Here is a 57,148-nt window from a genome sequence, read left to right as displayed (position 1 = left end):
GCTGAAGGAAACAGGGTTGTTGGCGGAGTAACTGTACCCGTTGTTTTGACTCGGGTTGTCCTGCGACAAAACAGGATCGACGGATACGAATCGCCCGATTAGGGGGTCGTAGGCGCGCGCTCCGAGCTGCGTCAGTCCGGAGAAGGGAGATGCCGGTGCGTTCAGGTACCCGTGATCGCTGCCCCAGCCAGTGGAGGCGCCTCGCGGGTTTCCAAAGGGGTCAGCGAATCGTCGCGTGACCGCGCCAGTCGACTGTTGGATAGCCATATCCTGCGTGCCGTTGAGGTCACCCGAAAGCCATGTGACTTTTGAGCCCGACGCCCCGGCCAGGCTCACCCGCTCCGCCACGACGGATCCCGCTATGGCGTAAGTGCGGATGGCGGAGGCGGCAGTGCCTTGCGGAGCAAGGGTCAGCCGCGTTTCGCCTAGATACAGCTGGGCTCCAGACTCGGCATCAACCTGTATCAACACATTCCCGGCCGCGTCGTACACCCTGTTCTGCGCGCCGTTAGGAGTTGACACGACGGAGAGCTTCCCCGACTCATCCCAGCTGAGGGACTGGTCCGCTCGGGTTGTCGTGTTCCCGCTCGCGTCGTACACGTATGCTGCCGCGCCCACGGCAATTGCCGCATGGGGATGAGGCTGCCCGGCTGGCGGGTACGCGTAGGAGGCGGTCAAATCACCAGAAGCGTCGTGCGTAGTCAAAGAAGTGCGGTTACCGGTGGATGGGTCAACACGATAGGACTTCCAGTAGGGCGCCGCTCCGCCGAGTCCCGCCACTGTCGGGTCGGCGGCGCAGTCCGTGGTGCTGGGTGTCCAGGCTTCGGTGAGTGCACGCATGGCGTCGTAGCGGAAGCACTGCGTGTCCGTGCCGGTGAGGCCCGTTGTTTGGATGCTCGTGACATCCCCGGCCGGGTTGCGCTTGTAGAGGCGGTTCGCTTGGGTACCGGAGCCGGTCGGCGTAGACGCGGTGTCGATGACCTGATTGCGCTGCCCGGTGCTCGGGTCGTAGCCGAACGTGGTGTTCATCGTGTACCCGCTGGTGCCCCGCGTGATGGCGGCGAGCTGTCCGGTCGGCGTGTACGAGGTGACCCCGTACATGGTCGCGCCCTGAACGTTGTCGACGCTGCCGATGCCGTTGTACCCGATGCGGATGCGCTCGAGCGGCAGTCCTCCGATCGCCGGTAGGGTGCGCTGCTGCGGGAGACCGGCGTTGTTGTAGGTCATCGTCACCGTGTAGGTGGTGCCGCCGAACGCCGGCGCTCCTGCCGGGATCTTCACCGTGGAGGATGTCGGGTTGTAAAGGTCGTCGTAGCTGTCGGTGGACGTGACGTAGGCGAGTCCCGGAGTGGTTGCCGTCGAGCCGGTGTAGCTCGTCGCCGACGCCGGCTTGCCCTTCGCCGCCGTGTCGTAGGTCCACGATGCCAGCAGCGGGCCGGTTTTCGATCCGGAGCGCTTCTCGGTCTTGCGGTTGAGGTCGTCGTACTTGTAGGCGAGAACCTGACCTCGAGCATCCGTGGTGGAAAGGACGTTACCCGCGAGATCGTAGCTGGAGGTGGTGTGACCGGAGTCAGGGTCGTCGGCGACGATCTGGTTGCCTTGCAGGTCGTACTGCCACGACCACGCGTTTCCTGCCGGGTCCGTCATCCGGGCGAGCTTGCCTGCCGGCGTGTACGCGTAGGAGGTCGTGAGTCCGCTACCGGTCGGAGTGGGCGCCTGGTACTGAGTGAGTGCTGTTTTCTGACCGGCCGAGTTGGTGATCGTACTGGCCGGAGTGCCGCCTGCGGGCGGGGTGACGTTCACCCGCTCTGCTCCGGGGTACCCGGTGGTGGTGCGGTAGCTCTCGTTGCCGTAGGTGTAAAGGATCGACGCGGTTGTGCGCCCGGCGGCGTCGTAGACCGTGTCCGTACGGGAAGGCACCTGCGCCATGCTGGTGGGAATGAACAGGCTGCTCGATGGGGCGGCCGTTGCCCAGTACGGCAATGTGCTCGAAATCGCCCGGCCTTGGGAGTCGTAGGCGGTGTCGGTCATCACACCCCCGCTCTGTACCGCCTTGGCCTGGTGCTGCACGATCCGGCCCAGACCGTCATACAGGTCGTAGGCGGTGATGGTGCTGCCCGGGATGGTGGACTCGGTGGCCACCGTTGAAGCGAGGCTCTGGGACAGGTTGTACGTGTATTTCGTCGACGGGGCAGTCGGATAGGTCGTCTGGGACTTGTTGGGAAGCCACACCCCCGTGCGCCGGCCGAGGGCATCGTAGCTGGCGGACGTGATCTTGTTGTTCTCATCCGTCGCTTTGAGCACGGCGCCCCATGCGGGGTCGAACTCCGTGCTGGAGGTCCAGCCGAGTGGGTTGGTGACGACCACCTTGGTCGTCGGCCCGCCGGTGCCGGCCGGCGTGTACGCCGTCTTGGTGATCCGGTTGAGGGCGTCCGTGACCTGCACAGTCCGGCCCATCGCGTCATAGCCGGTCGTGGCGATGGTCGACCACGTCTTCGAAGTTCCGGTCATCGACGTGACGGTTTCGACCGTGGTCGGGTCACCGGTCGTCGGAGCCGCTCCTGGAGCTTGGCCGTCATAACTCGTGCGCACATCGCTGATGAGCCGGTCGGCCTCCGCTGTGGCTGCCTGGTCACACGTCCCTGCAGTCGTGAGAGATTCCGCCACGCTTCCGATGAGGTAGCGGCTGGTGTTCGCCGGCGCGTACGTGGTGGTGACGCACGTCGCCGGCGCGTCCGTGTGGGTGGTCTGCACGCTCGTCGGCAGCCCCCAGGTGGGGTCGTAACTCGTTGTCGTGGTCGTGGATCGAGTCCCGCCGGTCGATACGGGCTCGACCACCACGACTTGAGAGTCGCCGGTGTACCACGAGGAATGCACACCGTCATTGGCGGTCGGTGCGGACCCCCACGGCGTGGTGGTCGTCGTCGAGAGGACTGCTCCCCCGACGCCGAGAGTGGCGACCTGTTCGCGGACCTTCCCGGCGAACGGGCGGTAGTCGGGGACGCCACCCACCTGGACGGACTTCACTCCACCCGCGGGTGACGCTTTGTCGCCATCCAATCCGCGGAAGAAGGTGTACTTGGTGACGTTCTGCTCGGACGGCTTCGTCGCCTGTCCGACGCGAACTTCAGTGGTGTCGAAACCAGCGAAGATCGACCAGGTCCGCTTTTCCGCCGGAGCGAGCGGAGAATCGTTGTACCGCCAAGCGGGCGTGCCGTAGACGTAGTACTTCTCGACGGCAGGCGCACCGGCTCCCCCGGTGTTGGGGTTGTCGATGACGCTGGTGACGACGTACTTGTGGAACAGATCCTGTTGGGGCGCCTGCGGTGGCGTCACCGACGGCGACCACCACTGCGGGTAGCAGCGTTTGATGTTCGATTGCGGTGCTGCGAAGATCGCTGCCCGGTCGGCGGGCACGCACTCCTGGGCCGAGTAGTTGACACTGACGGTCGCGCCGAGCTCGGTCTTGATGGATCCGATCCGCCACTTGTCGAGCGGCGCGAGGCCGTCAACAGCCCAGACCCGGTTCTGGAGGACCGCGCCGCCGAAGCTCACCGTCGGCTCGGTCAAGGTGGCGGTACCGGAATAGCCGGTGTGGGTGACACTGTCCAGCCAAAGCGCAGGCGACGTCCCATCGCCCGGAGCGGGGAAGGACTGCTTGAGCGCCCACGAGTCGACGTCCTTGTAGGCACCGGCCGACAGGACCTGCGTCTTCACGGTCGACAGTTTCGACGTGGTCCAGAATGTTGGCGACACCAGGCCTGCGCAGGTGCCGGACGCGCACAGCTGGTCGAACGGGATGTCGGGATAGGAGGCGGCGTTCGCCGGCTTGACGGCGTTGCCGGCCGCCGGCTGCGTGGTGCACTGTGCGCCGCTGCCGTCGGAGCAGCGCCCGTTCTTGTCGTAGCTGAAGAACACCTTGCCCGACGCGGCGTTTGCACCGAAGACGGTGGAAGCGCTGAGGCCGTATTCGATGTGCTCGAGCTCACCGCCGCGCACATAAGCGGTCGCAGTCGACCCGTTCTTCGCGTACATGTTCGTCTGCGCGTTGTAGTAATACGCTTCCGCGTTGCCATGCACGTCGACGACATAGTCGAGGTTCCACCGCCACGCCAGCTGGCAGGATGACGCCGCGAAAGTGTCGGCATGGCACGGCTCGCCCGCGTCGTTGCCGAACACCGGCACCGTCCAGGCCGAATTGGTGGTCGGCTTCCCCGCGACGTATCCGGGGAGCTGGTTCAGCCCGAAGAAGTACTGAGTGCCGTCAGTGGTGACCATCTGCCAGCAGGCGGTGTCGGCGGTGCCGTTGGAGGCGCACGGCGCTCCCTTGTACTCCGTGAAACGCGTGCCGTCGTCGGCGGCGAGGCGGTACTGGTTGGTGGCACCGACCCGGATCAGCTCGCCGGAGTGGCCCGCGAAGGAGACGGTGGCATTCGCGTTCTTGAAGCACAGATCACCGGAGGTCTTCACCGGCCCCGACGCACCGTCGTCCACTGCGCAGCCGACATAGGAGCGCTCGATGAATCCGCTTCCGGCGAGAGACCAGCCCTCACCGATCGCGGATGGCTGGTTGTTGGTCGAGCCCGTGAGCCCATCGACGGACTGAGAGTCGTACGACAGCGCGAGGTCGGGTGCCGGGCCGGCAGGCGCCGGCGGGATTCGCAGCGGATACTTCCAGCTGAATGTCCCGGTTTGCGCTGACACATCCCATTCCGCCGATGGCTTGAGCGACGTAGCTGTGAAATCCCCTGTCCCGGACGCGCCCGTCGCGGTGGCGAGGGCCATCATCAGTACTGGTGCGCGACCGATCGTCGGGGCCGCTGTCACCGTTCCGGACTCGGAATCCACTTCCGACGGAACAGAGGTGGCCTTCCTCCGCAGGTCCTTCCCGGACTTGGGCAGCGCCGTCCCGTCGAGCTGAACCCAGTGGGCGCGGGAGGCGAAGTCCGCGCCATACGCCGCAGCCAGAACCTTCGTCGGAATCCGAACCCCGATCGCCGCCTCGGTCGCAGAACCGTCTGCGCGGCTCAGTTGTACGATCGGGCCGGCCGCGCCGAGCTTCTCGGCACTCGCGGACGGGAGGAACTTCACAGAGACCTTCTCGGCCCGGTCTTTGGCCTTGGCCTTCGCGGTCCCCATCTTGGAAGCTTCGAGCTGCTTGCGCGCATCCGCAGCGGACTGCGTGTCTCCCGCGCTGGCGACCGTGAGTCCGGTGTCGCCGACCGGATGCCACTTCCCGTCGACGACGACGGCGGATCGACCGGTCGTGTCGTCGACCGCGATCGACTCGCCCTTCGCCCCGCCGTCGATATCGACCTGATAGTCGCCCGTTGGCGCGGGGGCGGTGGAGATCGCAGCCGACTCCGGGGGTGTGCCGCCCTTGCCGACGTGCTCTTTCGCGGCAGAGCCGGGCACGACCTTCGCCCACGCCGGAGGTGTCGGCGCCTCAGCGGCGGAGGAAGGCGCGCCCTGCAGGGTGGCTGCGACCAGCGTGGCGATGACGAGGCCGCCGAGCGCCGAGCTGCGAGTTAACCAAGTGGAGAATGTCACGTCGAATCCTCAGTTTCGTTGCAGCGTGTCAGGGAGCGGGGACGGGGACTTGGGACAGCGCGGTCCGTGGCAACGCCACCGGATAGAAAGACACGTCTGCGATCTGCCCGTCGAGGATCTGCAACGGTGTGGATCCCGAGCCGGCGGCCCCGAACACCACCGCCCCCGTCGCCGCCTTGTCGTCGGCCGGTGGGGTGTAGCTGGTCGTGGTCGCCTCAGTGAGGTCCTCGTCGTGAACGACCAGCATGACCTGCTTGTTGATCGCATCCCACACGCCGGAGACGGTCACGAACCGGGGCGTCGCCGGAATCGCTGCACCCTTTGCGCACGCTGTCATGAGGGTCGCGCCCTGGGAGCGGACGCAGAACTGCCAGTAGCCGCCCGAGTTCTGGAGATAGAACCCGGCGTTGGTAGCCCCGCTGGCCGAGACGATCGTCTGGGCTTCGCTCCCACCGTTGGCCTTCACTCGGGCCGAGACCGTGAACGATTTGGTGGTGTCCACCACGCCCGCCGCTGTGGTGGTGGGGACGTAGACCGCGACGAAGCCCCGGCTTCCTTCGACGGCTGCGCCACCCTCACAGGCCGGAACGACGCTGACGAAGTAGTCCGTCCCGATCCGGCAACGGAAGATCTCCCGAGCCTGATACCCCGACGGAACGTCCGCCGCGGTCTTCCAGTCATAGCCGAGCGGGCGACCTGTGAGCCCGGTTCCCTCGCACGTCGCGGACGTGGAGAGCATGTTGCCCACGCCGTACTTGCACGCATAGAGCACTTGCGAGTTCACGGGTTGTTTGCTGCCCGCACCGTATCGGGCGACGTGACCGACGGGGAATTCGAGGGTGTATCCGGGCACCTGTCCCCCGTCTACCTCGGTGGCGTGCCCGACTCCCGCCTTCACGTAGCGATTCAGGGCGGTCAGCCCGACCGACGTCAGCTGCGGATCGTTCTCGCCGGCATCAGTCCCCCAGCCGTTGAAGCTCCCCATCGTGACAGCGGCCGTCCCGATCACATCGGAGAGCCCGACCGGCGGATCCGTGTCCGCCTTCCACAGGTGACCACCGGACAGATCCAGCGGCAGCGTAGCGTCCACCTGCGCGCCTGCCGCGGAGGAGTTGGTCGCCGCATCGAACGACACGTTTCCGGCTTTGTCGTACGCGGCCACCCACAGTGTCGAGGGATTCGCGATCGGCGCAACGGTGACGGTCGCCCCTCCCGAAGCGGAGGCGCAGATCACGCGCACGGTCCCCACCACTCCTGCGCCGCACCCTGGCAACTCCGTGGTGTACGAGGTGACCGGAGCCGCCGGGCTGGAGCTCGTCTTCGCGGTGTCCGTCCACCAGAGTTGGTAGCCGGCGATCTGTTCACCAGGCGCCGGCGTGATGGTGGCCGTCAGAGGCGATCCGATCCGGGCGCCCCCTGACGTATCGATGGAGACCGTCGGTAGTGCCGGCGCGCTCGAGTCGACGACGAAATAGCACCACGGAGAATCCGTCGCGGAGTCCTGGATGTTGTCGCTTCCTCTCGCCGACCACGCGTATTTCTCACCGTCGACGAGCTTCTCCACAGCGCTCAGCGTCGCGGAGGCCGGATCGATCGTGTAGGTCAAGTTGGCGCCCTGAGCCTGGAAGGACGTCGGGGTGGTCTTCACGGCACCGGTCGAGATCCTCTTGAGGAAGAAGTTGGCTGCCGTCAGCTGATCGGTGTCCGGGTCGGTGACGTTCACCTTCATCGTGATCTTCGCTTTCCCGTACACATAGGAGGGATTGTTCGGATCGGTGCTGCAGCCGCGCGAGGGCGCGGTCATTGCGGGATTCGCCGGCTGATTCGGCCGGGAGTTGTAGGTGACCGTGAGTTTTGCATCCCAGCGGAAGTGCTTGCGGGACAGCGAATTCCCTTCGTCGGCGGTCCTGAGGGCCAACACGATGAACGGAGCCGAGTATGTCGCGGCGTCCTGCGCCGTGGGAGTAGCGGAGAACCCGACCCACGCCGGGTTGGGGCTGCACGGACCGCCGTTGTTGTATGCCTGGGCATCGATCGCGCGCACCCATAGGCCGGGGTCGGTGTTCCAGGTGAAGCCGACAGCCGAGCCACCGTACTGCCAGAGCTGGGTCCACGTGCTCGCGCAGCTGTTGGCCCAGTTCTGCACGACATCGAAATGGGCGCTCGAAACAGATTTCCCGGCGAGGAAACTCGTATCGAACCGGTAGAAGGCCCGGGACAGATAGCCGACACCGTTCTGAATGCCGTAGCCAACGCTGTTCTCCGGCGGGTTCAAGTACGCCTGATTCGGGTAGGCCCGGTCTGTGTACCAGTCGTACTGCAGGTATGCGCTCCAGTCCGGGTCGACGTACAGCGGATATGTCACGTCCCCGTCGGTCACGGCTCCGACGTCCAGCACCGACTGCGAGCCGTCCACTGTCGCCTCGACGGCTTTCGGCTCCACCGCCCCCGGTGACTCCGCGCTGGCGCTTTCATGCGACGAATCCCACCACAGTGGCGTTGCGGCGACCACGGGGTCCCCCGACCCGGTGTGGGCCTGCATGGTGTCCGTCTCGGTCGCCATCACCAGCCGAGCGCCCTTGATCGTCAGACGAACCTCGTCCAGCCGCGGGTCGGCTGCCGCATCCGCTGTCTTCACGACCAGGACTTCACGCATACCGGCCTTCGTCGCGGTCACCCTCAGGTCCACGTCCGGCAGGACGTTCGCGAACACGGCAACGCTCTTGCTCACGGTCGGCACCGGAAGATCGCCGTACGGCCAGCTCTCACTGACCCAGTCGCCCGACTCCGACTTCACAGAGACGATGAGCGGGGAACCGCCTTTGCCGATTCGCACCGGCACGGCAGCGACCTTCGGTTCGTAGCCGCTTTCCTTCTCGACAAGTGTCGTATCCACAGCAGTCCAGACGCCGCCGACTTCCGCCTGTTCGGGCACCTGGCTGCTCACTGCCTCCATGTACCCGTCAGGGCGCGCCTTGACCAGGACGTTCGGCGATGACTGGTCTGCGACGACGACCTCGTGGTTGTGGGTTGCGGCCACCTCACGGGCCTCCGCCTCGGACTCGACCTGCTGAGAGTCGGCAGGCGCCTCAGCGGCCGGCGCGCTGTCCATGGCTTGCGCCGGCTGTGGGGCGGCGAGCGATCCGGCCCCGAATGCGACGCACAGGCCCGCGGCGAGCAGAAAAGCGGGCATCCGGTATGAACCGGCAGCAGAGAACAACTTCACGAAAAATCCCCCCGAGACACTGGCCGCCCCCGGCGGCCAAGCCACACCCTAGCCGCCCGGCGAATTCTTAATCAATTCTCATGGAACTGTAGGGACCATCGTGGTATGCCCCAGTTCGGGGGCTTGACCGGAGGGAAGGTCATCCAGCCCGAGAGAAGCGCTAGCTGACAGCGGCGCTCACCCTCGGCGCGGCGCTCGGGGAGCCCGCACTAGCACCACAGTGAGGACGACGGTCACCAGGACGCTGTAGAGCCAGCTACCGACGACCGCGAGCAGCACGAGCCAGTGTTGGGACGACGGCGTCGCCGCGACGGACCAGATGGCGGCGGCGAGGAAGGCGGACATGACCACCGTGGCCGTCCACCGCGCGGTCAGCCGCCAGGCCATCCCCCACGTGCTCACCGGCCGCGGGGGCGTCGTGACACCCGCCAGCCATCCGCCGGGCTGCGCGAGTCCCGGCGCTCGGCTATCTTTCCTGGGCGTCAGCGGGCGCGAGACCGCGCGGTCCCATCGGTGCCGCCGGCCGGGGTCACTCACACGCCAGAATCTACACCGGAGCCGCAACGAGCATTCAGCGGGTGGGCCAGTGCCAGGTGGGACGGTCGAGGAGGCCCTCCTGGCCGCGCACGTGGGTCTCCCCCAGCTGCTTCTCCAGGTGGATGCGGCTCACGTCGTCGACGAGGTCGCGGTCGGCCGCGGAACGCCGGATCGCGTCCTGCAGCTCGTGGGAGTGCGTGACGACCACGAGCTGCGCGTTGGCCGACGCGGCGACGATGAGGGAGCCGAGCGCGGGCAGCAGGTCCGGGTGAAGGCTGGTCTCCGGCTCGTTGACGACCAGCAGCTGCGGCGGACGCGGTGACAGCAGCGCGGCCGCCCAGAGCAGGAAGCGCAGGGTGCCGTCCGACAGCTCCGCGCCCGCGAGCGGACGGAGCAGCCCGGGCTGCCGGACGGCCACCGAGAACTGCGCGCCGTCGACCACGATCTCGACCCGGCTGCCGGGGAACGCCGCATCCACGGCCGCGTCGAAAGGGCCGCCGCCGCCCGACTCGCGGATGGTCTGGATGGCCGCCGCGACATCCGTCCCGTCGGCGGCGAGCACCGGCGTGCGCGTTCCGAGCTGCGGAAGCCGCGCCGGGGCCGCCGTGTCGGTGCGGAAGTGGTCGTAGAAGCGCCACGCGCGCAGGTTCTCGCGCACCCGCAGCACCTCCGGGGCACGGACGGGATCGACGACCTCGGTGAGGATGCTCTCGAACGTGCGCAGGGTCTTCCCGAGCTCCGTCCAGCCGCCGTCGTCGCCGCGCACACGGACGTGGCCGCCGCGCCGCTCGGCCGCCAGGCTCGACGGTCGAGGCGCAGGACCCGTCCACACGGTCTCCAGCTTCAGCTCGGGATCGCGGCCGAACGCGGTGTCCTTGCTGGGCTGCGGCAGTCCGAGGTCGAGGGCGTAGCCGATGCCAACGCCGCCGTCGTCGAGCTGCACGCCCAGCCGGAGCGCGACCGGACCACGACGCACGGTTCCCTGGACGGGCGCGTCGCCCTGGAGCATCGCCCGGCCGAGGCGCTCCGGACCGGCCCACAGGGTGGAGTCGAGGCCGCCCTCGCGCGCGATCGCGACGACCACCTCATCCCGCCCGCACCCGGCCAGCAGCCGCAGCGCCCGATAGAGCGACGACTTACCCGCCCCGTTCGCGCCCGTCACCACGGTCAGCCGCCCCACCGGGATGACGAGGTCGCGCAGCGAGCGGTAGCCGGAGACGGCGACGGTGGAGATCACTCCGGGATCGTATCGGGGGCCGCCGACGCAGGTGGATGCGCGCGACCTGCCATCAGACTTCGTCGCTCCACGGAAGGAAAGGATTTCCGGACCGCGCGCGCTCGATCCGCTCGTGGTCGGAACCTCCCAGCATCACGACGTCGCCGCCGAGGGGAAACCGCGAGACGGTCGTCGTCGCCTCGTACGCGCGCCCATCTGCCGTCGTCGCGACGGAGACAATCGTCCAGTCATCCACCGTCTCGGAGAAGCGCCCCGCCGCGGCCGCGGCGACGAGGTCGCGGAGGACGGCGACGCCAGCTTCGTCGTCGGTCAGCGTCCACTCCGCATGCTCGATCTCCGCCGTGAGCTGATCGAGGTAGGCGTTCCACCGCACAGCGGCCGCCCCTTCCCGACGCGGCTGCAGCGTGACGGAGGCGTCCTCGCGGCCGCGGAGCACGTCCACCGCGTCTCCGAACTCTGAGGCGACTTCTGCGACCAGCGTCGTCAGCAGAGGCAGTATCCGCGGCGGCGGAGGGACGTCGAAGTCGGGGGCAGGCGACAGCTCGACCTCGGGAGCGGGATCGGGCAGGCGCGTTCCGGAGGGGATGCGGAGGCGCACCCGGTAGTCCGGGCCGCCATAACCCGCCGGATGGTCCTCGGTCGGCACCCGGTCGACATCGCGTTCGATCCGATCCTCCGGGTCGTTGGTGCGGTAGTGAGCACCGGGGACCGGAACCAACCGCTCGTACGACGCGACGATCCGCTCGACGCGCCCGGTGACATCGGCGAGAGGCACACGGTCGTCATGCGGATGGAGTTCGTGGAGATACGTGGGAACGCCATCGTGGGCCGACGAGTCCTGGGTGGGAGCGCGGAGCGTCAACGTCACATCCTCGCCGGCCGCGAAAGGCGTGCCGCAGCAGGCGAACTCCGCGGAGAACACGAGTACATCGATGGCGGAGGCGGCGTCCATGTCGCAACGCTACCGGGCACCGGAAATCATGCAACGAACTGTTCACCGAGCGGCCCTAGCGTTGCGACCGTGACCATCTCGCGCCCGAGCGTGCCGGATGTCGATGCCGGCACTCCGCGCTCGACGCCGGCCGTGGATGCGGCGACCCGCACCCGGTCCGGGATGCTGGCGCGTGCGGTCCGGCTCTGGCCGGGAGTTGCGGCGCTGATGCTGGGCTGCGTTGCGGCCGTCGCGATGCTCGGCGTGGCGGCCGCAACGGAGTTTCCGCTGTTCTCCGAGGCGTCGGCCGAGCGGGGGCGCGACTGCACGACGATCCGGAGCGCGCGCCATGCCCTCGACGCCGCGCTGGATGCACACCTCGCCGCGCTCGGAGCGCATCCCGTCGAGGCGGGGTCGGCGATCCAGGAAGCGGTGACGACATTCCGCGCGGAAACGAGCGACATCGCGACGGACGCCGTGGAGCGCGCCCTCGACCCCGTCGACCGGAGGCTGGACGACCTGCAGGGCGCCGTCGACGGACAGGGCTTCGCTCGCGACCCCGCCGCGGCACTCGCCGATGCCAACAGGGCCGCGACAGATCTGCGGGAGTCGTGGGACGGACCGCTCGCCCGCGTCTGCCAGTGACTCGGACGCCGGATCAGCTGCCGGCGACCAGCGCGCCGACGGTGAGCAGCGACACCGAATCCTTCGTGCAGGCCGTCACGCCCGCGTCCTTCACGAACAGCGACTCGGTCGAACCGGGCGGGTAGACCCGGAAGCCGTCGACCTGCTTCGGGGCGCAGTCCGCCTCGGGGTAGTTCAGCGCCTGGGTGATGCGCAGCGGCGCCTGCGCGGTGCCGCCCGGCTTGAGCACGACGGTCGGATGCGGTGTACTGCGGTCGAACTCGGCCGCGGCACCCAGCTGCGTGCCGTTTCCATCGCCGACGAACGACACCCCCGGCCAGCCCTGCAGCGAGCATTCGCCCGAGCCGTTGTTCGTGAGCACAAGGGTCACCTCGACGCTGCCCGCCGCCCCGCCGCCACCCTGCGCGATAGTGCCGGAGAGGTCTCCCGTGTCGCACTGGCCGTCGATCGGCGTCGAGGTCGCCGTGGAGGTCGGGGTCGGCCGCGACGTCGAGGTCGTGGATGCGGAGGGCGATCCGGTCGGCGCCGGACTCGGCGAGACGCATCCCGCCAGGAGCACGGCGAACGTGAAGGCGACGGCGGTCGCGGAGAGCGCGCGGAGGGTCGTAGTCCCGGTCATAGGCCCATCCAACCGGGCCCCGGCGGCCGAACCTGCGGGACCCGCCGAACGACGGCGACGGAACCTGCCCGAAGCCCTCGGAGGGCGGCCTGGCAGGATGGATGCATGAAAGCGCTCGGCACCTGGCTCGCACGATGGTGGACGATCGGGGTGCCGGTGATCGGCGTCGTGGTCCTGGTGGCGTTCTGGGCGGTGGAGCTGAACACGATCGCCGTCATCGTGATCGCCGTCGTCCTGGCCGGGACGGTGCTGGCGGCCGTCCAGCACGCGGAGGTGGTGGCCCACCGGGTCGGGGAGCCCTTCGGTTCGCTCGTCCTCGCCGTCGCGGTCACCATCATCGAGGTGGCCTTGATCGTGACGCTCATGACCACGGGCAAGGACTCCCCCGAGCTCGCGCGCGACACCGTCTTCTCGGCCGTGATGATCACGATGAACGGCATCGTCGGCCTCTCGCTGCTGCTCAGCGCATCCCGCCGCGAGTCCACCGCCTTCAATGCACAGGGCAGTGGAGCGGCCCTGGCGACGGTCACCGCGCTCGCCACCCTGACGATGGTGCTGCCGAGCTTCACGTCGGCGCCCGGCCCGGTGTTCTCCGGACCGCAGCTGGTGTTCGCGGCGATCGCCTCCCTCGCCCTGTACGGGATGTTCGTCTTCACCCAGACGGTGGCGCACCGCGACTTCTTCCTCCCGGTGGGCAGAAAGGGCAAGCCCCTGACCGAGGACGACCACGCCGAAGCGCCGACCAAGCGCGCCGCCCTGATCAGCCTCGGGCTGCTGCTCGTGTCCCTGGTCGCGGTCGTCGGATTGGCCAAGCTGGAGTCGACACCGATCGAGCGGGCTGTGACCGGGATCGGGCTGCCGCAGTCGTTCGTGGGCGTCGTCATCGCGCTGCTCGTGCTGCTGCCGGAGGGAATCGCCGCAGCCAAGGCGGCATCGCGCAACCGCACGCAGACGAGCCTCAATCTGGCGCTCGGCTCGGCGATGGCGAGCATCGGGCTCACCATTCCGGCGATCGCGGTCGCGTCGATCTGGCTGCCGGGCGCACTGCACCTCGGACTCGGGTCGAGTCAGATCGTTCTGCTGGTGCTGACAGTGCTCGTCAGCATCCTCACCATCGTGCAGGGACGCGCGGTGCGGCTGCAGGGCGGCATCCACCTGGTGCTGTTCGCGGCGTTCATCTTCCTGTCGATCGCGCCCTAGCTCGCGACATTCGTGCCGAATGTGCGGTATGGCGGCGCCAGAACGCACATTCGGCACGAATGTGCGCAGGTCAGGCGGTCGCGGCGTCGAAGAGCTGGGCGGCGGCGAGGCGGGCCGCGTCGGGCGTGCCGCCGCGCATGGCGGCACTCGCCGAAGCGCCGTCGAACAGCAGGGTCAGCTGGATGGCGAGGGTGCGGGTGTCAGCTGCTCCGGCGGCCGCGGCCTGGCGCTCGAAGTAGGCGGTCAGCTCGTCCTTGAACCCGCGGGCGACCACGGCGGCGGGATGCTCGCGGTCGCGCAGCTCGGTCGCAACGTTGACGAAGGGGCAGCCGTAGAAGTCGCTGGCCTCCGCGGCGGCGTGCAGGGCGTCGAAGACGTGGAGCACGCGGTCCCGTGGGGCGGCACCCTCGTCGGCGTCGAAGTATCCCGTGACGACACGCGGCCCGTACTCCTGGAGCATGGTCGCGACGATCGCATCCTTGCCGTCGAAGTGCTGGTAGATCGAGCGCTTCGAGACCTCGGCCTCCTGAGCGAGCCGGTCGACGCCGACCGCGTTGACGCCCTCGCGCACGAACAGGCGCGCGGCGGCGGCGAGCACGCGATCCCGCGGCTTCGGCCGGGCGGGGGCGGTGGCTGTGGACATGCCTCGATCCTAATCAGGCGCTTGCAAAAAGTAAACCGATCTGTGTACATTGCGAGTACACAGATCGGTTTACCTTCGGAAGGACTCTTCACATGACCGACATCACCGGCCGCGTCGCCCTCGTCACCGGCGCCAATCGCGGCCTCGGCGCCGCCTTCGTCGCAGCGCTCCTCGAACGCGGCGCGACGAAGGTCTACGCCGCCGCCCGCCGCCCCGAGACCGTCACGAGCGACGACCCGCGCGTCGTCCCCCTCGCCCTCGATGTGACCGATGCGGACAGCATCCGCCGGGCGGCCGAGGTCGCGAGCGACGTCACGATCCTCGTCAACAACGCGGGCATCGCCGTCAACGAGTCGCTCGTCACCGGCGACCTCGACGAGATCCACCGCGAGTTCGACACCAACTTCTGGGGACCGGTGCTCGTCACGCGCGCCTTCGCCCCCGTCCTCGAGGCCAACGGCGGCGGCGCCATCATCAACATGCACTCCGCCCTCAGCTGGCTCGCGTTCGGCTCCTACAGCGCGACGAAGGCCGCCCTGTGGTCGGCAAGCAACTCGAGCCGCGTGGAGCTCGCGCCCGCGGGCATCCAGGTCGTCGGCGTCCACGTCGGTTACGTCGACACCGAGATGGCGGCCGACGCGACCGGCGTGAAGGTCCCGCCGCGTCAGGTCGCCGACGAGGCCCTCGACACCGTGCAGGAGGGTGGAGCGGAGGCGATCGTCGGAGAGGTCGCGCAGCAGGTCAAGTCGCACCTCCACGAGGACGTCCGCGTGCTCTACCCCCAGCTGGCCAGGTAGGCCTCGCCGCCGAATCCTTCCGGGCGGACGCCCCAGCTCACCGACCAGGTCTCGCCCGGCTCCAGCCAGCGCAGACCGCGGCCCGAGTTGAGGGCGTTCGCCGGGGCGGTCATCGGCTCGATCGCAAGGGCCACTCCCCCGGGCTTCGTCGCGAACGACCGGTGCGTGAACACCTGCACGTAGCGGAACGCCTCATCGGCCCAGAGCACGACCTGGCGGCCGTCATCGGCGGCGAGGATGTGCTCCACCGGCCCGTCGGGCAGGTCGGCGAAGCCGGTGTCGAGCTCCAGCTCGCTGACCCGGCGACCCGCCGAGAGGTCGAACGACGTGCCGGCGACCGGCGACTCGCCGGTGACGTTGCTTCGATCGTCCGTCTCGAACCGGGTGCGCGCCGCCACGGTGACGGTCAACTGCTCCGGCGGAACGTCCGCGATGCGGAGGTAGGGATGCGCGCCGACGGCCACCGGCGCCGCCGTCTCGCCGGCATTGCTGATGGTGTGGGTGGCCTGCAACCCCTCGGTGTGCAGTTCGTGGGTCACCGTGGTGTCGAGAAGGAACGGGTAACCGGGCTCGGGATAGACGGTCGCGGCCTGCGTGACCATCGAGTCGGACTGCTCGACCAGCTCATACGGGCGGCGCCGCAGCAGGCCGTGGATGGCGTTCCGCTTCGCCGGTTCGGTCAGGTCGAGCTGCCGCGGCTCCCCGTCGAACTCCCACCGGCCGTCCGCGACCCGGTTGGGCCAGGGGACGAGCACGATCCCACACGCCGAGGGCGGCTGCTCCCCCGCCGGGTAAGGCTCGGTCAGGTCGGATTCGGCGAAGCGCAGGGAGCGGATGCCGGCTCCCACCTGCACGATGGTGGCGCTCAGGTCGCCGAAGTCGAGTTCGTACTGTTCACCGGTGGCGGGTCGCATGGCAACAGATTAGGCCTCAGGCGACGATCACCGGCAGCCCTGCGTCCCGCAGGGCCGCCACCGCCTCCGGTGCAGCCGACTCGCCCGTGACCAGCTCGGCCACCTCATCCACCGCGGCGATCCGGCCGAGATGCGTGCGGCCGAGCTTGCTGCCGTCGGCCACCACGATCGCCCGCTCGGCGGAACCGACCATGACGCGCTTGAGGTCGGCCTCGGGCAGGTTCACGTTGGTGATGCCGCCGGTGGGATGCACGCCGGTGCAGCCGATGAAGGCGATGTCGGCGTGCACACGGCCCAGGAGAACGGCGGCGAGCGGCTCGACGAGCGAGTGTTGCAGCGGCCGCAGAGTGCCGCCGGTGACGACGACCTCGAACCGCGGGATGGCGCGTTCCAGTTCTAGCGCGATGGTCAGGCCGTTCGTGATGACCGTCACGTTCTCCAGGTCGTCCCGCTCGACGAGGGCGCGGGCGATAGCGGCGGGGGTCGTTCCGACGTCGAGCAGCACGCTGCTGCCGGAGGAGACCATCGCCGCTGCAGCCAGGCCGATCCGGCGCTTCTCCTCTGCCGACGACTCCAGGGCCTCCTCGAAGCTCGGCTCCCGCATCCCTGCTGTTCGGAGCACCGCCCCGCCGTGGACGCGCCGGATGCTCTGCTCGCGGTCGAGCGCATCCAGGTCGCTGCGGACGGTGACATCGGAGACCTGGAACGCCTCGCTCAGGTCGGACACCCGGGCGAAGCCGGCGCGCCCGATCAGCTCGAGCATTCGTTCGCGCCGGAGCGCCGCGGGGAGGGCTTCGCTCATACGCCCATGCTGGAGCGCTTGCGATTGCTTGTCAATACGAAAGCGGAAGCGGTATCCTCGCTTTCGCAATCGAAAGGATGGCATGGCCTCGATCACGAAGCGTCCCACCCGTCTCTCCGACGGTCGGGACCTCATCTATTACGACGACGCCGACACGACGCTCGGCCCGGAGCGCAAGCCCGACCTCCGGGAGCCCGCACCTCGACCGGCCACCGCGACGATGCGGCAGGACCCGCTCACCGGCGAATGGATCTCCATCGCGGCAGCGCGCCAGAACCGGGTGATGCTCCCACCCGCCGAGCTCGATCCGCTCGCTCCCGCGACACCGACGAACCCGTCCGAGATCCCCGACCTCTACGATGTCGCCGTATTCGAGAACAAGTCGCCCTCCTTCGGGCCGCTGCTCGTCGACGACAACGCCCCGGAGGGGATCGACGACCTGGCCCAGGTCGGTTTGGGGCGCACCCGCACGTCCGTCGGCCGGTGCGAGGTCGTCTGCTTCAGCCCGGCCACCACGGGATCCTTCGGAAGCCTCAGCCCGTCGCGCGCACGCACGGTCATCGAGGCGTGGGCGGACCGCACCACCGAACTCTCCGCACTCCCCGGCGTCCGGCAGGTGTTCCCGTTCGAGAACCGCGGCGAGGCGATCGGCGTCACGCTGCACCATCCGCACGGGCAGATCTACGCCTACCCGTACATCACGCCGCGCACCTCCGCGCTCATCCGCTCGCTCGACGCGTACGGACCGACGCTGTTCGCCGACATCCTGGAGCGGGAGCGCGCCAGCGAGCGCGTCGTCCTCGCCGGAGAGCACTGGACGGCATACGTGCCGTTCGCCGCGCGCTGGCCGGTCGAGATCCACGTGCTCCCGCACCGCCACGTCGCCGACATCTCCGAGACCAACGCCGCCGAGCGGGACGAGCTGGCCACGCTCTACCTCCGGGTGCTGCGCGGGGTGGATGCGCTCTACGACTCCCCCACGCCGTACATCGCCGCGTGGCACCAGGCTCCCGTCGGCGTTCGCCGAGACGAGATCCGCCTCATGCTGCAGCTGACCTCGCCCCGCCGCGGCGCGGATAAGCTGAAGTTCCTGGCCGGCTCGGAGTCGGCCATGGGCGCCTGGGTGGGCGATATCCCGCCCGAGCAGGCGGCCGCTGCGCTCCGCGAGGCCGTCGCCCGCGCCGACCGCGACAACCCGGTCGGCGAACTGCCGGTCTCCGTGACCGGGCTCGTCACCGAGCCCGTCGCGGCTCCGGCGGGCGCCGCATCCACTTCCGACCGAGAGGCTGACCGATGACCGACCTGCGCACGGGCGTCCGCGACGACTTCGCCGAGGTGTTCGGCCGCGAACCCGACGGCGTCTGGTCGGCGCCGGGCCGGGTCAACCTGATCGGCGAGCACACCGACTACAACCTGGGATTCGTCCTGCCGTTCGCGATCAACCGGCGCACCGTCGCCGCGGTCGGGGCGCGTGACGACCGCGTCATCCGCGTCGGGAGCACCTTCGCGGACGAGGTGGTCGAGATCCCGCTCGACGATCTGGCGCCCGAGGTGCTCTCCGGCTGGTCGGCGTACCCGCTGGGCGTCGCCTGGGCGCTCGGCCAGTTCGGCACCGACCTTGCCGCCGTGCCGGGCGTCGACATCCTGCTCGACTCCAATGTGCCCGTCGGTGCCGGCCTGTCGTCGTCCGCGGCGATCGAGGGCGCCGTTGCCGTGGCGCTCAACGACCTGTGGCGTCTCGGATTCGACCGCCGCACCCTTGCCCGGGTCGGCCAGCGCGCCGAGAACGTCGCGGTCGGAGCGCCGACGGGCATCATGGACCAGTCCGCCTCCCTCCTCGGCGAGCGCGACGCGGCCGTCTTCCTCGACTGCCGGTCGCTCGACTCCGAGGTCGTGCCGCTGGGGCTCGAGGCCGCCGGGCTCGAGATCCTCATCATCGACACCGGTGTGACGCACTCCCACGCCACCGGCGGCTATGCCGAACGCCGCGCCTCGTGCGAAGAGGGCGCGCGCATCCTGGGCGTCGAGGCGCTGCGGGATGTGTCCGTCGGCGACCTCGACCGCGCGCGCGAGCTCATGGACGACGTGACCTTCCGTCGCGTCCGTCACGTCGTCACGGAGGACCAGCGGGTGCTCGACACCGTGCGCACCCTCCGCGAGCAGGGGCCGGCCGCGATCGGCGAGCTGCTCGACGCGTCCCACGTGTCGATGCGCGACGACTTCGAGATCTCGGTGCCCGAGCTCGACCTCGCCGTGGAGACGGCGCAGGCGAACGGCGCGATCGGCGCGCGGATGACCGGCGGCGGCTTCGGAGGCTCGGCCATCGCCCTCGTGCCGACGGACGCGCTCAGCCGCGTGCTCGTCGCGCTGGACGGCGCGTTCGCGGAGCACGGGTTCGGCCAGCCGGACCTCTTCACGGTGCAGGCGTCGGAGGGTGCTCGGCGCGAGAGCTGAGCGGGCGGCCTGTTCGGCCGGTCGGCCGGTTCACCTCCCGGTCACCCTGTGGTGTCACACTGTGACGCGTGAGTGGACAGGGAGTGAACGATCCGGTCGTCGTGTGGCTCGACGCGGACACCGTCCAGGTGCGGCAGCCCAAGACGTCGCACTGGGAGGCGCCGTTCCTCTACCTGCTGTTCGGGCGTGAGCGGGCCCTCCTGATCGACACCGGCGCGACCTCCGATGAGGCGGTGTTCCCGCTGCGAGCGACGGTCGAAGGCCTGATCGCCGACTGGCTGCGGCGCAACCCGGTCGTGTTCGTGCGGCCGTATCCCCTCGTCGTCGCGCACTCGCACGCGCACGGCGACCACATCGCGGGTGACGCGCTGCTGCGGGATCGGCCGGGCACGACGGTCGTCGGCACCAGCCCAGCCGAGGTGATCGGCTTCTTCGGCTTCCCGACCTGGCCGGATGCGGCTGTCACGTACGATCTGGGCCGCCGGGTGATCGACGTCATCGGCGGGCCGGGGCACGAACCCTCCGCCGTGGTGTTCTTCGACCGGCAGACGGGCATCCTGTTCACCGGCGACACCGTCCTCCCAGCGCGGCTGTACGTGCGCGACCTCGGCCAGTACCGGGCGACGATCGAGCGGCTGATCCGCTTCCGCGACGACCCGCCCGCGCCCGTGCGCGAGCTGCGCGGCGCGCACATCGAGATGTCCACGGAGCCGGGCGTGGACTATCCGGCGGGGACGGTGGACCAGCCGGACGAGGCACCGCTGCCCCTGCGCCCGCGCATCCTCGACCGCGTGCTCGCGGCCCTCGGCGAACTCCGTGGCACGTCCGGCGAGCGCGTCGTCACGAAGCGCTTCATCGTCGTCGTCGACCGCTGACCCACTCCCCCTCCGCCCACCGTCGAGTCCGCGATCTTTGCACGCCCCTGCGGCGCGTCGTGTGCAAAGTTTGCGGACTCGACGGTGGGGGCGGGGGCGGGATGAGGAGGGGCTAGGGCTCGACGGGGTGCGGGTCGCCGCCGGTGAGGCGCACCAGCTCGTCGAACGTGGTGGGGAAGACGGTGTGGGCGTGACCTGCGGCCGCCCAGACCTCCGGGTAGCCGGCGAGCGCCACATCCACCACGGTCCGCAGGTGCTGGGGGTGACCGACGGGTGCGACGCCGCCGATCGTCTGCCCGGTCGCCGCCTTGACGGTCTCGGCGTCGGCGCGGCGGATGCGGCCGCCGAGCCGCTCGCCCAGGAACGCGGTGTCGACGCGGTGGGCGCCGGAGGTCATCACGAGAAGGGGCTCGCCGTCGATGGTGAAGACGAGCGAGTTCGCGATCGCCCCCACCTCGACCCCGAGCTCGGCGGCGGCAGACGCTGCGGTCGGCGTCGCCGACTCGAACCAGCGGACCCGCGGCTCGACCCCCGCCGCGAGCAGCGCCGCCTCGACGCGCTCGACAGCAGGATGCGTCCGCTCGCGCGACGCGTCGGTCACTGCAGCTCCCGCTCCGCCGACTCGACGACGTTCTGCAGCAGCAGCGCGCGCGTCATCGGCCCGACTCCGCCCGGGTTCGGGGAGACCCAGGAGGCGACCTCGGCCACATCCGGAGCCACATCGCCCGCGACGACGCTCTTGCCGGTCACCGGGTCCTCCACGCGGCTCACGCCCACGTCGAGCACGATCGCACCGGGCTTGACGTTCGCGGCGGTGACCAGCCCGGCGACACCGGCGGCGCCCACGATGATGTCGGCGCGTCGGAGGTGCGCGTCGAGATCGTGGGTGCCGGTGTGGGTGAGCGTGACGGTCGCGTTGTACTCGCGGCGGGTCAGCAGTGCGCCGATCGAGCGGCCGACCGTGACTCCCCGCCCGACGACCACGACATCCTTGCCGCGGATGTCGATGCCATGCCGCAGCATCAGCTCGATCACGCCCCGCGGCGTGCACGGCAGAGGCGACGTGATCGGCCGGTTGACGTTGAGGACCAGGCGGCCGAGGTTCGTCGGGTGCAGGCCGTCCGCATCCTTCGCCGGGTCGACGAGCTCGAGGATGGCGTCGGTGTCGAGGTGGCCCGGCAGCGGCAGCTGCACGATGAAGCCGGTGCAGTCGGGGTCGCCGTTGAGCTCCTCGACCACTGCCTCCAGCTCGGCCTGCGAGATGTCGGCGGGCAGATCGCGGCGGATGGAGGCGATGCCGACCTCGGCGCAGTCGCGGTGCTTGCCCGCGACGTACCACTGCGAGCCCGGGTCGTCGCCGACCAGGATCGTGCCGAGCCCCGGGACGATGCCCTTCTCACGCAGCGCGCTGACGCGCTCCTTCAGCTCCGCCTTGATCGCGGCGGCGGTCGCCTTCCCGTCCAGAATCTGTGCGGTCACGTTCGCTCCTTCCACAGAACGAAGCCGCCAGCTCCTGAGTTTTTCGCACGAATCGACGCGAATCGGCGGAAAAACTCAGGAGCTGATGGCTTGGGTAGGGGGTGGGTCAGATGGAGGAGGGGAGCTCGACCTGGACGGCCTCGGCGCCGGACGGCGTCAGGCCCGGGTAGAGCGGGAACGCCGCGGTCAGCGCGTCGACCCGGGAGCGCAGCGCGCGGGTGTCCGCACCCGGACGCAGGGCCAGCGCGATGATGTCGGCCACCTCGGTGAACTCGGTGTCGCCGAAGCCGCGTGTCGCGAGCGCCGGGGTGCCGATCCGGAGACCGGAGGTCACCATCGGCGGGCGCGGGTCGAACGGCACGGCGTTGCGGTTCACGGTGATGCCGACCTCGTGCAGCACGTCCTCCGCCTGCTGGCCGTCGAGCTCCGACGTGCGCAGGTCGGCGAGCACGAGGTGCACGTCGGTTCCGCCCGTGAGCACGTCCACACCGGCGGCGCGGGAGTCGTCGGCGGTCAGGCGCTCGGCGAGCAGCTTCGCGCCGCGGATGGTCCGCTCCTGGCGGTCCTTGAACTCCTCCGTCGCCGCGAGCTTGAATGCGGTCGCCTTGGCGGCGATCACGTGCATGAGCGGTCCGCCCTGCTGGCCCGGGAACACGTTGGAGTTGAGCTTCTTGGCGAGCTCGGTGTCGCGGCTCACGATGAAGCCGGAGCGGGGGCCGCCGATGGTCTTGTGGACGGTCGAGCTGACCACGTCGGCGAACGGCACGGGCGAGGGATGCAGCCCAGCGGCCACGAGACCGGCGAAGTGCGCCATGTCCACCCACAGCTTCGCTCCGACCTCGTCGGCGATCTCGCGGAACGCCGCGAAGTCGAGCTGACGCGGGTAGGCCGACCAGCCGGCGATGATGACCTGCGGCTTGTGCTCGAGCGCCTTGTCGCGCACGACGTTCATGTCGACGAGGAACGTCTCGGGGTCGACGCCGTACGACACGGCGTTGTAGAGCTTGCCCGAGAAGTTGAGCTTCATCCCGTGGGTCAGGTGACCGCCGTGGGCGAGCTCCAGGCCCAGGATGGTGTCGCCGGGAGCCGCGATGGCGGAGAGCACGGCGGCGTTGGCCGATGCGCCGGAGTGCGGCTGGACGTTTGCGTACTCGGCGCCGAACAGGGCCTTCGCCCGGTCGATCGCGAGCTGCTCGGCGATGTCGACGTACTCGCAGCCGCCGTAGTAGCGGCGGCCCGGGTAGCCCTCCGCGTACTTGTTGGTGAGGACGGAGCCGACCGCTTCGAGCACCGCGCGCGGCACGAAGTTCTCGGAGGCGATCATCTCGAGGTAGTCGCGCTGGCGGCCGAGCTCGAGCTGCAGCACCTCCGCGATCTCGGGGTCGACCTCCGCCAGAGGGGCGCCAAAGGACGAGAACGCTGGGCTCGTCGAGGGGAGGGTATCGGTCATTGCCGGCTCCTTCGTACAGGGATGGACTATTGCGTAGCGACCCAGGCGCGCGGCCGCATCCATCCGTGTTCTCGAGGTTCCGTGTCGCTCCCCGATGGTGACCATCTGAGCGCCAGTCGCGACGGGCCAAGCATAGCAAAGCGGGGGCCGGGCGGAACCCTTGCCCATCGCCGAAGGCCCTGCGATACTCGCTGATGGCCGACGCATGCGGGGCGGGCGGAGTCGGTCTCATCCGCTCTGCCCCGACCCGCAAGGGAGCTCACCGTGGTCGTGCCCCGCCCTGTCTCCGCCGAGCCGTCGGAGGGTTCGCCCTTCGTGCTCGCGCCGACCGCCCGCATCAGCGTCGCCGGGCCCGGAGCGGACGCCGTCGCACGGCTCCTCCGCGACGCCCTGGCCGCCGACTGCTCCCGCGATCTCGCGATCGTGGACGAGCCGCCCGCGTTCGGCGACATCGCCGTGGTGATCGCACCGGGCGAGGGTCCGCACGAGGACGGTTCGGACAGCGCGGAGGGCTACACGCTGGAGGTCGCCGCGGAGGGCGTGCGTATCGGCGCCGCCACCCCGGCCGGTGCGTTCTGGGGCGTGCAGACGCTGCGCCAGCTGGTCCCGGCGATCTGCGACGGCGACCCGCTGACGATCGAGCCCGTGCGCGTCCACGACCATCCCCGGTACGCGTACCGGGGAGCGATGCTGGATGTGGCGCGCCACTTCTTCACGCCGGCCGAGGTGAAGCGGTTCATCGACGCGATCGTCCTGCTCAAGGTCAACCACCTTCACCTGCACCTGACCGACGACCAGGGCTGGCGCATCCACATCGAGTCGTGGCCGGAGCTGACCCGCGTCGGCGGCTCGACCGGCAGCGACGGCAGCCGCGGCGGGTTCTACACGCAGGACGAGTTCCGCGATCTCGTCGCGTATGCAGCCGAACGGCATGTCACCGTGGTCCCGGAGCTGGACATGCCGGGCCACACGAACGCGGCGCTCGCGTCGTATCCCGAGCTGAATCCGGACGGGGTCGCGCGTCCGCTCTATACCGGGTCCGACGTGGGCTTCAGCACGCTGCAGACGGGGGATGCGGTGACCCGCCGCTTCGTGCGCGACGTCGTCCGCGAGGTGGCGGCGCTCACGCCGGGACCTCTGCTGCACCTGGGCGGCGACGAGTGCCTGAGCACGTCGCCGGACGATTTCGTCGCGTTCGTGGAGGAGGCCGCCCGGGTGGTCGCCGAGAACGGAAAGACGGCCGTCGGCTGGCACGAGATGGGCAAGGCGGGCGACCTGCCGGCCGGGACCGTCGGGCAGTACTGGGACTTCACCACGCCGCGCGAGCGCTCGGCGGAGTACGCGGTCACCTTCGTCCGCGGCGGCGGGTCCCTCATCCTCTCGCCGTCGGACGCCGCCTACCTCGACATCGTCTACGCGGAGGGCGACCCGATCGGCCAGGACTGGACCGGCAAGCCGACCACTCTGCGCGACGCGTTCGTGTGGGACCCGGCTCGCGTCATCCCGGGCGTCGGGGATGCGCACATCCTGGGCGTCGAGGCCGCCCTGTGGACCGAGACGGTCACCTCCATCGAGGAGGTGGAGGAGATGGTCCTCCCCCGGCTCGCGGCAGTCGCCGAGGTGGGCTGGTCACGCGCGCCCGCCGACACCGAGCCCGTCGAGGCGACACGCGACCTCGACGACTTCACCGGGCGCGTGGCCGAGCTCGCCGAGCACTGGGATGCCGCGGGCACCCGCTACCGGCGTGTGCCCGAGGTGCCGTGGCGAGAGGTCACGGGTATCCGATGAACCACAGCAGCACGATCGCCACCGGCTGCAGGGCGATGCCCGCGATGAGTACCGCCTTCCGCGCCTTCCGATGACGCGTGAGGCCGCGCGCTCCCGCGAGGGGTGCGAGCGGCAGCAGCAACCGGAACGTGCTCTGCTGCGGCAGGAACACCGCGAACAGGTACAGCCCGTAACTGACCGCGTACGCGACGGTCTCGGTCCCGAGCGCCCGGACGGACGGCCGCGTCACCACCCATGCGAACCCGGCGACGATCGCGAGCACGATCAGCGCGCCTAGGATGCTGAGGTACTTCCAGCTGAGCAGGAACCACGGGGTCAGCGGGATGAACGCCACCTTGCCGATGAAGCCGGTCCACCACGAGAGCTCGGTGCTGACGTAGGCGTCGCCCGTCCCCGTCACGGCGGCCGCGATGATCGGCCAGGCGAGACCGGCCAGCGCCATCAGCCCGCCGGTCAGCAGCATCGTGAAGCGCTCCCGCGGCAGGAACGCGTCCGTGCCGCGCCGGGCCCGCACCATCCGGACGACGAGCACGATCGCAAGTGCGAGCGGCAGGGCGAGCGCCCCCGGGCGGGTGAACGCCGCGGCGACCGCGAACGGCAGCATCAGCCAATACCGCCGCTGGATCATGGTCAGCAGCGCCGAGAACATCAGGAAGAAGAACATGCTCTCGGCGTACGCGATCTGCAACACGAAGGAGAGTAGGCCGAAGCAGAAGAACGCGGTCGCCCAGAACGCGCTCGAGACTCCCGCCCGCGCCGCGACCAGCCGGAACAGCACCACGCTGGCGGCGGCCCCGAAAACGATCGCGACGGCGAACCCGGCGGGATAGAAGCTCAGCCCGGTGAGGAGCATCACGACGCGCACGACCATCGGGAACAGGGGCAGGAACGCCCACGGGTTCTGCTGCACGGAGCCGTCGCTGTCGAGCGGAAGGCGGGTGGGGTATCCCTGCTCCACGATCTGGCTGTAGTACGAGCCGTCCCACGAGCCCGAGAACGTGAAGAAGGTCGGGTTCATCCGCGGGCTGGCGTAGTCCCAGTGCGCGACGTTGGCGGTGACGAACAGCGCCAGCATGAGCGTGGTCGTGAGCAGCCGCGAGACGGCGTAGAGCACGAGAACCGCCGCCCACCAGGGCACCTCGCGGCCGGCGAAGCGCAGCCGCCGCGGTACCGCCATCGGGCGGCCGGGCAGCTCCGGTCGCCTGGTGCTCGTGGTGCCCGCTGTCATCGTCCCGTCCGTCGCCATCCGATCCCCGTCGGGGAATCGCCCTTTGGGATGGTACCCGCCGGAAACGGTCCTCCGGCAGCCGGTTGACGCGGCCTGAGAGAGTCCTCATACGGCGGGAGGCCACCGCATCGCGCCACACGCGCGGCGCCTCCCGCCGGGTCGGGGTGAGCCCTACTTCACGCTGCCCGCGGTGAGACCGCCGACGAGGCGCTTCTCGATGAGCATGAACAGGATGACCACGGGGATGACGGCGACGACCGACACCGCGAACACGTACTGCCAGGCCGCGTCGTACTGGCCGACGAACTTGGTGAGCGCGACCGAGAGCGGCTGGTTCGCATCCGTCGACAGGATGACGAGGCTCGCCGCGAACTCGTTCCAGGACGCGACGAAGGTGTAGATGATCGCCGTGACGATGCCGGGCCAGACGAGCGGAAGCTGGACGCGGAACAGCACGGTCCACTTTCCCGCTCCGTCGAGCTGGGCGGCCTCGTCGACCTCCTTCGGCACTCCCGCGAAGAAGCTGTGCATGATCCAGATCGCGAACGCGAGGTTGAACGCCGCGTTGACGAGGATCATCGCCAGCCAGGTGTCGTTGATCCCGAGCGCCACCATCTCTTTGAAGAGACCCGTCGCGAGCACCGTCGGCTGGAGCATCTGCGTCACGATGACGAGGAACAGGAAGATCCCGCGCCCCGGGAACCGGAACCGTGCCGTGTAATAGGCGGCGGGGACGCACACCACCAGCACCAGCACCGTCGCGAACACGGAGATCACGATCGTGGAGATGAGGTTGTACGGCAGCGGCGTCTCCGGCGTCGACCACATCGTGAGGTAGTTCTCGGGGTGCCACTGCTCGGGCAGGTAGGTCGGAGGGACGGCGAGGATGTTGTTCCTGCTCTTGAACGAGCCCATCAGCATGATCAGGTACGGCGCGATGAAGACCAGGGCGATCACGATGCCGGCGACGGTCTTCCCGGCGACGCGCCAGGAGGATCCGGCGGACCGGGAGCGACGGCGGCGCGGCGTTGGCGCTCCGGCGAGCGCGACGGGGGCTGGCGCGGTCACGAGACCTCCTTCATCGGCTTGACGACCCAGAGGTAGATGCCGACCACGACGAGCACGATCAGGAAGTTGATCACGCTGAGAGCGCTGGACAGGTCGATCCGCTGCTCGTTCTGGAGCAGCTTGAACACGTAGGTGGTCGTCGTGTCCGCCTTGTAGCCGGGGATGGACCCGGTCATCAGCTTCAGGATGGGCAGCGAGTTGAACACGTTGATGATGTTGATCAGCGCGGCCAGTGCGATGGCGTTCCGCAGGTTCGGGAGGGTCACGCTGAAGTACGAGCGGAACGCTCCGGCGCCGTCCATCTTCGCCGCCTCGAGCATGTCGCCCGGGATGCCGGCGAGCCCGGCGAGGATCGTGTAGGTCGTGAACGGCAACGAGACGAACACCGCGATGCCGATCGACGAGATGAACGCGGGGATCGGCTCCTTGGTGAAGCCGAACGGCTCGGCGAGCACGTGGATGTCGACCAGGAACTTGTTGATGATCCCGTAGAAGGGGTCGAGGCCGTAGACGAACACGGTCGTGGTCATCACGACGCTGGCCGCCCAGGGGACGATGATCGCCATCCGCACCCAGCGCCGACCGGGGAAGTTCTTGTCGAGGAACTGGGCGAGGGCGAGCGAGATCACCACCGTGATGACGACGACCGAGACCACCCAGACCAGGGTGTTGAGCAGGATGCCGGGGAGCTCCGGCCGCGACAGCACCGTGATGTAGTTCTTCAGGCCGACCGATCCGTGGTCCACGCCGGCGATGGAGATCTTCCGGGTGGAGTTGTAGATCATGTAGCCGGCCGGGAACAGCACGACGCCGAAGATCAGGATGAGGGCGGGCAGCGTCCACGGCACGGCGTGCCACAGGTCGGACGCCCCGCCGGTGGGCTTGGGGGACGCCCCGCGGCGGGGACGGCCGGTGGCCGCCCCCGCGCGGGTCGCTTCAGCGGTGCTGGTCATCCGGGTTACTGGCCGTCGGCCTTCGCCTGGATGGACTTCAGCAGGTCTTCGGGCTTGGCGCCCTGACCGAGCTGACCGATCTGGCTCTGGATCGCGCCCTGGGCGGCCGACCAGTTCGGGTTGGTGGACGGGTAGAACTTCGCGTTCGGCAGCAGGTCGAGGAACGGCTTGATGGTCTCGTCGGAGCCCATCGCGTCGGCACCGGACTTGGTCGTCGGCAGGAAGCCTTCGGCCGAGACCCACTTCGTGTAGACGTCCTTCGAGTAGAAGTAGTCGAGGAACTTCTTGATCGACGCCGTCTTGTCCGTCTTGTTCTTGAACGCCATCAGGTGGTCCGCGACGCCCAGGGTGAACGGCGAGCCGTCCTTGGTGGGGATCGGCGCGATGCCGTACTGCAGCGACGGGTTCTTGTCCTTGATCTGCCCGACTGTCGGCGGCAGGCCGACCTGCATGCCGAGCTGGCCCTGGATGAAGACGTTCAGCAGCGGGGTGCGGTTGGTCGAACCGGGGTTCGCCTCCGTGTAGCCCTGCGTGATGATCTTCTGCATCTCGGTGGCGCCTTCGACGTTCTCCGAGCTGTCGATGGTCAGCTTCTTGGCGTCGCCGTATCCGCCGCCGGCTCCGTAGAACCAGATGGCGGTCTCGGCCTGCGCCTCCTCGCTGCCGAGCGGCATGCCGTACGGGGTGATCCCGGCTGCCTTCAGCTTGGCGGCGGCGTCCTCGAACTCGGCCCAGGTCTTCGGCGGGGCCGAGATGCCGGCCTTGGAGAAGTCGTCCTTGTTGTAGAACAGCGCGCGGGCGGACGCGATGAACGGGAGACCGTACTGCGTGCCGTCGATGCTCGCGTTCTTCTTGAAGGCGTCCTGGAAGTCGTCGAGCGTGGCGGAGGAGACGATGTCCTTCGCCGGGTAGAGCAGGTCGTCGGCCGCGAAGCCGGCGAACGCGTCGATGTTCAGGATGTCGGGCTGCTTCTGCGCCTGGATCCGTGTCTTGATGACGTTGTTGATGTCGGTCCAGGATTCGACGTCGAGGTTGACCTTGATGTCGCTGTTCTTCGCCTCGAAGTCCTTGATGATCTGCTGCCATTCGGTCTTGGTGTTGTCCGAGTAGCTGGCGACCATCAGGTCGAGCGTCTGCGCGCCGCCGGACGAGCCTCCGGACCCGCCGCTGAAGCCGCAGGAGGCGAGCGTCATGGTGGCGACCGCCGCTGTTGCGACCGCCGCTCCCCACCGCAGTGACTTCTTCATTGACTTCCTCACTTCTTGAAGGGAAAACGCGAACCGTCACTGCCGATGGAACCTGCGCGACGATGCGTAGCTGTTGATGCTTAGTGATTTGTTTCTGCTTGAAACAAGCACTTGCACTCAATGGATGATCGAAATCATGGCGCGTTCGGTTCTCCGCGTCAAGGACAATGCGCAAGATCGTTACACGGCGTTTACAGGACGACTCGACACGACCAAGCGATCCCGGAGAAACGATTGAACATGATCACTAGACATAGTGTTCGATCATCAGTGATCATTGTGACGAGACATCCACGCACTCAGCCGCGAGAAGCGCAGAACAGGAGCGATCAGTGACGCACGCACCCACCGCCGGAGCCCACATGGAGGCCGAGCTGCGGTCGCAGCCGGAGACCTGGGCGACCGCGGCAGGCCTGCGCGAGGAGCAGTCGCTGCTCCCCGCCGCCGGTGAGCGCATCGCCGTCGTCGGCTGCGGGACCTCCTGGTTCATGGCGCAGTCGTACGCGGTGCTGCGCGAGAGCGCCGGGCACGGTGTCACCGACGCGTTCGCCGCCTCCGAGGCGTTCGTCGACCGCGACTACGACGCGGTCGTCGCCATCACGCGCTCCGGGACGACGACCGAGGTGCTCGAGCTGCTCGACGGCCTCCGCTCCTCGGGCAACCGGGCGCGCACGGTGGGGATCGTCGGCGACCCCGACACCCCGCTCGTGAGCCTCGTGGATGTCGCCATCCGGCTCCCGTTCGCCGACGAGCAGTCCGTCGTACAGACGCGCTTCGCGACCACGGCGCTCGCCCTCGTCCGTGCCTCCCTCGGCCACGACCTCTCCCCCGCGATCGACCAGGCTGCCGCGGCCATCGAGGAGGAGCTGGACGACGAGCTCGTCACCGCCGACCAGTACTCGTTCCTGGGCGCCGGGTGGACGGTCGGGCTCGCGCACGAGGCCGCGCTCAAGATGCGCGAGGCGTCGCAGTCGTGGACGGAGTCGTATCCCGCCAAGGAGTACCGCCACGGACCGATCGCGATCGCCGCTCCCGGCCGGGTCACCTGGATGTTGGGCGAGGCGCCCGCAGGGCTCTCCGGCGACCTCGCCGTCACCGGGGCGCGCTTCGAAGACCGCCCGATCGACGGGATGGCCGACCTGGTGCGCGCACAGCGGGTCGCCCTCGCGCGCGCCCGCCGCGCCGGCCTCGACCCCGACAGCCCCCGCAACCTCACCCGATCGGTCATCCTCCCCTCGTGACCGGAGACCCCCTGACCCCGCCACCGGCCGCCGCTCCGCTGGGAGACGGCGCACCGGTGCTGGCGTTCGACGTCGGAGGGACCGACACCAAGGCCGCGCTCGTGGACGACCGCGGCCGGCTGGTGCAGGTGGTGCGCATCCCGACCCCGCATGCGGGCGACGCGACCGGCGAGGCCGTGGTGACCGCGATCGCCGGTCTCGCCGAGCGGTTCCGGGAGGAGCACCCCGGCATCGCGCCGCGCGCGGCCGGGCTGCTGGTGCCCGGGCACGTGGACGACGACGCGGGGATCGGCGTCTTCGCCGAGAACCTGGGCTGGCGCGACTTCCCGTTCCGCGACCGGGCGGAGGCCGCACTCGGCGTCCCGGTGGCGTTCAGTCACGACGTGCGCGGGGCCGGCGAGGCCGAGCATCGGCTCGGTGCCGCCGCGCCCTACCGCGACGTCGTCGTCATGGCGATCGGCACGGGGATCGCCGGGGCGATTTTCCTCGACGGCCGCCTGCACACGGGTGGCGGCATGGCCGGCGAGATGGGGCACTCCCGGGTCGCCGACGGGCCGCTGTGCGCCTGCGGCGGCATCGGCTGCCTGGAGGCGGTCGCCTCGGCCGCAGCCATCGCGCGCCGGTACAACGCGCTCACCGGGGCGGATGTCCCGGGAGCGCGGGAGGTGCTCGCGCTGGCGCAGGCGGGAGACGAGACCGCTCAGGCCGTGTGGGACTCGGCGGTGGATGCGCTCGCGCTCGACCTCTCGCACACCGTCGCGCTGCTGGCGCCCGAGGCCGTGGTAATCGGCGGCGGACTGGCGCAGGCCGGCTCCGCGCTGTTCGAGCCGCTCGCGGAGAAGCTGGACGCCATCCTCACCTTCCACCGCCGTCCGGTGCTGCTGCCGGCGAGCATCGGCGAGAACGCCGGGCTGATCGGGGCGGCCCTGCGGGCACGCGACCGGCTCGCCGGATCCCCCTCGACGTCGGTGGCGTCCACCGCATCGACCGCCGAGGTGGCGTCGTGATCCTCACCGTCACGCCGAACCCGGCCCTCGACCTCACCTACCGCGTGCCCCGGCTGCAACCGGGCGAGACGCATCGTGCGGCAGCCCCCGCCGTGCGGGCGGGCGGCAAGGGTCTCAACGTCGCGCGGGTGCTCGCCCAGACCAGGACCGCGGCCTTCATCCTCACCACAGCCGGCGGTCCGCCCGGGCTGCGGCTCGCCGACGACCTCGAGGCCTCCCACCTGCCCTCGGAGCTGGTGCCGGTCGAGGCGCCGACCCGCAGCAGCGTCGCCGTCGTCGACGAGTCCACCGGCGAGACGACGGTCATCAACGAGACGGGCGGCACCCTCAGCGCGGCCGAGTGGACGGCCCTGCACGACGCCGTCGACCGGCTTGTCGTGCCAGCGACCTGCGTCGTCGGCTCGGGCAGCCTGCCGCCCGACGCTCCGGACGACGTCTACGCGCGCGTCGTCGCTGCGGCCGCTTCCCGCGGTCTGCCGAGTGTGATCGACGCCGTCGGTACGCCGCTCGTGCTCGCTGCCGAGGCCGGCGCCTCCGTCGTGAAGCCGAATCGCCGTGAGCTGACGGAGACGACCGGCCACGACGACCCCGTGGCCGGCGCGCGCGTTCTCCTGGACGCCGGCGCAGGCCTGGTGGTGGTGTCGCTCGGCGCCGAGGGGATGCTCGCGGTGCCGCGCGACGGCGCACCCCTCCACGCGCGGCTCGGCTCGCCGCTGACCGGCAACGCCACCGGTGCGGGCGATGCGGCCGTCGCCGCGATCGCGAGCCTGCTCGCCGTCGGCGTCACCGACCCGTCTGCGCTCGTCCGGCGCGCCACCGCCTGGTCGGCCGCCGCGGTGCTCGCGCCCCTCGCCGGCGAGCTCGCCCCCGGCTTCCGGGAGTTCGAGGAGCGGATCGAGACCGGCTGAGCCGGCCGATCCATCCCATCCGCCGCCCATCCACCCACATCCACCACCCCCACCCGGAGCCGCCGCCATGCCCCTCGTGCCCACCGCCGACCTGCTGCACGCGGCCGTCGGCCGCCGCACGGGCCTGGCCGCGTTCAACGTCATCCAGCTGGAGACCGCCGAGGCCCTCGTCGACGCGGCCGAGCAGACCGGGCTCCCCGTCATCCTGCAGATCTCGCAGAACTGCGTCGCGTACCACGGCTCGCTCGACCCCATCGCGTCGGCGACCCTCGCACTGGCCCGGGAGTCGACGGCGCACGTCGCCGTGCACCTCGACCACGCCGAGGACGAGCAGCTCGCGCGGCAGGCGGTCGAACTGGGCTTCGGCTCGGTCATGTACGACGGCGCCGCGCTCGACTACGAGCGCAACGTCGCTGCCACCGTGCGCGTCGTCGAGCACGCCCATGCCAACGACGTGCTGGTGGAGGCGGAGCTGGGCGAGATCGGCGGGAAGGACGGCGCGCACGCACCCGGCGTCCGGACCGACCCGGACGAGGCCCGCCGTTTCGTCGAGGAGACCGGCGTCGACGCCCTCGCCGTCGCGGTCGGCAGCTCGCACGCCATGACCGAGCGGACCGCGTCCCTCGACCTCGACCTGATCGCCCGGCTGCGACACGCCGTGCCGGTTCCGTTGGTCCTGCATGGCTCCAGCGGCGTCGCGGATGAGACGATCGAGGCGGCGATCCGCGCAGGGATCACCAAGGTCAACGTCTCCACCCACCTCAACCGGTTCTTCACGGACGCGATCCGGGCGTACCTCAGCGCGCATCCCGATGTGGTGGACCCGCGGAAGTACGTGCGGGAGGGACGCGCCGCGGTGACCAGGGAGGCGGCACGGCTGATGACCCTGTTCGATGTGGCAGGCGGAACGGAGAGCGCACAGCGATGAACAGAGCCGAACGGCTGAACGCCGTGCTGGACCTGCTGGCCGAGGCCGGCCAGATCGAGGTCGACGACATCGTGGCCAAGCTGGATGTGTCGGCGGCCACCGCACGCCGCGACCTCGACGCCCTGGCGTCGCAGCAGCTGCTCACCCGCACGCGCGGCGGAGCGATCGGCCAGTCGGTCGCCTACGACCTGCCCATCCGGTACAAGCGTGAGCAGCACGCGCCCGAGAAGCTGCGGATCGCGCAGGCGGCGAGCGCCCTCGTGCCTCGCGGCGCCGTGGTCGGCCTGTGCGGCGGAACGACCAGCACCGCCGTCGCGACCGTGCTCGGGTCGCGCCCGGACCTCATGGAACCCTCGCCGCATCCCAGCCTCACCGTTGTGACCAACGCCATCAACATCGCTGCACAGCTGGTGATGCGACCGCAAATCAAGACCGTGATGACCGGCGGCGTCGTGCACGCGCGCTCGTACGAGCTCGTCGGGCCGTACAGCGACGTCGTGCTGGAGAAGATCACGATGGACATCGCGTTCATCGGCGTCAACGGCATCGACCCGGTGGTCGGCGCCACCGTGCACGACGAGGGCGAGGCGAGCGTCAACTCGCTGATGGCGCGCCGGGCGACCCGCGCCGTCGTGGTGGCCGACTCGTCCAAGATCGGCCGCAAGGCGTTCGCCACCCTCGGCGGCCCGAAGGTTCTGACGACCCTCATCACCGACGAGGGCATCACCGCCGAGCAGCGTGCCGCGTTCGTCGAGCAGGGCATCGAGGTGATCGTCGCGTGAGCGACGGCCATCTCATCCACTCGGCGCGGCTGGTCGACGGCGGCACGGTCGTCGAAGACGGCTGGGTGCGGTTCGACGGCGACACGATCGCCGCGCTCGGCAGCGGCGCGACATGGCGCGATGAGCCGGGCGTACTGGATATGGCCGGCGCCGATCGTGTGACCGTGACCGATGCGGGAGGTGCGTGGCTCACGCCCGGCTTCGTCGACATCCACGTCCACGGCGGCGGAGGCGCGAGCTTCGACGACGGGCCCGACGCGATCGGCCGGGCCCTGGAGCTGCACCGGCGGCACGGCACCACCCGCTCGGTGCTGTCGCTCGTCACGGCGCCGGTGCCGGAGCTGGCCCGTCGGGTGCAGGAGGTGGCGGCGCTCACAGCGGCCGATCCGCGCATCCTCGGGTCGCACCTGGAGGGGCCGTTCCTCGACGTCGGGCACAAGGGCGCCCACGACCCGGCGCTGCTGCGCTCGGCGACCCCGGCCGACATCGAGCTGCTGCTGGATGCCGCCGCCGGCACCCTGCGACAGGTCACCATCGCGCCCGAACGTCCCGGCGGGATGGACGCCGTGCGCGCCTTCTCCGCCGCCGGCGCGGCCGTCGCCGTCGGTCACACCGCCGCCGACTACGACCAGGCGCTGGCCGCCTTCGACGCGGGCGCGAGCATCCTCACGCACGCGTTCAACGCCATGCCGGGACTGCACCACCGCGCGCCCGGACCGGTCGCCGCGGCCGCCCGCACCCCGGGGGTGACGCTCGAGATCGTCAACGACGGCGTGCACGTCCATCCCGAGATGGTCCGGATCGCCTTCGCCGCCGCCCCCGGCCGGATGGCCCTGGTGACGGACGCGATGGCCGCCGCCGGTTCCGCCGACGGCGACTACGTGCTCGGGTCGCTGGACGTCGAGGTGCGCGACGGCGTCGCCCGGCTCGCCGGCGGAGGGTCGATCGCCGGGTCGACGCTCACCCTCGACGACGCTCTGCGGCGCGCGGTGCTCGAGGTCGGCATCCCGGTCGCCGAGGCGGTGCGCGCGCTCACCGAGACGCCGGCCGCAGCCGTCGGGCGCGCTCACGACCTCGGCCGTCTGGCCCCAGGCTACGCGGCCGACGCCGTGTTGCTGGACGCGGACTTCCGTGTCCGCCAGGTGTGGGCGGCGGGCGAACCCGTCGCCTGATCCGTGGGTCGCAACCCGCCGTTATGGGCGGTCCAGAACGGCGTGTTGCGTCCCACAGCCGCGGTCAGTGCGTCGCCGTCAGTGCGTCGCGACGACCGTCCGCGACATCCGGCCGACCACGAGCACGAGCGCGACCGACACGACCAGCAGACCGACGTACGCCCACGGCAGCACCATCAGGCCGCCCGCGTCGTAGATGACCGCCCCGACGAGCGCTCCCCCGCCGATCCCGACGTTGAAGGACGTCGTGTACAGCGCGCTCGCGGTGTCGCGGAACGCCGGGGACGACGTGTGCAGCATCCGCGTCTGGAGCAGCGGCGGGAGCGCGCCGAAGGCGAGCCCCCACAGGATGAACGCGATCAATGCCAGCACGATCTGGCCGGCGAGCACGGCGAGCGCCGCAACGGCGATCCCGGTCACGACGAGCGCGAGGATGAGCCCCAGCTGCGGCCGCGGACCGAACACCGAACCGGCGAGGATCAGGCCGCCCGCACCGGCGATCCCATAGAGGAACAGCAGCGCACCGACGTCACCCGACGGCACGCCCATCGGCCCGGTCAGGAACGGCACCACGAACGTGTAGAACGCGTAGTGCCCGACCATCGTGACGGCCGCGATCACGCAGACCATGATGACCAGCGGGATGGTGCGGTCGCGCGGTCGGGGAACCGTGCGGTCGCGCTCGCGCCGACGCTTGCCGTCCGCCTCCCGCTCGACCGCCGGCAAGAACTTCCAGATCACCAGGGCGCCGACCATCATGAGCGCGGCGAGCAGCCCGAACGACAGCCGCCAGCCGAAGACGTGCCCGGCGAACGTGCCGAGCGGCACACCGAGCACGAACGCCAGCGTCCCGCCGCCGAGGGTGATGGAGACGGCCCGGCCGATCTGCTCCTTGGGCACCAGGTGGCCGGCGTACGCGCCGACGATCGACCAGAACATCCCGTGCGCCACACCGCCGAGCACGCGCGAGCCGACCACGAAGGCGTAGTCGGGCGCGATGGCGGTGAGCGCGTTCGAGATGCCGAGCACGACAAGGATGCCGATCAGCAGGCCGTGCCGCGGCCAGCGCCGGGTCAGCGCCGTCAGCGGGGCGCTGGTGACCACCACGGTGAACGCGAACACCGTCACGAGCAGCCCGATCTGGGCCTCGCTCACGCCGAGGGAGGCGCTCATGTCCGGCAGCAGGCCGGTCGGGATCATCTCGCTGGTCACCGAGAGGAAGGTGGCGGTGGCCAGGGCGATCAGCCCGGTCCACGGGAATTTCGGCGCAATGCGCGCCGGAGTCGTCGAAGTGGCAGTCATACGGATCTGTCCAACGGACGGCGTTCCCCGGCCATTCCGCCGCTACTGCGGGCCTCGGCGCCGGTGCCAGTGGCTGGCTGCGGCTTCCGGGAGGGGATGGCGGGTCGACTACGCGCCCATGTGCGCGCCCAGGGCCGTGCGGGAACCGCCGACCACGGACGATTCTACCGGAGGCCGTCCAGAATGGCAGCGCTGTCCGAGATCTCGATCAGCGGCGCGTACAGCGCCATCGCATCCAGGGCGCGCTGGTGGTCTGCGTCGCTCAGGCCGGCACACGCGTCGGCCGCGACCCGGATGCGCACGCCCGCGTCCGCGGCTCCCAGTGCCGTGCTCAACACACAGCAGTCGGTGGAGACGCCGGCGAGCACCACATCCTGCGACCCGTCGAGCGCATCCCGCAGAGCAGGACCCCACTTGCCGAACGTCGTCTCGGTGACCACCGGATGCCCGGTGTCGCGAAAGGCGAGCACCAGGTCGTAGATCGGGTCGTCGGCGGGGACGAGCGCGAACGGCCACTGCTCGTAATACGGCACCCAGGCGCCCTCCGGCCGCTCCGGTGCGATGAAGCGCGTGAACACGACGCGCTCGAAGGCGGGCACCATCCCCGCGATCACGGCCTCCGCGTCCGCGAAGCGCGGCGTGAACCACGGGCTCGCCGGGTCGCCGAACACCTGCTGCATGTCGACGACGACGAGCGTCGGGCCGGTCATCGCTCCTCCTGTCGCCGCACCGCACCGCGCGAGAACAGCAGCGTGCCCAGGTATCCGATGACCAGTGCGACGAGGACGCCGAGGTTCGCGAAGGCCCAGTCGCCCTGCTTGCCGCCGATCGGACCGAGCAGGTAGCCCTGCCAGGCCAGCCACGAGGCCGAGCCGTTGGTGACGAGGCCCCAGCCGATCGCGGTTCCGATCACGATCAGGGCGATCGGCAGCCAGCGGATGGCGCCGTAGCGACCGCGCCGGTCGTACAGCTCGGCCTCCGCGTAGTCGCGCCGACGCAGCTGGATGTCGGCGACGAAGATGCCGCACCAGGCGGCGATCGGCACGCCCAACGTGATGAGGAAGCCTTGGAACGGGCCGAGGAAGTCGGTGGCGAAGAACACGACGTAGATCGCGCCGGCGGTCATGATGACGCCGTCGATGCCCGCCGCGACGTACCGCGGGACGCGGACGCCGACGCTGAGCAGCGCCAGCCCGGACGAGTAGATGTCGAGCACCGCCCCGCCGACCAGCCCGAGCACGGCGACGATGACGAACGGAACCAGGAACCAGGTGGGCAGCAGCGACGCGAGCGCGCCGATCGGGTCGGCGGCGATGGCCTCGCTCAGCTTCGACGAGGAACCGGCCAGCAGGATGCCGAAGATCAGCAGGATGACCGGGGCCAGCGACGAGCCGAAGGTCGTCCATCCCACCACTCCCCCGCTGCGGGCGCTGCGCGGCAGGTAACGGGAGTAGTCGGCGGCGGCGTTCACCCAGCCGAGCCCGAAGCCGGTGAGCATGAACACGAACCCGCCGATCACATGCGGCGCGTCTCCCGCCGGGAGTGCAGCCACGGCGCCGAGGTCGATGTGGTTCAGGACCAGCAGGATGTAGACCACGGTCAGCACGCCGGTCACGATCGTGATGACCATCTGCATGCGCATGATCAGGTTGAAGCCGATCACGCCGCCGACGATGACGAGCGCGACGACGACGATGAGGGCCACCAGCTTGGTGACGACCCCGCCCTCCCAGCCGAGCTGCTGGAACACCGTCGCGGTGGCGAGCGCGGCGAGCGAGACCAGCACGGTCTCCCATCCGACCGTCAGCAGCCACGACAACGCCGAGGGGACGCGATTGCCCTCCACGCCGAACACGGCGCGGCTGAGCACCATCGTCGGCGCGGATCCACGCTTTCCGGCGAGCGCGATCACGCCGCACAGCAGGAACGAGACGACGATCCCGACCACGCCGACGATCGTCGCCTGCCAGAACGAGATGCCGAACCCGAGCAGGAACGACCCGTAGCTGAGACCGAACACGGAGACGTTGGCGCCGAACCACGGCCAGAACAGGTCGCGCGGCCGCCCCTTCCGCTCACTCTCGTGAATGGTGTTGAGCCCGTTCAGCTCCACGTCGAAAGCGGACGCCGCGCCCGAACGGGTATCGGGCGCATCCTCACCGGTGCTGGTCATGCACCGATCGTGGTGCACCCCGCCCCGGCGCGTCAACCGCGGCGCGCTCAGGCAGCCCAGGGATTAATGACGGGGACGCCGACGTCGGCGAAATCCTTGTCGCGAGTCGCCACAGCGTCGGCTTCGGCGGCGAGGGCCGTTGCTGCGATCATGGCGTCGGCGAGCGCGATCGGGCGGCCCGCCGCCTCCCGGACCGATCTGATGGTGGCGCACTCCGCCGCGGCGACCGGATCGAACGGGAGCGTGCGGGCGAACTCCGACAGGACGTTCGTGTCGAGCAGGATCATTCGTCCATCGCTTCGACCCGGTTGCGGATGAACTCCACGAAGCCCAGCTTCTTGTAGTTCGGACGCGGGTCGACAGGTTCCCCCACCGCGACCCGTCCCGCGATGTATTCGAGCTCTTCACCGACCGTCCGGCTCTCGCCGCGAGCCATGAGCTCGAGGGTCTCGTAGATGTCCACGTCGAGACCGACGGTCACCGATACTTGCTTCATCATCAAATGCCTCCTAATGCAGACATATTTTGGATATCAACCAAGGCTATCACCCCGACCGCTACCCTGATCTGGTGACCGACTCCTCCGCCTCCAACCACTGGGTGCTCACCTTCAGTTGCTCCGACCGCCCCGGGATCGTGCACGCGGTCAGCGGCGCGATCGTCGCCGCGCGCGGCAACATCACCGAGAGCCAGCAGTTCGCGAGCACCGACACCGGCCGTTTCTTCATGCGGCTGCAGGTCGAGTCGGCGGCGGGACGCGACGAGTTCGAGCGCGCGCTCGCCCCCGTAATCGAGGAGTTCGGGATGACGCACCGGGTCGACAACGTCGGCCGTCCGCTCCGGACGCTGGTACTCGTGTCCAAGGCCGCGCACTGCCTCAACGACCTGCTCTTCCGCCAGCGCGCCGGCCAGCTGCCGGTGGAGATCCCGCTCGTGCTCTCCAACCACGACGCCCTGAGCGACCTCGCCGGGTTCTACGGCGTCCCCTTCGAGTCGCGGGTCGTCACCGACCCGGACTCTAAGGCGGCGTTCGAGCAGCGCATCCTCGAGGCGGTCGACGAGCACGACATCGAGCTGGTGGTGCTCGCCCGGTACATGCAGATCCTCTCGCCGGAGCTGTGCGAGCGCCTCGCCGGGCGCGCGATCAACATCCACCACTCGTTCCTCCCCGGCTTCAAGGGCGCCAACCCGTACCGCCAGGCGCACGCGCGCGGCGTGAAGCTGATCGGAGCGACCGCCCACTTCGTCACCAGCGACCTCGACGAAGGGCCGATCATCGAGCAGAACGTCGTCCGGGTCGACCACAGCAACACCGTGCAGGAGCTTGTCGCGATCGGACAGGACGAGGAGAGCCGGACGCTGACGCAGGCCGTGAAGTGGTTCGCCGAAGACCGCGTACTGCTCGACGGCGCGCGCACCATCATCTTCCGTTGAGCCGCGCTGTCTCAGCCCCACGACGCGTCGGTAGACTGCCGTGGTGACCTCAGCACCCGACCAGCACGCCCGGCTCACGGTGGGGCCGAACGACATCCTGCGCTTCGTCCTGGAGCTGTTCGCCATCGTCTCGCTCGGCATCTGGGGGTTCCTGGCCTGGCCGCTGCCGTGGAACTTCCTCGTCGGTATCGGCGCTCCGGTCGTGGCCATCCTGCTGTGGGCGCTGTTCCGCTCGCCGCGCGCGGTGCTGCACGTCGACCCGTTTGTGAAGGCGATCGTCGAGATCGTCGTGATGGGCTCCGCGGCGTTCGCCTGGTGGGACCTCGGCCAGCCGGTCGTCGCCATCGTCTTCGCGGTGATCGCGACCATCAGCGGCGTGATCAACGGACGGCGCGAGTTCTCATGAGCGGCCTCGTCGTCCACAGCGCCCGCAAGGTGGATGCGGATGGGCTGGTCGACGACTTCTGGCTCGTCACCGACGGAGCGCACATCACCGCGACCGGTACCGGATCCGGCTGGCGCGAGGCGGTGCGCGGCCCGGATGACGACGCCTCATCGACCGCCGGGCCGCACGTCATAGACGCGCACGGTCACTGGCTGACCCCGGGCTTCATCGACCTGCATTGCCACGGCGGTGGAGGCCACCCCTACGACGACGGCATCGACCAGATGCGTGCCGCGCTCGCGACGCACCGCGCGCACGGCACGACCCGCTCCCTGATCTCGCACGTCGCGAACCCGCTGGCGTCGCTGCGCGAGAGCCTCGCGGTGGTCGCCGAGCTGACGGCGAGCGACCCGCTGGTGCTCGGATCGCACCTGGAGGGCCCGTTCCTCGCGCCGGAGCGACGCGGAGCGCACGACGCCCGCTTCCTCCGCGACCCCGAGCCGGAGGCCGTGGAGGAGCTCATCGCCGCGGCCCGCGGAACCCTCCGGACGGCGACCATCGCGCCGGAACTGCCGAACGCCCTGGAGGCGATCGGCGTGCTGATCGAGGCCGGTGCGGTCGTGGGCGTCGGCCACACGACCGCCGGGTACGCCGAGACGGCCCGTGCCTTCGAGGTGGGCGCGCGGCTGCTCACGCACGCGTTCAACGCGATGCCGGGCATCCACCACCGGGCGCCGGGCCCCGTCCTGGCCGCGATCGACAACCCTGAGGTCACGCTCGAGCTCATCCTCGACGGGCTGCACGTCGACCCGACCGTCGGTGCGCTGCTGTTCCGCGAGGCGCCGGGGCGCGTCGCGCTCGTGACCGACGCGATGGCCGCGGCCGGCGCCACTGACGGCGACTACCGGCTCGGCGGCCTCAACGTGACCGTCCACAACGGTTTGGCCGTGCTCTCCGGCACCGACACGATCGCCGGCTCGACGCTGACCCAGGATGTCGCGCTGCGGAACGCGGTCACGCTCGCCGGGCTCGACCCGGTCACCGCGGTCGCCGCCCTGACGCGGGCCCCCGCGCACGTGCTCGGCGAGGGCCACCGCCTCGGACGGCTGCACGCCGGTTACGTGGCCGACGCGGTCCTCCTCGACCACGACTGGCGTGTCACCGCCGTCGTCGCCGACGGCGCCCCGCTCGCCTGACCGCGCCCGATCCCCTACGTCCGCGCGCGCCGTCTCCCCCGCCGTCGAGTACGCGAACTTTGCACGCCCCGGCGGCGTTTCGCGTGCAGTTTGTGCCGACTCGACGGCGGGGCGGAGCGGTTGGGAAGGGGTCAGAGGGTCTGCCAGGAGGGCTTGTTCGCGTAGGCGTAGCGGTAGTAGTCGAGGTTGCGCAGGCGGGAGGCCGCCGGCTCGTCCACGAGGACCGTCACGTGCGGGTGCAGCTGGATGGCGGAGCCCGGGTTCGAGGCCGATACCGGACCCTCCACCGCACCCGCCAGGGCCTCCGCCTTGCCCTCGCCGAACGCCAGCAGCATCAGATGCCGCGCGCGCAGGATCGTCGACAGCCCCTGCGTGATGCAGTGCATCGGCACGTCGTCCTCCGACGCGAAGAAGCGGGCGTTGTCCTTGCGGGTCTGCTCGGTCAGCGTCTTCACGCGGGTCACCGACGCGAACGACGAGCCGGGCTCGTTGAACCCGATGTGGCCGTCGGTCCCGATGCCGAGGAGCTGCACATCCACTCCCCCGGACTCGGCGATCGCCTTCTCGTAGTCGGCTCCGGCGTGCTCGATGCCGTCGAGCGACCCGTTGGGCACGTGGATGAGCGACGGCGTCAGCCCGAGCGGCTCGACGACCTCGCGCGTGATCACCGCACGGTACGACTCGGGATGCCCGGCCGGCAGGCCCACGTACTCGTCGAGCGCATACCCGCGCACGTGGGACACATCCACACCCCGCTCGTGGATGCCATGCTCGAGGGCCCGGTAGACCGCCAGCGGGGTGGACCCGGTCGCGAGGCCCAGCACCGCATCGGGCTTGGCGGCGATCAGATCGAGGATGCTGCGCGCGGCGAGCTCGCCCGCGGCGTCCTGGTCGCGGACGACGACGATTTCGGCCATCAGTTCTCTCCTACGAGTGCCGCGCCCAGCGCGGCGACGGGGGTGCCTTCGGGAACGAGGCGCACCCTCCCGGGCAGGTCGAGCGACGCCAGGAACGGCGACGTGCGCTCCCAGTCGTGCAGCACCTCGTGGACGTCGTCGAGCAGGCGCTTCCCCAGGTGGCTCAGACCGCCGCCGATGACGACGGTGCCGACATCGACGGTGAGCACGAGGACGCGCACCGCTGAGGCGATGCCCGCAGCCAGCCTAGCCGTGATCGCTCGGGCGACGGGGTCGCCGTCGTCCGCCGCGGCGAACACCGCGCGCACCGGCAGCGGGTCGTCGGTCGGCCACTGGCGGGCGACGCCCGATCCGCTCGCGACGGTCTCCAGACAGCCGCGCTGACCGCAGGCGCAGAGGGCTCCCTGCGGGTCGACGGGCAGATGTCCGATCTCGCCGGCGATGCCCGTGCTCCCGCGCCAGAGCCGTCCGTCGACGACGATGCCGGCGGCCATCCCGGTCCCGAGGTTGAGGAACGCCATCGTGCCGGTCAGGCCGAGCAGGTGGTACGCACCGAGAGCGGCGGCCTTCACGTCGTTCTCGACACGGACGCCGACGCCGAGGCGGCCGGCGAGCATCCCGCCGAGCTCGAGCTGCTCGAGCCCCAGGTTGACCGCGTGCGCGACCTGTCCGGAGACGGTGTCGACCATCCCGGGCACGCCGATCCCGATCGACTGGAAGCCGCCCGGCGCGAGGCCGGTGAGTTCGCCGATGCGCGACACAGCGGCCACGGCGGTCTCGACGACGGCGTCATGCCCGAATCCGGTCGCCAGGCGCACCCGCTGGGTGAGCGCGCCGAGCTCGTCGACGGCGACCGCGTCGGTCTTGGTGCCGCCGATGTCGATCCCGAGCCTCACGTCCGGCGTCCGAGCAGTTCGAGGAGGGCGCGACCGACTAGGCGGGATGCGCCGAAGGTCGCGATGTCGGCGTACGCGCGGTCGTCACTGGGCCAGCCCATATCGACGACCAGCACGCGCTCACGTTCGGCGCGCAGCCGGTCGATGGCGGCTCGGGCGAACGCGTGCCGGTGGTTGTCCTTGCCGATGACGAGCACCGGGGACTGCGCGGCGAGCACCAGGTCGGGGTGGTCGTTCTCGGTGAAGACGACCGCCGGGTTGGCGGTGAATGCTGCGGCCCACGCGGTTCCGGGGTCAGCGTCGACCTCGGAGAACGGCCCCCAGGGCGCCGTCCCGACAGCGATGTTGGCGACTGTGTCGATACGGACGACCGAGTACCGTCCGCCGCCGTTCTCCCGCAGCCACTCGCGCGCGTGCTCGCTCACGTCGAACGCGCGCTCCGCCGCCGCGACATCCGCCTCCCGCACCTGGCTCTGTCCCACCGTCGAGTCCGCAAACTTTGCACGCTCATCCGGCGCGTCGTGTGCAGAATTCGCGGACTCGACGGTGGGCGGAGCGGGCGGGAGAGAGCGGGCGAGGGCGCGGACGCGGGCGGCCGCGGCGGAGATGCGGGCTGCGGGGAGGCGGCCCGCCGCAACGGCGTCGGCGATGGCCTGCTCGATCGCGGCGAGTTCCTCGTCGGTGTTCTCGGTGCCGATGCACAGCAGGTCGCAGCCGGCGGCGAGCGCCAGCACGGCCGCCTCCGGGATGCCGCGCTCACCGCTGGCGCCCTGCATGTCGAGCGCATCGCTGACGACGACGCCATCGAAGCCGAGCTCGCCGCGCAGCATCCCCTCGATGATCGCGGGGCTGAGCGTGGCCGGGTGCACCGCATCCAGCTGCGGGAGCAGGATGTGCGACGTCATGACCGCCCGGGCGCCCTCGTCGATGACGGCGCGGAACGGGACGAGCTCCCGCTCGCGCAGCTGCCGCGGCGACAGGTCGACGACGGGCAGCTCGAGGTGAGAATCGGTTCCGGTGTCGCCATGCCCGGGGAAGTGCTTTGCGGCGACCGCGACGCCGGCGGACTGCAGCCCACGGGTCCAGGCGGCGCCGTGCTCGGCGACCACCTCGGGCGTCGAGCCGAAGCTCCGCACGCCGATCACCGGGTTGTCCGGGTTGGAGTTGATGTCGATGTCCGGGGCGAAGTCGAGGTTCACGCCCGCGCGCCGAAGCTCCTGGCCGACCCGGTGCGCCACGCGCTCGGTGTAGCCGGCGTCACCGAGACGGCCCAGGATGGCGTTGCCCGGGTAGGGCGAACCGCTCCCGTAGTACAGCCGGGTGACGTCGCCTCCCTCTTCGTCGATCGCGACCACCGCATCCGGGTTGGCCGCGTAGATCGCGTCGGTCAGCGCGCGCAGCTGCTCCGCGGTGGCGATGTTCTGCCCGAACAGGCACACTCCGCCGAGGCCGCCGCGCAGGCGCTCCTCGAGCCACGCGGGCAGCGTCGTCCCGACGAACCCGGGCAGCAGCGTCGCCGCGATACTGCGGCGGAGGTCCGGATCGGCGACGGCGGTGTGGGCGACGGACGCGCCACTCACCCCTTCACCGCCCCGCTGACCAGGCCGCTGGTCATCCGGCCCTGCACGATGAGGAAGAAGATGATCACCGGCACCGCCACGAGCGTGGAGGCCGCCATGACCTGTCCCCAGTCGGTCGCCCGCGACGCGGACTGCTGCACGAAGCCGCGCAGCCAGAGCGGAAGCGTCGCGCTGCTCGACTGCGGGAGGATGACGAGCGCCACCGTGAACTCGTTCCAGGCCTGCAGGAAGGCGTAGACGCCGGAGGCGACCAGCCCCGGGGCGAGGAGCGGGAAGGTGATCCGGAGGAACGCCTGCGTCCGGCTGAGGCCGTCCACCATGGCGGCCTCTTCGAGGTCGGCGGGGATGCCGGCGACGAAGCCGCGCAGCATCCAGATCGTGAAGGGCACGACGGCGGCGATGTAGAGGATGCTGACCCCGACGACCGTATTGAGCAGGCCCAGCGTGCCCATCAGCTTGTACTGGGCGATGAACAGTCCCTCGGCCGGGAGCATCTGGATCAGCAGCACGGCGAGCACGAACGAGCGACGCCCGCGGAACTTGAACCGGCTGATCGCGAGCGCGGCCAAGAACGCGAACGCCAGGCAGCACACCACGGTGATGAGGGCGACAGCGACGCTCATCCCGAGCGCCGGGAAGAACGTCCCGCCCTCGACGACCGCGGAGAAGTTGTCGAAGGATCCGCCGAACGGCAGCCACGTCGGCGTGGTGTTCTGCAGGATGACGTTCGGCAGCAGCGACGAGTTCACCATCCAGTACACAGGGAACACCCACACCAGGGCGAGCACGATGCCGAGCGCGCCGAGCAGCACGCGGGAGGCGCGGATGCGCCGGCGGGTCCTTGGCCGAGCCGTCACGGCGGCGGGCCGGGTCGAGGTCGCGGTGGTCACGATTCGTCCTCCTTGAGCAGGGAGCGCACGTAGAACCAGCTGAGCGCCACGGTGAGCACGAGCACGAAGACGCTGACGGCGCTCGCCATCGCGAAGTCGCTCGAGCCGACCCCGAGCTGGTAGATGTAGGTGCCGAGCAGGTTGGTCTCGCTGGCGATGGAGCCCTTGTCCTGCAGCAGCTTGATCTGCGCGAAGACGCGCAGGTCCCAGATGATCTGCAGCAGCAGGACGATGCCGAGCACGGGCCGGATGATCGGCAGGATGATGTAGCGCAGTCGCTGCCATCCCCGCGCGCCGTCCATCTGCGCGGCCTCGACGACCTCCGTGGAGACCTGGGTCAGTCCGGCGTAGACGGAGAACGCGACGAAGGGCACGCTCATCCACGTCACGATCACCATCGCGACGAAGAAGAAGGAGAGCGGGTTCTGCAGCCAGTTGTGGTCCTGGAAGTCGAGCCCCCACGAGGTGAGCACGTAGTTGACGACGCCACGGCGCCAGTCGAACAGCCAGTTCCAGACCGTCATGGCCGCGACGACCGGCATCGCCCAGGCGAGCAGCAGAGAGACCTGCAGGATGATGCGCACGACCTTGTTGACCGCGTTCATCAGCAGCGCCATCCCGACGCCGATGACGACCGTGACGAAGGCGGTGACCAGGCAGAAGGCGATCGAACGGCCGACGACGACCCAGGTGTAACCGTCGGAGAAGAGCGTGATGTAATTCTCGAACCAGACGAACTCGGCCGGTTTGCCGAACTGCTGGGCGAGTCCGAAGTGCTGCATCGACGTGATCAGCTGCCACACGATCGGGTAGCCGAGCGCGACGAGCAGGATGAGGATGGCCGGGAGCAGCAGGGAGTACGGCGTGAGCTTCCCTCGGCGGCGGCGCGGTGCGTCCCGCGCCGGTGCCGGTGGTGTCGCGAGGGCGAGGCGGGTGTCCTCGGTGGCGGTCACGGGCGTCCTCCTTTCTGTGTTGCGGAGTCAGTCTGAGGGCAGCGACGAGGGCGCGGAAGGGGTGCCTCCGCGCCCTCGCCGATCGCTGAGCGCTAGCTCTTGACGTTGAGCAGCGCGTCGATCTTCTTGTCGTACTCCTGCGCGAGCGCCTTCAGGTCGGACGCGTCACGGATCTTGGAGAAGAACTCCTCCATCACGTTGCCCGCCTCGACCGAGGCCCAGCCGGGTGCGGCCGGAGTCAGCTTCGAGTTGGATGCCGACTCGATGAGCGCCTTCGCGAACTGGTCGTCGCCGAGCGAGGAGGTGTACTTCTCGTTCGCCGGGCCCAGGCCGTTCTTGCCGAGCATCTCCTGGTACTCCTTGGAGAAGATGATCTTCAGGAGGGTCTTCGACAGCCCCGGCTCCTTGGTCTTCGCCGAGATGCCGATGTTGGAGCCGCCCGCGAACACGGGGGCCGGCTTGCCGTCGTTACCCGGGAGCACGAAGGTGCCGAACGTGGCGTCGTTCCAGGTGCGCGTCGGCTTGCCGTCGTCGCCCTTCCCGAGGTCGCCGATCGACCAGTGCGCCCATCCCGGAGCCATGATGGTGGCCGCCGCGAGGGAGGTGTCACCCGTCTTGTTACCGTCGGCGTCGAGCGTCTGGTCGGTGTCGTTGAGGTAGATGTACTGGTTCGAGTCCTTGGCGTCGTTCGGCGCCTTGGATGCGTTCTTGTACAGGTCCTGGAGCTGCTGGAGGCCCTTCAGCGACTCCTCCGACTCGAGGGTGGCCTTCCACTTGTCGCCGTCCTTCTTGGCGATGTCCCCGCCGTTGGCGAAGATCCAGGAGATGCCGTCGCGCCAGTCCTGGCCGCCGAGGAAGAAGCCGGAGAAGTTGTTGATCCCCTTCGGGTTCTTCGCCGTGATGTCGGCCACGTTCGTGTTGAACTGGTCCAGCGTCGTGGGGACGCTGACCCCGGCGGCCTGGTAGATGTCCTTGCGGTAGAACATGTAGCGCGACCCGAAGTAGTAGGGCAGCGTGTAGTTCTTGCCGTCGACCTTTCCGGCCTCGACGAAGGACGGCAGCAGGTCGCTCCCGCCGAGGTCCTTGTACATGTCGGAGATGTCGAGGAAGGCGCCGACGTTGGTGAAGGTGGGCGACTGGGTGTTGCCCATCTCGGTCACATCGGGCGTGTTGTTGGCGTCCGGGAGGGCCGTGGTGAGCTTGGTGACGATGTCTCCCCAGTCCTGCTGCTCGATCTTGAGGGTCGCTCCGGTCTCCTTGTTGAACTCCGTCTTGAGGTAGTCGCGGAGCTTGTCCGGGGTGTCGGACCCGACGAGCCACAGGGTGACCGTCTTGCCCTTGCCGTCGGTGCTCGCGGCGGTCGAGCCTCCCGAGGCGCATCCGGCGAGCACGAGAGCGGAAGCTGTTGCCACAGCGGCGAGGCCGACGAGCTTTCTCTTCATTGCTGGTTCCTTTCGTAGTGGTCAGTGGCTGCAGGTGCAGCACACCGTCGGTGCAGGGGTCGTGGTTCGGGTGGTGCTGTGTTAAGAGACCCCGAGTTGTCCGGAGAGGACGAGTACGGCCGCGCCGCGGAGGACGATGTCCTGCCCCTGCGTGGTCATCCGGAGGGACAGGTCGGCATGGTTCTGGGCCATGGTCCGGTTCCGGAGCGTGTGGACGGTCGCCTCGGCGAGGGGGCCGTCGAGCAGTTCGGTCGGGCCGCTGAGCACGATCTCCGACAGGTTGAGCGCGCCGACGACGGGCGCGAGGGCGATGCCGAGCCGCCGCCCCGCCTCGCGGAGGATCGGCGTCGCGTCGACGCCGGCGGCCTCTGCGTCGCGGATGCCGCGCTGCAGTTGCGGAACGCTGAGCCAGTGCTCGAGCACCTGGTCGCGGTTGTACGTGGTCTCGAGGCCCAGGTCGGTCCCGACCATGACCTGCCCGATCTCGCCCGCCGCGAAGTGGCTGCCGTAGACGAGCGCGCCGGCGACGAGGAGGCCCGCGCCGATACCGTGGCCGACGCGGATGAGCATCATGTCGCCCGCTGCTCCGCCGTACGTGTGCTCGGCGAGCGCCGCGGCGTTGGCGTCGTTGGCGACGACGACGGGCAGACCCGTGCGTGCCGCGAGGCGCTGCTGCAGCGGGAGGTCGTCCCAGCCGAGGTTCGGCGCCGTCAAGATGGTGCCGGTCAGGTCGACGACACCGGGCGAGCCCACGCCAATCCCGAGCACGGGTGCGGTGGTGGCGGCGACCAGCCGGTCGACCAGGGCGTCGACCTTGGCGGCCGCGGACTCGCCGGTGGCGGACTCGCCGCCCTCGCCGTCCGCGAGCATGACCTCTGCCCTGGCCAGGATGCGCCCGTCCAGGTCCATGACCGCGCCGCGGAAACGGTCGTGGTCGCTGAGGTCCACTCCGATGATCTGGTGCGCGGCGCGGTCGATGTCGAGGAGGACGGCCGGCTTGCCGGGTCGCGCCGACTCCCGCTGGCCCAGCTCGATGACGAGCCCTTCGGCGAGCAGCTCGGCGACCAGGTCGGAGACCGTCACCCGGGTGAGCCCCGTCTCCCGGGCGAGGTCTGCGCGACTGCGCTGGCCATCCCGATACAGGGTCTGGAGCACGAGCGACCGATTGTGGCTGCGAGCGTGCTCGGGGAGCACCTTGGCGCGCGGCCGGAGTGCCCGCCCCGGGGTCAGTCCCCCGGCGCTTCCCTGCACCTCGGTCGTCGTCATGTTTGTTAGTAAAGCTTACGAACAAATGAATTGCAAGAGACGAAACGAAGTTGTTACACCGGCGATGCGGCCGGACGCTCAGAGCCCTTCCACCCGCTCGCGGAGGAATCGGGCGATGCGCTCCGTCGCATCCTGAGCCTCGGGCGTCCCGAGCAGGAGCGGGAACACGTGCGGGAGTCCCTGCCCCACCACCAACTGCACCTCGACCCCCGCGGCGGTCGCCGCTGCGGCGAGCCGCTCCGCGTCGCTCAGCAGCAGATCGGCGGTCCCCACCTCGATGTGGAGCGGAGGGAGCCCCGCCAGCGATGCGAACAGGGGCGAGGCTGCGGGCGTGCGGGGGTCCACACCGTCGAGATAGTCAACTGCCAGCCGGGCGAGAAGCTGCGGCGTCGAGACCGGGTCCTCGGCGACACGGTCCCGCATCGACGGTCCGGAGCCGGTCAGATCGACCGTCGGCGACATCAGCACGACGGCGGCGGGCAGCGGCTCGCCGGCGTCGCGCGCCGCGACCAAGGTCGAGAGCGCGAGTCCCCCGCCCGCGGAGTCCCCGGCGAATGCGACAGACATCGGCGGCGAGCCGTGAGCGACGCAGAGCCACTCCCACGCGGTGCGAGCATCGTCGAGCGCGGCAGGGAACGGGTGCTCCGGCGCCAGCCGGTAGTCGACGAAGAGGACGCGCATCCCCGCCGCCCGGCCGAGTCGAGCGGCGAGCTCCCCGTCGCTCGCGAGGGATCCGAGCTGGAATCCCCCGCCGTGGAGGAACACGAGGACGCTCGTCCGGTTCTCGCCGGGGACATCCAGCCAGTGCGCCGCCACTCCGCCTGCATCCACGTCGGTGACCCGCACGTCAGCGGGAAGAGGGTGGAGGGTGTCGCCCGGCACGAAGGAGGCGCGCGCCTCGTCCGGGGTCGGTTGCGCCTGGCCCGCCTCGACAGCGGCTGCGGCGGCGCGCTGCCGGGCGCGCATGACCGCCAGGGCGGCCTCCATCTCCGTGCTCGGCACGTCGGCTCCCGACCCCGTCAGCCCGCCGCGGGAACGACGGGGTCCTCGACGAGCACCTCGGTCAACCGACCCGTGCGGACGCCGAAGACGAAGCCGCGCACCGGGACGTCCGGCGAGATCCAAGGGTGCGAGCGGACCTTGAGCACCTGCTCCCGCGTGTTCCGCTCGGCGTCCGTGAACGTGAAGAACTGCGCTGGCGCGATCGGATAGCTCCCGGTCTCGGCCCTCAGGCGCTCGACGAGTTCGTCGCCCGAGAAGCGCGAGAGGCCGCAGTCGTCGTGATTGATGACGAGGATCTCGCGCGTTCCCAGCATCCGCGTCGAGACGATGAGCGAACGCATCGCGTCGTCGTCGATCACCGTCCCGACATTGCGGATGAGGTCGACGTCGGCGTCCGCGAGCCCCATCAGCCGCACCACCCCGCTCAGGCGGGGGTCGGCGCAGGTGACGATGGCGATCTTCGGCGCCGGTGGTCCCGCGCCCGCCGGGTCGTAGTCGCCGGCGAGAGTGGCGTTGGCGCGCAGCGCGTCGTCGGTGATGCTCATGGTCGCAGCTCCTTCTGTCGTGAGGGTCACGTCCGGATGCGACGGCTCGCCGGGGCGTGCGGTGGCCACGATACGACCGCCGGTCGCCGTGCCGCGCGGGGGTTTCCCGCCAACCTCAGACGCAGGCCCGCGGCGGGTGAGGGGTTCGCGCCGCGGCCCGGGCTAGGCTCCCCCCATGGTCACAGAAGCCCCCGCCGCATCCACCCGCGCCCCGTTCGCGCTCACCGGTTCACGCGCCCTCGTCACCGCCGCCAGCCGCGGCCTCGGCCGTGAGATCGCGCTCGAACTGGCCGGCCAGGGCGCCGACGTCGTGCTCGGCGTCCGCGACCCCGGCGGCTCGGCCGGGCTGGTCGACGAGCTGCGCGTGTTCGGCGTCGACGCGGTGGCGATCCGGATGGATGTGCTCGATCTGGACGCCTGCCGCGCGGCCATCGACGTGGTGACGGAGGAGGGCGGTCCGATCGGCATCCTCGTCAACAACGCCGGTGGCGGGATCGACTCCCCCGCCTTCGAGGTCACCGAGGACGACTTCGACCACGTCTGGCAGCTCAACACGCGCTCCACGTTCTTCCTGTCGCAGCACGTCGCGAAGAGCATGCGGGAGAACGGAGGCGGCGCGATCGTGAACGTCGCGTCGCAGGCCGGGCTCGTGGCGCTGCCCGGCGAGGCGTCCTATTGCGCAGCGAAGGCCGCCGTCGTCCACCTGACGCGCTGCCTGGCCGTCGAGTGGGGACAGTACGGCATCCGCGTCAACGCGGTCGCGCCGACCTTCATCGAGACCGACGGCACGTCCGCCGCGCTCTCGGACGACGCCTTCCGGGCCGACACCGTCGAGCGCATCGCCGCGCTCCACCGCATCGGCGAGCCGCGCGAGGTCTCCGGAGCCGTGGCGTTCCTGGCGTCCCCGTCCGCCTCCCTGATCACCGGCCAGACCCTCGCCGTCGACGGCGGCTGGACCGCCCGCTGACCCGTGACCCCCTTAACGATTCGTGCCGAATGTGCGTTCTCGCGTCGCGATAGCGCACATTCGGCACGAATGCGTCAGAGGGGGATCAGCCCAGGCGCGCCTTCAGGTTCTCGCTGATGGCGTCCAGGAACTCCTCCGTCGTGAGGAACTTCTGCTCCGGGCCGACGAGGAGCGCGAGGTCCTTCGTCATCTTGCCCTCCTCGACCGTCTTCACGACGACGTCCTCGAGGGTGTGCGTGAAGTCGATGAGGTCCTGGTTGCCGTCGAGCTTGCCGCGGTGCGCGAGGCCGCGCGTCCAGGCGAAGATCGAGGCGATCGGGTTCGTCGAGGTCGGCTTGCCCTGCTGGTACTGGCGGTAGTGGCGGGTCACCGTGCCGTGCGCGGCCTCCGCCTCGACGACCGAGCCGTCCGGCGTGGTCAGCACCGAGGTCATCAGGCCGAGCGACCCGAAGCCCTGCGCGACGGTGTCGGACTGCACGTCGCCGTCGTAGTTCTTGCAGGCCCAGACGTAACCGCCCTCCCACTTGAGGCTGGAGGCGACCATGTCGTCGATGAGGCGGTGCTCGTAGGTGAGGCCGGCCGCGTCGAACTTCTCCTTGTACTCGGTGTCGAAGACCTCCTGGAACAGGTCCTTGAAGCGGCCGTCGTAGGCCTTCAGGATCGTGTTCTTGGTCGACAGGTACACCGGGTACTGACGGTCGAGGCCGTAGTTGAACGACGCGCGCGCGAAGTCGCGGATGGACGCGTCCTGGTTGTACATGCCCATCGCGACACCGGCGCCGGGCGCCTGGTAGATCTCGAAGGACTGGGCCTCGCCGCCGTCGGCCGGCTGGAAGCTCATCGTGAGGGTGCCCGGGCCGTCGAACGTGAAGTCGGTGGCGCGGTACTGGTCGCCGAAGGCGTGACGGCCGATGACGATCGGCTTGTTCCAGCCGGGGACCAGTCGCGGGATGTTGGAGATGATGATCGGCTCACGGAAGACCACGCCGCCGAGGATGTTGCGGATCGTGCCGTTCGGGCTCTTCCACATCTTCTTCAGGCCGAACTCCTCGACGCGCGCCTCGTCGGGCGTGATGGTCGCGCACTTCACGCCGACGCCGTGCTTCTGGATGGCGTGGGCCGCGTCGATCGTGATCTGGTCGTCGGTCTCGTCGCGCTTCTGGATGCCGAGGTCGTAGTACTCGAGGTTCACATCGAGGTACGGGTGGATGAGAGAGTCTTTGATGGCCTTCCAGATGATGCGTGTCATCTCGTCGCCGTCGAGTTCGACGACCGTTCCGTCAACCTTGATCTTGTCCATGGTTCTCCTGGGGTGTCTGCCGTTTTACGCCGACGACAGCTTACCCGAGCGCGACAACTATCTTGACATCGAGACATTTTCTCTCGGCGGATCGTCGGGTGCCGCGCGACTATGCCCCGGTCACCCGCGCACGTTACCCTTTCGTCATGGCTGAGTTGAGACTGGAAGAGTTGAGCGCGCGGACCGTTGTGGCGGCGAACGCGCTCACGCTGAAGCCGGGCCAGGAGCAGTTCATCGCTCCGGTCTCCTACTCGGCCGCGGCCGCGGTCGCCGACCCGAACACCTCGTGGCAGCGCGTCGTGCTCGACGGCGACGAGGTGGTCGGCTTCATCATGGGCAACTTCGACCCGAACGCCGAGCACGAGGAGTTCAAGGCGATCCTCTGGCGCATCAACGTCGACGCCGACGACCAGGGACGCGGCATCGGGACGTTCGCCGTGCGGGCCCTCGCCGACGAGGCGCGCGCACGCGGACACCAGCGTCTCTACGTGATCTGGGAGTCGGGCGAGCTCGGACCGGAGCAGTTCTTCCTGCGCAGCGGCTTCCAGCCGGTCGGCGAGACCCAGTACGGCGAGACGATCGGTGCCCTCGATCTCTGACCGGGAACCCGACCAGGAGGACGCGGCGAGCGCATCCTTCGTCGAGCGGGTGCTCGAGGTCGTGGATGCGATCCCACCCGGGCTCGTGATGACCTACGGGGATGTGGCGGCGACACTGGGGTCGCGTGCGGCCCGGATGGTCGGCCAGGTCATGGCGTACTACGGCTCGGACGTGCCGTGGTGGCGGGTCGTGCGGGCCAGCGGGCACCCTGCCGTGGGCCACGAGCACATCGCGTTGCAGCACTACCGCGCGGAGGGCACTCCCCTGCTGGGCGGCGGAAAGACGCCGTACCGGGTAGATTTACGGGCGGCCCGCCTCGACGACGCGCGGAATCATCCCTCCGACCGATGAACCACTCAGTTCCGTAGTGTTCACTCGTAGGAGATCCTTGTCCCTTTCCCCTGGAGCTGCCGTGCCCCGCATCCGAACCGCCGGAGTCATCGCGACGACGTCCGCACTCGCCCTGGCTCTGTCCGGATGCTCGGTGCTGACGGCGTTCGAGCCTCACGTCGACTCGGCGATCTGGGATACGGCGAAGGAGATGAAGGCTTCGAACACGGCCCTCATCGGTTCGCCGACCTTCGTGCCGGACGACGCCACGGTCATCCGCGTCGACTACGACACCCAGAACGGGTCGGCAATCATGACATACACGTCGAAGACCCTCCTCGCGCCGAACGTGTGCTCCGGCTCCGTCGCGACGCCGAAGCCCCCTATCGAGGACAGCTGGTGGCCCGTACAGGGCATCCCGCCCGAATCGTCCAAGTGCCCGAACGGATGGGCCGCCTTCGGGATCGGTCAGCAGGTGTGGGCGGTCAAGTCACCGACCAAGAAGTAGCGCCGGGCCCACTGCGTCGTCAGTGGAACTGCGGGACGATCAGCCAGATCCCGTAGACCACAGCGGCGACGCCGATGGCGAAGCACACGACCGCTCCGACCGTCGCGGCGAGCGGACGTCGCCCGGTCCGGACGCTCGCCGCTGCCCCGTCGGCGTCGAGCGGAGCCCCGACGGCCAACAGACGCAGGGCCGCCGCGTAGCTGATGACGACGACCGTCGTCGCCGCGAAGGCGACCAGCAGCACCACGACGAACGACCCCCAGTCCACGCCGAGGAACGATCCATCGGGTGCCGCCGTGTGCACGATGAGCTGTCGCATCCTCATCCCTCCTGTCCGGCGCCGACCGGCGCCGTCGTACGCGAGCCGGACGCGTCGTCCTCGGCCTCGTCGCCCTCGTTGACGTTGTGCCGGGTGACCGGGTTGCGGCGCGACAACGCCCACAGTCCGAGACCGGCGAGGAGCCCGACCACGGCGACGCCGATGAGCCCGACCAGGCTGGCGGAGGCGATCCAGGCCGCCAGCCCTCCGACGAGTGCCGCGGCGGGCAGCGTCACCACCCAGGCCGTCGCGATCCGTCCGACGACGCCCCAGCGCACCGAGGCGAGCTTCTTGCCCAGGCCGCTGCCGACCACGGCGCCCGAGGTGACCTGCGTGGTGGAGAGGGCGAAGCCGAGGTGCGACGAGACCAGGATGGTGGCCGCGGACGACGTCTCGGCCGCGAAGCCCTGCGGCGCTTTGACGTCGGTGATCCGCTTGCCGACCGTGCGCATGATGCGCCAGCCGCCGAGGTAGGTTCCGAGCGCGATCGCCAGGCCGCACGAGACGATCACCCAGAACGGCGGCGCACTCCCGGAGCTCAGGTAGCCGGCGGCGATCAGCGTCAGGGTGATGACGCCCATGGTCTTCTGGGCGTCGTTCGTGCCGTGCGCGAGCGAGACCAGCGAGGCAGACACCGTCTGGCCGTGCCGGAACCCGGCCTCCGCGCCGTGGACACGTGCGTTACGGGTGATGCGGTAGGCCGCGAAGGTGGCCACCAGGGCGACGCCTCCCGCGACCAGGGGCGACAGCAGGGCGGGGACGATGACCTTGCTCAGCAGCACGCCCCAGTCGACGGCTCCGAAGCCCGCCCCGATCACCGCGGCGCCGATCAGGCCGCCGAACAGCGCATGGGTCGAGCTCGACGGCAGACCGAAGTACCAGGTGACCAGGTTCCACAGCACCGCGCCGACCAGCCCGGCGAAGATCATCGTCGGGGTGATGTCGACACCCGACGACCCCTCCTTGATGACGCCGCCGGAGATCGTCTGGGCGACTGCGGTCGACAGGAACGCGCCGACCAGGTTGAGGACGGCCGAGATGAGCACGGCCGTCCGGGGCTTGAGTGCGCCGGTGGCGACGGAGGTCGCCATCGCGTTGGCGGTGTCGTGGAAGCCGTTCGTGAAGTCGAAGACGAGGGCGACGACGATCACGGCGACGACCGTGACGAGGATGTCCATCGGCGGTCCTTCCGGAAAGGGGACGGACGCTCGCTGCGCCCACCCCCTGAGTACGCCGATCCCCGCCCGCCTTCGTGAACGGCGGATGAATTCTGGTCAGGTTCCCTGCACCGGGATGGTGAGCGACCTACGGAAGGAGTTCCGCGGTGATCGCGGCCGAGACGAGAAAGGCGACGACGATCCCACCGATCACGGGGAGGGGGATCCACCACACGCGCCTGGACCGGCCGAGGCGGTAGATCATCACGAGGATGACGAGCACCCCGGCAACCGTGGTGCTCGGC

54 protein-coding genes and 1 riboswitch (2 of these 55 running past the window's edge) are annotated in these 57,148 nt (G+C 69.7%); of the genes, 20 read left to right on the top strand and 34 right to left on the bottom strand.

The features are described from left to right. The 5 genes from BLR91_RS04010 to BLR91_RS03990 form a co-directional block, all read right to left on the bottom strand. Positions 1-5,550: the 5' portion of an RHS repeat domain-containing protein gene (locus BLR91_RS04010; RefSeq protein ID WP_089876914.1), read on the bottom strand. It extends 765 nt beyond the left edge of the window; 5,550 of the gene's 6,315 nt are visible here — the first part of the coding sequence; it begins with the start codon at positions 5,548-5,550; its stop codon lies beyond the left edge, outside the window. 28 nt (positions 5,551-5,578) lie between these two features. Further along, positions 5,579-8,776: a LamG-like jellyroll fold domain-containing protein gene (locus BLR91_RS04005; RefSeq protein ID WP_157694668.1), complete on the bottom strand. Its 3,198-nt coding sequence runs from the start codon at positions 8,774-8,776 to the stop codon at positions 5,579-5,581. Between the two features lie 177 nt (positions 8,777-8,953). Beyond that, complete coding sequence (locus BLR91_RS04000; RefSeq protein ID WP_231918814.1) at positions 8,954-9,163, bottom strand: hypothetical protein; 210 nt, start codon at positions 9,161-9,163, stop codon at positions 8,954-8,956. A gap of 184 nt (positions 9,164-9,347) precedes the next feature. Then, positions 9,348-10,550 (bottom strand): AAA family ATPase, encoded by a 1,203-nt coding sequence (locus BLR91_RS03995; protein ID WP_089876920.1) that lies wholly within the window; start codon positions 10,548-10,550, stop codon positions 9,348-9,350. 52 nt (positions 10,551-10,602) lie between these two features. Continuing rightward, the gene (locus BLR91_RS03990; protein ID WP_089876922.1) at positions 10,603-11,502 is read right to left on the bottom strand and encodes a DUF6578 domain-containing protein; all 900 of its coding nucleotides are present in this window, start codon (positions 11,500-11,502) and stop codon (positions 10,603-10,605) included. 69 nt (positions 11,503-11,571) lie between these two features. Here BLR91_RS03990 and BLR91_RS03985 point away from each other — a divergent pair, with 69 nt between their 5' ends. Continuing rightward, entirely contained in the window at positions 11,572-12,126 is a 555-nt protein-coding gene (locus BLR91_RS03985; RefSeq protein ID WP_089876924.1) for a transporter, read from the top strand. Positions 12,127-12,139: 13 nt separating this feature from the next. On the opposite strand, the gene BLR91_RS03980 is transcribed toward BLR91_RS03985, so the two are convergent. Next, positions 12,140-12,745, bottom strand: coding sequence for a DUF4232 domain-containing protein (locus tag BLR91_RS03980; RefSeq protein ID WP_089876926.1), 606 nt, complete (start codon positions 12,743-12,745; stop codon positions 12,140-12,142). Between the two features lie 105 nt (positions 12,746-12,850). Between BLR91_RS03980 and BLR91_RS03975 the strand changes: the two genes are divergently transcribed. Next, positions 12,851-13,945, top strand: a complete 1,095-nt coding sequence (locus tag BLR91_RS03975) for a calcium:proton antiporter (RefSeq protein WP_018191839.1) — start codon at positions 12,851-12,853, stop codon at positions 13,943-13,945. A 70-nt stretch (positions 13,946-14,015) separates the two neighbouring features. On the opposite strand, the gene BLR91_RS03970 is transcribed toward BLR91_RS03975, so the two are convergent. Then, positions 14,016-14,588: a TetR/AcrR family transcriptional regulator gene (locus BLR91_RS03970; RefSeq protein ID WP_089876928.1), complete on the bottom strand. Its 573-nt coding sequence runs from the start codon at positions 14,586-14,588 to the stop codon at positions 14,016-14,018. Between the two features lie 92 nt (positions 14,589-14,680). Here BLR91_RS03970 and BLR91_RS03965 point away from each other — a divergent pair, with 92 nt between their 5' ends. Further along, positions 14,681-15,385 (top strand): SDR family oxidoreductase, encoded by a 705-nt coding sequence (locus tag BLR91_RS03965; protein ID WP_089876929.1) that lies wholly within the window; start codon positions 14,681-14,683, stop codon positions 15,383-15,385. Here BLR91_RS03965 and BLR91_RS03960 read toward each other — a convergent pair. Continuing rightward, positions 15,364-16,299, bottom strand: a complete 936-nt coding sequence (locus BLR91_RS03960; protein ID WP_089876931.1) for an aldose 1-epimerase family protein — start codon at positions 16,297-16,299, stop codon at positions 15,364-15,366. The genes BLR91_RS03965 and BLR91_RS03960 overlap by 22 nt on opposite strands. 16 nt (positions 16,300-16,315) lie before the next feature. Continuing rightward, the gene (locus BLR91_RS03955; protein ID WP_089876934.1) at positions 16,316-17,101 is read right to left on the bottom strand and encodes a DeoR/GlpR family DNA-binding transcription regulator; all 786 of its coding nucleotides are present in this window, start codon (positions 17,099-17,101) and stop codon (positions 16,316-16,318) included. 82 nt (positions 17,102-17,183) lie between these two features. On the opposite strand from BLR91_RS03955, the gene galT reads away from it, so the two are divergent. The 3 genes from galT (at position 17,184) to BLR91_RS03940 (ending at position 20,430) form a co-directional block, all read left to right on the top strand. Then, positions 17,184-18,398 (top strand): galactose-1-phosphate uridylyltransferase, encoded by a 1,215-nt coding sequence (gene galT, locus BLR91_RS03950; RefSeq protein WP_089876936.1) that lies wholly within the window; start codon positions 17,184-17,186, stop codon positions 18,396-18,398. After that, entirely contained in the window at positions 18,395-19,555 is a 1,161-nt protein-coding gene (gene galK, locus BLR91_RS03945) for a galactokinase (RefSeq protein WP_089876938.1), read from the top strand. The genes galT and galK overlap by 4 nt, the downstream gene beginning before the upstream one ends. A 68-nt stretch (positions 19,556-19,623) precedes the next feature. After that, complete coding sequence (locus BLR91_RS03940) at positions 19,624-20,430, top strand: MBL fold metallo-hydrolase (RefSeq protein ID WP_231918813.1); 807 nt, start codon at positions 19,624-19,626, stop codon at positions 20,428-20,430. A gap of 112 nt (positions 20,431-20,542) precedes the next feature. Here BLR91_RS03940 and BLR91_RS03935 read toward each other — a convergent pair whose 3' ends face one another. The 3 genes from BLR91_RS03935 to glyA form a co-directional block, all read right to left on the bottom strand. Further along, entirely contained in the window at positions 20,543-21,031 is a 489-nt protein-coding gene (locus BLR91_RS03935) for a YbaK/EbsC family protein (protein ID WP_018191847.1), read from the bottom strand. After that, positions 21,028-21,909: a bifunctional methylenetetrahydrofolate dehydrogenase/methenyltetrahydrofolate cyclohydrolase gene (locus BLR91_RS03930; protein WP_089876942.1), complete on the bottom strand. Its 882-nt coding sequence runs from the start codon at positions 21,907-21,909 to the stop codon at positions 21,028-21,030. The genes BLR91_RS03935 and BLR91_RS03930 overlap by 4 nt, the downstream gene beginning before the upstream one ends. Before the next feature lie 106 nt (positions 21,910-22,015). Then, entirely contained in the window at positions 22,016-23,359 is a 1,344-nt protein-coding gene (gene glyA, locus BLR91_RS03925) for a serine hydroxymethyltransferase (RefSeq protein WP_089876944.1), read from the bottom strand. Between the two features lie 32 nt (positions 23,360-23,391). Next, positions 23,392-23,489, bottom strand: a riboswitch (ZMP/ZTP riboswitch). Positions 23,490-23,623: 134 nt separating this feature from the next. Between glyA and BLR91_RS03920 the strand changes: the two genes are divergently transcribed. Beyond that, positions 23,624-25,147: a beta-N-acetylhexosaminidase gene (locus tag BLR91_RS03920; protein ID WP_089876946.1), complete on the top strand. Its 1,524-nt coding sequence runs from the start codon at positions 23,624-23,626 to the stop codon at positions 25,145-25,147. On the opposite strand, the gene BLR91_RS03915 is transcribed toward BLR91_RS03920, so the two are convergent. The 4 genes from BLR91_RS03915 to BLR91_RS03900 all read right to left on the bottom strand — a co-directional run bounded on the left by BLR91_RS03915 (position 25,131) and on the right by BLR91_RS03900 (position 29,643). Then, positions 25,131-26,393, bottom strand: a complete 1,263-nt coding sequence (locus BLR91_RS03915) for a hypothetical protein (RefSeq protein ID WP_231918812.1) — start codon at positions 26,391-26,393, stop codon at positions 25,131-25,133. The two genes, BLR91_RS03920 and BLR91_RS03915, sit on opposite strands and share 17 nt — an antisense overlap. A gap of 153 nt (positions 26,394-26,546) precedes the next feature. Continuing rightward, positions 26,547-27,443: a carbohydrate ABC transporter permease gene (locus BLR91_RS03910; RefSeq protein WP_089876948.1), complete on the bottom strand. Its 897-nt coding sequence runs from the start codon at positions 27,441-27,443 to the stop codon at positions 26,547-26,549. Then, positions 27,440-28,396 (bottom strand): carbohydrate ABC transporter permease, encoded by a 957-nt coding sequence (locus BLR91_RS03905; protein ID WP_089876950.1) that lies wholly within the window; start codon positions 28,394-28,396, stop codon positions 27,440-27,442. Before BLR91_RS03905 ends, BLR91_RS03910 begins: the two co-directional genes overlap by 4 nt. A gap of 5 nt (positions 28,397-28,401) precedes the next feature. Beyond that, entirely contained in the window at positions 28,402-29,643 is a 1,242-nt protein-coding gene (locus BLR91_RS03900; protein WP_018191854.1) for an extracellular solute-binding protein, read from the bottom strand. Positions 29,644-30,005: 362 nt separating this feature from the next. Between BLR91_RS03900 and BLR91_RS03895 the strand changes: the two genes are divergently transcribed. The 6 genes from BLR91_RS03895 to nagA (BLR91_RS03870) all read left to right on the top strand — a co-directional run bounded on the left by BLR91_RS03895 (position 30,006) and on the right by nagA (BLR91_RS03870) (position 35,681). Next, positions 30,006-30,884: an SIS domain-containing protein gene (locus tag BLR91_RS03895; RefSeq protein ID WP_089876952.1), complete on the top strand. Its 879-nt coding sequence runs from the start codon at positions 30,006-30,008 to the stop codon at positions 30,882-30,884. Beyond that, positions 30,881-31,891, top strand: coding sequence for an ROK family protein (locus tag BLR91_RS03890; protein WP_231918811.1), 1,011 nt, complete (start codon positions 30,881-30,883; stop codon positions 31,889-31,891). The genes BLR91_RS03895 and BLR91_RS03890 overlap by 4 nt, the downstream gene beginning before the upstream one ends. Then, positions 31,888-32,799, top strand: a complete 912-nt coding sequence (locus tag BLR91_RS03885) for a 1-phosphofructokinase family hexose kinase (protein ID WP_089876954.1) — start codon at positions 31,888-31,890, stop codon at positions 32,797-32,799. Before BLR91_RS03890 ends, BLR91_RS03885 begins: the two co-directional genes overlap by 4 nt. 67 nt (positions 32,800-32,866) lie before the next feature. Further along, on the top strand, positions 32,867-33,727 hold the full coding sequence (locus tag BLR91_RS03880; RefSeq protein WP_089876956.1) for a class II fructose-bisphosphate aldolase: 861 nt from the start codon (positions 32,867-32,869) through the stop codon (positions 33,725-33,727). Continuing rightward, positions 33,724-34,509, top strand: coding sequence for a DeoR/GlpR family DNA-binding transcription regulator (locus BLR91_RS03875; RefSeq protein WP_018191859.1), 786 nt, complete (start codon positions 33,724-33,726; stop codon positions 34,507-34,509). The genes BLR91_RS03880 and BLR91_RS03875 overlap by 4 nt, the downstream gene beginning before the upstream one ends. Continuing rightward, a complete protein-coding gene (gene nagA, locus BLR91_RS03870; protein WP_089876958.1) occupies positions 34,506-35,681 on the top strand; it encodes an N-acetylglucosamine-6-phosphate deacetylase in 1,176 nt (391 codons plus the stop codon). Before BLR91_RS03875 ends, nagA (BLR91_RS03870) begins: the two co-directional genes overlap by 4 nt. A 78-nt stretch (positions 35,682-35,759) precedes the next feature. Here nagA (BLR91_RS03870) and BLR91_RS03865 read toward each other — a convergent pair whose 3' ends face one another. From BLR91_RS03865 to BLR91_RS03845, 5 genes are all read right to left on the bottom strand, one after another. Then, a complete protein-coding gene (locus tag BLR91_RS03865) occupies positions 35,760-36,983 on the bottom strand; it encodes an MFS transporter (protein WP_020077001.1) in 1,224 nt (407 codons plus the stop codon). 164 nt (positions 36,984-37,147) lie between these two features. After that, entirely contained in the window at positions 37,148-37,693 is a 546-nt protein-coding gene (locus BLR91_RS03860; protein WP_020077000.1) for a cysteine hydrolase family protein, read from the bottom strand. Continuing rightward, positions 37,690-39,156 carry a purine-cytosine permease family protein gene (locus tag BLR91_RS03855; RefSeq protein ID WP_089876960.1) on the bottom strand — a complete coding sequence of 489 codons (1,467 nt, stop codon included), beginning with the start codon at positions 39,154-39,156 and terminating at the stop codon, positions 37,690-37,692. The genes BLR91_RS03860 and BLR91_RS03855 overlap by 4 nt, the downstream gene beginning before the upstream one ends. Positions 39,157-39,203: 47 nt before the next feature. Then, positions 39,204-39,443 (bottom strand): PIN domain-containing protein, encoded by a 240-nt coding sequence (locus tag BLR91_RS03850; RefSeq protein ID WP_089876962.1) that lies wholly within the window; start codon positions 39,441-39,443, stop codon positions 39,204-39,206. Then, on the bottom strand, positions 39,440-39,655 hold the full coding sequence (locus BLR91_RS03845) for a hypothetical protein (RefSeq protein WP_018191865.1): 216 nt from the start codon (positions 39,653-39,655) through the stop codon (positions 39,440-39,442). The genes BLR91_RS03850 and BLR91_RS03845 overlap by 4 nt, the downstream gene beginning before the upstream one ends. Positions 39,656-39,726: 71 nt before the next feature. Here BLR91_RS03845 and purU point away from each other — a divergent pair, with 71 nt between their 5' ends. The 3 genes from purU to nagA (BLR91_RS03830) are packed head-to-tail and all read left to right on the top strand — an operon-like array spanning position 39,727 to position 42,171. Continuing rightward, positions 39,727-40,590, top strand: coding sequence for a formyltetrahydrofolate deformylase (purU, locus tag BLR91_RS03840; RefSeq protein ID WP_089876964.1), 864 nt, complete (start codon positions 39,727-39,729; stop codon positions 40,588-40,590). A gap of 43 nt (positions 40,591-40,633) precedes the next feature. Beyond that, complete coding sequence (locus tag BLR91_RS03835; RefSeq protein WP_231374461.1) at positions 40,634-40,996, top strand: YrdB family protein; 363 nt, start codon at positions 40,634-40,636, stop codon at positions 40,994-40,996. Further along, positions 40,993-42,171, top strand: a complete 1,179-nt coding sequence (gene nagA, locus BLR91_RS03830; protein ID WP_089876966.1) for an N-acetylglucosamine-6-phosphate deacetylase — start codon at positions 40,993-40,995, stop codon at positions 42,169-42,171. Before BLR91_RS03835 ends, nagA (BLR91_RS03830) begins: the two co-directional genes overlap by 4 nt. Before the next feature lie 131 nt (positions 42,172-42,302). Here nagA (BLR91_RS03830) and nagB read toward each other — a convergent pair whose 3' ends face one another. From nagB to BLR91_RS03785, 9 genes are all read right to left on the bottom strand, one after another. Beyond that, positions 42,303-43,088 (bottom strand): glucosamine-6-phosphate deaminase, encoded by a 786-nt coding sequence (gene nagB, locus BLR91_RS03825; RefSeq protein ID WP_089876968.1) that lies wholly within the window; start codon positions 43,086-43,088, stop codon positions 42,303-42,305. Further along, entirely contained in the window at positions 43,088-43,984 is an 897-nt protein-coding gene (locus BLR91_RS03820; protein ID WP_089876970.1) for an ROK family protein, read from the bottom strand. The genes nagB and BLR91_RS03820 overlap by 1 nt, the downstream gene beginning before the upstream one ends. Then, on the bottom strand, positions 43,981-45,564 hold the full coding sequence (locus tag BLR91_RS03815; RefSeq protein ID WP_089876972.1) for a glycoside hydrolase family 3 protein: 1,584 nt from the start codon (positions 45,562-45,564) through the stop codon (positions 43,981-43,983). Before BLR91_RS03815 ends, BLR91_RS03820 begins: the two co-directional genes overlap by 4 nt. Beyond that, positions 45,561-46,454: a carbohydrate ABC transporter permease gene (locus tag BLR91_RS03810; RefSeq protein ID WP_018191872.1), complete on the bottom strand. Its 894-nt coding sequence runs from the start codon at positions 46,452-46,454 to the stop codon at positions 45,561-45,563. The genes BLR91_RS03815 and BLR91_RS03810 overlap by 4 nt, the downstream gene beginning before the upstream one ends. Continuing rightward, complete coding sequence (locus BLR91_RS03805; RefSeq protein ID WP_020076992.1) at positions 46,451-47,407, bottom strand: carbohydrate ABC transporter permease; 957 nt, start codon at positions 47,405-47,407, stop codon at positions 46,451-46,453. Before BLR91_RS03805 ends, BLR91_RS03810 begins: the two co-directional genes overlap by 4 nt. 92 nt (positions 47,408-47,499) lie before the next feature. After that, positions 47,500-48,849 (bottom strand): extracellular solute-binding protein, encoded by a 1,350-nt coding sequence (locus tag BLR91_RS03800; RefSeq protein WP_089876974.1) that lies wholly within the window; start codon positions 48,847-48,849, stop codon positions 47,500-47,502. 81 nt (positions 48,850-48,930) lie between these two features. Continuing rightward, positions 48,931-50,115, bottom strand: a complete 1,185-nt coding sequence (locus BLR91_RS03795; RefSeq protein ID WP_089876976.1) for an ROK family transcriptional regulator — start codon at positions 50,113-50,115, stop codon at positions 48,931-48,933. Between the two features lie 78 nt (positions 50,116-50,193). Next, a complete protein-coding gene (locus tag BLR91_RS03790) occupies positions 50,194-51,117 on the bottom strand; it encodes an alpha/beta hydrolase (protein WP_090042392.1) in 924 nt (307 codons plus the stop codon). A 17-nt stretch (positions 51,118-51,134) separates the two neighbouring features. Then, a complete protein-coding gene (locus tag BLR91_RS03785; protein WP_089876980.1) occupies positions 51,135-51,662 on the bottom strand; it encodes a beta-class carbonic anhydrase in 528 nt (175 codons plus the stop codon). A 175-nt stretch (positions 51,663-51,837) separates the two neighbouring features. Between BLR91_RS03785 and BLR91_RS03780 the strand changes: the two genes are divergently transcribed. After that, positions 51,838-52,629 (top strand): SDR family NAD(P)-dependent oxidoreductase, encoded by a 792-nt coding sequence (locus tag BLR91_RS03780; protein WP_089876982.1) that lies wholly within the window; start codon positions 51,838-51,840, stop codon positions 52,627-52,629. An 85-nt stretch (positions 52,630-52,714) separates the two neighbouring features. Here the strand turns inward: BLR91_RS03780 and BLR91_RS03775 are convergent, their stop codons facing one another. Continuing rightward, entirely contained in the window at positions 52,715-53,929 is a 1,215-nt protein-coding gene (locus BLR91_RS03775; RefSeq protein WP_018191879.1) for an NADP-dependent isocitrate dehydrogenase, read from the bottom strand. A 146-nt stretch (positions 53,930-54,075) separates the two neighbouring features. On the opposite strand from BLR91_RS03775, the gene BLR91_RS03770 reads away from it, so the two are divergent. The 3 genes from BLR91_RS03770 to BLR91_RS03760 all read left to right on the top strand — a co-directional run bounded on the left by BLR91_RS03770 (position 54,076) and on the right by BLR91_RS03760 (position 55,367). After that, complete coding sequence (locus BLR91_RS03770) at positions 54,076-54,528, top strand: GNAT family N-acetyltransferase (RefSeq protein WP_026307266.1); 453 nt, start codon at positions 54,076-54,078, stop codon at positions 54,526-54,528. Next, positions 54,512-54,880, top strand: a complete 369-nt coding sequence (locus BLR91_RS03765; protein ID WP_089876984.1) for an MGMT family protein — start codon at positions 54,512-54,514, stop codon at positions 54,878-54,880. The genes BLR91_RS03770 and BLR91_RS03765 overlap by 17 nt, the downstream gene beginning before the upstream one ends. Before the next feature lie 61 nt (positions 54,881-54,941). Next, a complete protein-coding gene (locus BLR91_RS03760) occupies positions 54,942-55,367 on the top strand; it encodes a hypothetical protein (protein ID WP_018191882.1) in 426 nt (141 codons plus the stop codon). A 19-nt stretch (positions 55,368-55,386) separates the two neighbouring features. On the opposite strand, the gene BLR91_RS03755 is transcribed toward BLR91_RS03760, so the two are convergent. The 3 genes from BLR91_RS03755 to BLR91_RS03745 all read right to left on the bottom strand — a co-directional run. After that, the gene (locus BLR91_RS03755; RefSeq protein WP_089876986.1) at positions 55,387-55,686 is read right to left on the bottom strand and encodes a hypothetical protein; all 300 of its coding nucleotides are present in this window, start codon (positions 55,684-55,686) and stop codon (positions 55,387-55,389) included. Between the two features lie 2 nt (positions 55,687-55,688). Continuing rightward, positions 55,689-56,864 carry an inorganic phosphate transporter gene (locus tag BLR91_RS03750; protein WP_089876988.1) on the bottom strand — a complete coding sequence of 392 codons (1,176 nt, stop codon included), beginning with the start codon at positions 56,862-56,864 and terminating at the stop codon, positions 55,689-55,691. A gap of 127 nt (positions 56,865-56,991) precedes the next feature. Then, positions 56,992-57,148, bottom strand: partial view of a hypothetical protein gene (locus BLR91_RS03745; RefSeq protein WP_089921675.1) — the 3' portion only. 182 nt of this gene lie beyond the right edge of the window; the window shows 157 of its 339 coding nt (coding positions 183-339); its start codon lies beyond the right edge, outside the window; the stop codon is at positions 56,992-56,994.

The sequence above is a fragment of the Leifsonia sp. 466MF genome, assembly GCF_900100265.1.
GTDB lineage: Bacteria > Actinomycetota > Actinomycetes > Actinomycetales > Microbacteriaceae > Leifsonia.
This window is presented reverse-complemented; position numbering and strand designations above follow the sequence as displayed.

Bases quoted from the DNA above. Each gene is read 5' to 3' on its own strand.
- BLR91_RS03875 (WP_018191859.1), top strand. From the start codon at position 33,724: ATGAACAGAGCCGAACGGCTGAACGCCGTGCTGGACCTGCTGGCCGAG.
- BLR91_RS03800 (WP_089876974.1), bottom strand. From the start codon at position 48,849: ATGAAGAGAAAGCTCGTCGGCCTCGCCGCTGTGGCAACAGCTTCCGCT.
- BLR91_RS03980 (WP_089876926.1), bottom strand. From the start codon at position 12,745: ATGACCGGGACTACGACCCTCCGCGCGCTCTCCGCGACCGCCGTCGCC.
- nagA (WP_089876966.1), top strand. From the start codon at position 40,993: ATGAGCGGCCTCGTCGTCCACAGCGCCCGCAAGGTGGATGCGGATGGG.
- BLR91_RS03895 (WP_089876952.1), top strand. From the start codon at position 30,006: ATGGAGGCCGAGCTGCGGTCGCAGCCGGAGACCTGGGCGACCGCGGCA.
- BLR91_RS03860 (WP_020077000.1), bottom strand. From the start codon at position 37,693: ATGACCGGCCCGACGCTCGTCGTCGTCGACATGCAGCAGGTGTTCGGC.
- galT (WP_089876936.1), top strand. From the start codon at position 17,184: ATGGCCTCGATCACGAAGCGTCCCACCCGTCTCTCCGACGGTCGGGAC.
- BLR91_RS04000 (WP_231918814.1), bottom strand. From the start codon at position 9,163: ATGGCCTGGCGGCTGACCGCGCGGTGGACGGCCACGGTGGTCATGTCC.
- BLR91_RS03990 (WP_089876922.1), bottom strand. From the start codon at position 11,502: ATGGACGCCGCCTCCGCCATCGATGTACTCGTGTTCTCCGCGGAGTTC.
- BLR91_RS03755 (WP_089876986.1), bottom strand. From the start codon at position 55,686: ATGCGACAGCTCATCGTGCACACGGCGGCACCCGATGGATCGTTCCTC.
- BLR91_RS03770 (WP_026307266.1), top strand. From the start codon at position 54,076: ATGGCTGAGTTGAGACTGGAAGAGTTGAGCGCGCGGACCGTTGTGGCG.
- BLR91_RS03900 (WP_018191854.1), bottom strand. From the start codon at position 29,643: ATGAAGAAGTCACTGCGGTGGGGAGCGGCGGTCGCAACAGCGGCGGTC.
- BLR91_RS03780 (WP_089876982.1), top strand. From the start codon at position 51,838: ATGGTCACAGAAGCCCCCGCCGCATCCACCCGCGCCCCGTTCGCGCTC.
- BLR91_RS03855 (WP_089876960.1), bottom strand. From the start codon at position 39,156: ATGACCAGCACCGGTGAGGATGCGCCCGATACCCGTTCGGGCGCGGCG.
- BLR91_RS03970 (WP_089876928.1), bottom strand. From the start codon at position 14,588: ATGTCCACAGCCACCGCCCCCGCCCGGCCGAAGCCGCGGGATCGCGTG.
- BLR91_RS03905 (WP_089876950.1), bottom strand. From the start codon at position 28,396: ATGACCAGCACCGCTGAAGCGACCCGCGCGGGGGCGGCCACCGGCCGT.
- BLR91_RS03975 (WP_018191839.1), top strand. From the start codon at position 12,851: ATGAAAGCGCTCGGCACCTGGCTCGCACGATGGTGGACGATCGGGGTG.
- BLR91_RS03960 (WP_089876931.1), bottom strand. From the start codon at position 16,299: ATGCGACCCGCCACCGGTGAACAGTACGAACTCGACTTCGGCGACCTG.
- BLR91_RS03795 (WP_089876976.1), bottom strand. From the start codon at position 50,115: ATGACGACGACCGAGGTGCAGGGAAGCGCCGGGGGACTGACCCCGGGG.
- BLR91_RS03850 (WP_089876962.1), bottom strand. From the start codon at position 39,443: ATGATCCTGCTCGACACGAACGTCCTGTCGGAGTTCGCCCGCACGCTC.
- BLR91_RS03845 (WP_018191865.1), bottom strand. From the start codon at position 39,655: ATGATGAAGCAAGTATCGGTGACCGTCGGTCTCGACGTGGACATCTAC.
- BLR91_RS03865 (WP_020077001.1), bottom strand. From the start codon at position 36,983: ATGACTGCCACTTCGACGACTCCGGCGCGCATTGCGCCGAAATTCCCG.
- BLR91_RS03775 (WP_018191879.1), bottom strand. From the start codon at position 53,929: ATGGACAAGATCAAGGTTGACGGAACGGTCGTCGAACTCGACGGCGAC.
- BLR91_RS03955 (WP_089876934.1), bottom strand. From the start codon at position 17,101: ATGAGCGAAGCCCTCCCCGCGGCGCTCCGGCGCGAACGAATGCTCGAG.
- BLR91_RS03785 (WP_089876980.1), bottom strand. From the start codon at position 51,662: ATGAGCATCACCGACGACGCGCTGCGCGCCAACGCCACTCTCGCCGGC.
- glyA (WP_089876944.1), bottom strand. From the start codon at position 23,359: ATGACCGATACCCTCCCCTCGACGAGCCCAGCGTTCTCGTCCTTTGGC.
- nagB (WP_089876968.1), bottom strand. From the start codon at position 43,088: ATGGCCGAAATCGTCGTCGTCCGCGACCAGGACGCCGCGGGCGAGCTC.
- BLR91_RS03915 (WP_231918812.1), bottom strand. From the start codon at position 26,393: ATGGCGACGGACGGGACGATGACAGCGGGCACCACGAGCACCAGGCGA.
- BLR91_RS03880 (WP_089876956.1), top strand. From the start codon at position 32,867: ATGCCCCTCGTGCCCACCGCCGACCTGCTGCACGCGGCCGTCGGCCGC.
- galK (WP_089876938.1), top strand. From the start codon at position 18,395: ATGACCGACCTGCGCACGGGCGTCCGCGACGACTTCGCCGAGGTGTTC.
- BLR91_RS03750 (WP_089876988.1), bottom strand. From the start codon at position 56,864: ATGGACATCCTCGTCACGGTCGTCGCCGTGATCGTCGTCGCCCTCGTC.
- BLR91_RS03965 (WP_089876929.1), top strand. From the start codon at position 14,681: ATGACCGACATCACCGGCCGCGTCGCCCTCGTCACCGGCGCCAATCGC.